This is a genomic window from Pantoea folii (genome assembly GCF_056678875.1).
Genome location: NZ_JBWXON010000001.1, coordinates 628544 through 685883, shown reverse-complemented (window position 1 = coordinate 685883; position 57340 = coordinate 628544). Strand labels below are relative to the sequence as shown.

Annotated in this window: 54 protein-coding genes and 1 pseudogene (2 of these 55 cut by a window edge); 30 read left to right on the top strand and 25 right to left on the bottom strand. The window is 53.3% G+C overall.

Annotation, left to right across the window (positions count from 1 at the left end; all coding sequences use genetic code 11):
- Together AC1MDE_RS03285 and AC1MDE_RS03280 are read right to left on the bottom strand one after the other, a co-directional pair.
- A protein-coding gene (locus AC1MDE_RS03285; protein ID WP_480344249.1) for an ABC transporter permease crosses the window boundary here: on the bottom strand, nt 1-571 show its 5' portion. 365 nt of this gene lie to the left of the window's left edge; 571 of the gene's 936 nt are visible here — the first part of the coding sequence; its start codon is at nt 569-571; its stop codon lies off the left edge, out of view.
- Entirely contained in the window at nt 571-2097 is a 1527-nt protein-coding gene (locus tag AC1MDE_RS03280; protein ID WP_480344248.1) for an ABC transporter substrate-binding protein, read from the bottom strand. Before AC1MDE_RS03280 ends, AC1MDE_RS03285 begins: the two co-directional genes overlap by 1 nt.
- Nucleotides 2098-2288: 191 nt before the next feature.
- Between AC1MDE_RS03280 and AC1MDE_RS03275 the strand changes: the two genes are divergently transcribed.
- Nucleotides 2289-2474 carry a tautomerase family protein gene (locus AC1MDE_RS03275; RefSeq protein ID WP_034822328.1) on the top strand — a complete coding sequence of 62 codons (186 nt, stop codon included), beginning with the start codon at nt 2289-2291 and terminating at the stop codon, nt 2472-2474.
- A 42-nt stretch (nt 2475-2516) separates the two neighbouring features.
- Here the strand turns inward: AC1MDE_RS03275 and AC1MDE_RS03270 are convergent, their stop codons facing one another.
- Together AC1MDE_RS03270 and AC1MDE_RS03265 are read right to left on the bottom strand one after the other, a co-directional pair.
- Entirely contained in the window at nt 2517-2834 is a 318-nt protein-coding gene (locus tag AC1MDE_RS03270) for a helix-turn-helix domain-containing protein (protein ID WP_097117631.1), read from the bottom strand.
- The gene (locus tag AC1MDE_RS03265; RefSeq protein ID WP_480344247.1) at nt 2827-3216 is read right to left on the bottom strand and encodes a type II toxin-antitoxin system RelE/ParE family toxin; all 390 of its coding nucleotides are present in this window, start codon (nt 3214-3216) and stop codon (nt 2827-2829) included. The genes AC1MDE_RS03270 and AC1MDE_RS03265 overlap by 8 nt, the downstream gene beginning before the upstream one ends.
- A 198-nt stretch (nt 3217-3414) precedes the next feature.
- Here AC1MDE_RS03265 and AC1MDE_RS03260 point away from each other — a divergent pair, with 198 nt between their 5' ends.
- Complete coding sequence (locus AC1MDE_RS03260; protein WP_480344246.1) at nt 3415-4155, top strand: GntR family transcriptional regulator; 741 nt, start codon at nt 3415-3417, stop codon at nt 4153-4155.
- Here AC1MDE_RS03260 and AC1MDE_RS03255 read toward each other — a convergent pair.
- The 4 genes from AC1MDE_RS03255 to AC1MDE_RS03240 all read right to left on the bottom strand — a co-directional run bounded on the left by AC1MDE_RS03255 (nt 4142) and on the right by AC1MDE_RS03240 (nt 8971).
- Entirely contained in the window at nt 4142-5122 is a 981-nt protein-coding gene (locus tag AC1MDE_RS03255) for a PfkB family carbohydrate kinase (RefSeq protein WP_479399928.1), read from the bottom strand. The two genes, AC1MDE_RS03260 and AC1MDE_RS03255, sit on opposite strands and share 14 nt — an antisense overlap.
- Complete coding sequence (locus tag AC1MDE_RS03250; RefSeq protein ID WP_479400378.1) at nt 5109-6137, bottom strand: ADP-ribosylglycohydrolase family protein; 1029 nt, start codon at nt 6135-6137, stop codon at nt 5109-5111. Before AC1MDE_RS03250 ends, AC1MDE_RS03255 begins: the two co-directional genes overlap by 14 nt.
- An 11-nt stretch (nt 6138-6148) precedes the next feature.
- A complete protein-coding gene (locus AC1MDE_RS03245) occupies nt 6149-7423 on the bottom strand; it encodes a nucleoside permease (protein WP_097117635.1) in 1275 nt (424 codons plus the stop codon).
- Nucleotides 7424-7594: 171 nt separating this feature from the next.
- Entirely contained in the window at nt 7595-8971 is a 1377-nt protein-coding gene (locus AC1MDE_RS03240) for an aldehyde dehydrogenase family protein (RefSeq protein ID WP_480344245.1), read from the bottom strand.
- 480 nt (nt 8972-9451) lie between these two features.
- Here AC1MDE_RS03240 and AC1MDE_RS03235 point away from each other — a divergent pair, with 480 nt between their 5' ends.
- Entirely contained in the window at nt 9452-10381 is a 930-nt protein-coding gene (locus tag AC1MDE_RS03235; protein WP_034822338.1) for a RepB family plasmid replication initiator protein, read from the top strand.
- 1010 nt (nt 10382-11391) lie between these two features.
- Here AC1MDE_RS03235 and AC1MDE_RS03230 read toward each other — a convergent pair.
- Nucleotides 11392-11544 (bottom strand): hypothetical protein, encoded by a 153-nt coding sequence (locus tag AC1MDE_RS03230; protein ID WP_480344244.1) that lies wholly within the window; start codon nt 11542-11544, stop codon nt 11392-11394.
- 967 nt (nt 11545-12511) lie between these two features.
- On the opposite strand from AC1MDE_RS03230, the gene AC1MDE_RS03225 reads away from it, so the two are divergent.
- Both AC1MDE_RS03225 and AC1MDE_RS03220 read left to right on the top strand, forming a co-directional pair.
- Nucleotides 12512-13711: an AAA family ATPase gene (locus AC1MDE_RS03225; protein WP_058960453.1), complete on the top strand. Its 1200-nt coding sequence runs from the start codon at nt 12512-12514 to the stop codon at nt 13709-13711.
- A gap of 7 nt (nt 13712-13718) precedes the next feature.
- Nucleotides 13719-14690 (top strand): ParB family protein, encoded by a 972-nt coding sequence (locus AC1MDE_RS03220; protein ID WP_058960452.1) that lies wholly within the window; start codon nt 13719-13721, stop codon nt 14688-14690.
- 448 nt (nt 14691-15138) lie between these two features.
- Here AC1MDE_RS03220 and AC1MDE_RS03215 read toward each other — a convergent pair whose 3' ends face one another.
- Entirely contained in the window at nt 15139-17070 is a 1932-nt protein-coding gene (locus AC1MDE_RS03215) for an aliphatic sulfonate ABC transporter substrate-binding protein (protein ID WP_480344286.1), read from the bottom strand.
- Between the two features lie 276 nt (nt 17071-17346).
- Here AC1MDE_RS03215 and ssuD point away from each other — a divergent pair, with 276 nt between their 5' ends.
- From ssuD to AC1MDE_RS03175, 8 genes are all read left to right on the top strand, one after another.
- Nucleotides 17347-18519 carry an FMNH2-dependent alkanesulfonate monooxygenase gene (ssuD, locus tag AC1MDE_RS03210; protein WP_058960451.1) on the top strand — a complete coding sequence of 391 codons (1173 nt, stop codon included), beginning with the start codon at nt 17347-17349 and terminating at the stop codon, nt 18517-18519.
- A 14-nt stretch (nt 18520-18533) separates the two neighbouring features.
- Nucleotides 18534-19940 carry an FAD/NAD(P)-binding protein gene (locus AC1MDE_RS03205; protein WP_058960450.1) on the top strand — a complete coding sequence of 469 codons (1407 nt, stop codon included), beginning with the start codon at nt 18534-18536 and terminating at the stop codon, nt 19938-19940.
- A gap of 75 nt (nt 19941-20015) precedes the next feature.
- On the top strand, nt 20016-21410 hold the full coding sequence (locus AC1MDE_RS03200) for an LLM class flavin-dependent oxidoreductase (protein WP_058960449.1): 1395 nt from the start codon (nt 20016-20018) through the stop codon (nt 21408-21410).
- Nucleotides 21407-22426 carry a methionine ABC transporter ATP-binding protein gene (locus AC1MDE_RS03195; RefSeq protein WP_058960448.1) on the top strand — a complete coding sequence of 340 codons (1020 nt, stop codon included), beginning with the start codon at nt 21407-21409 and terminating at the stop codon, nt 22424-22426. Before AC1MDE_RS03200 ends, AC1MDE_RS03195 begins: the two co-directional genes overlap by 4 nt.
- Nucleotides 22423-23121 (top strand): methionine ABC transporter permease, encoded by a 699-nt coding sequence (locus AC1MDE_RS03190; protein ID WP_058960447.1) that lies wholly within the window; start codon nt 22423-22425, stop codon nt 23119-23121. Before AC1MDE_RS03195 ends, AC1MDE_RS03190 begins: the two co-directional genes overlap by 4 nt.
- Nucleotides 23118-23993, top strand: a complete 876-nt coding sequence (locus tag AC1MDE_RS03185; RefSeq protein WP_058960446.1) for a MetQ/NlpA family ABC transporter substrate-binding protein — start codon at nt 23118-23120, stop codon at nt 23991-23993. The genes AC1MDE_RS03190 and AC1MDE_RS03185 overlap by 4 nt, the downstream gene beginning before the upstream one ends.
- A 175-nt stretch (nt 23994-24168) precedes the next feature.
- Entirely contained in the window at nt 24169-25602 is a 1434-nt protein-coding gene (locus AC1MDE_RS03180; protein ID WP_034822356.1) for an MFS transporter, read from the top strand.
- Between the two features lie 2 nt (nt 25603-25604).
- Nucleotides 25605-26819: an acyl-CoA dehydrogenase family protein gene (locus AC1MDE_RS03175; RefSeq protein ID WP_058960445.1), complete on the top strand. Its 1215-nt coding sequence runs from the start codon at nt 25605-25607 to the stop codon at nt 26817-26819.
- Nucleotides 26820-26854: 35 nt separating this feature from the next.
- Here the strand turns inward: AC1MDE_RS03175 and AC1MDE_RS03170 are convergent, their stop codons facing one another.
- Complete coding sequence (locus tag AC1MDE_RS03170) at nt 26855-27709, bottom strand: LysR family transcriptional regulator (RefSeq protein WP_072226533.1); 855 nt, start codon at nt 27707-27709, stop codon at nt 26855-26857.
- 108 nt (nt 27710-27817) lie between these two features.
- On the opposite strand from AC1MDE_RS03170, the gene AC1MDE_RS03165 reads away from it, so the two are divergent.
- Nucleotides 27818-28777, top strand: a complete 960-nt coding sequence (locus AC1MDE_RS03165) for a quinone oxidoreductase family protein (protein WP_058960444.1) — start codon at nt 27818-27820, stop codon at nt 28775-28777.
- A 33-nt stretch (nt 28778-28810) separates the two neighbouring features.
- On the opposite strand, the pseudogene AC1MDE_RS03160 reads toward AC1MDE_RS03165, so the two are convergent.
- Nucleotides 28811-29715 (bottom strand): annotated as a pseudogene (locus AC1MDE_RS03160) (sulfonate ABC transporter substrate-binding protein).
- A 295-nt stretch (nt 29716-30010) separates the two neighbouring features.
- Between AC1MDE_RS03160 and AC1MDE_RS03155 the strand changes: the two are divergent.
- Together AC1MDE_RS03155 and AC1MDE_RS03150 are read left to right on the top strand one after the other, a co-directional pair.
- Nucleotides 30011-32068 carry an FUSC family protein gene (locus tag AC1MDE_RS03155; RefSeq protein WP_058960478.1) on the top strand — a complete coding sequence of 686 codons (2058 nt, stop codon included), beginning with the start codon at nt 30011-30013 and terminating at the stop codon, nt 32066-32068.
- A 92-nt stretch (nt 32069-32160) separates the two neighbouring features.
- Nucleotides 32161-32856: an aspartate/glutamate racemase family protein gene (locus AC1MDE_RS03150; protein WP_058960442.1), complete on the top strand. Its 696-nt coding sequence runs from the start codon at nt 32161-32163 to the stop codon at nt 32854-32856.
- Between the two features lie 122 nt (nt 32857-32978).
- On the opposite strand, the gene AC1MDE_RS03145 is transcribed toward AC1MDE_RS03150, so the two are convergent.
- The 6 genes from AC1MDE_RS03145 to AC1MDE_RS03120 all read right to left on the bottom strand — a co-directional run bounded on the left by AC1MDE_RS03145 (nt 32979) and on the right by AC1MDE_RS03120 (nt 37781).
- Nucleotides 32979-34250, bottom strand: coding sequence for an alanine racemase (locus AC1MDE_RS03145; RefSeq protein WP_058960441.1), 1272 nt, complete (start codon nt 34248-34250; stop codon nt 32979-32981).
- An 11-nt stretch (nt 34251-34261) separates the two neighbouring features.
- Entirely contained in the window at nt 34262-34999 is a 738-nt protein-coding gene (locus AC1MDE_RS03140) for an amino acid ABC transporter ATP-binding protein (protein WP_034822369.1), read from the bottom strand.
- Nucleotides 34996-35640, bottom strand: coding sequence for an amino acid ABC transporter permease (locus AC1MDE_RS03135; protein WP_045815500.1), 645 nt, complete (start codon nt 35638-35640; stop codon nt 34996-34998). The genes AC1MDE_RS03140 and AC1MDE_RS03135 overlap by 4 nt, the downstream gene beginning before the upstream one ends.
- The gene (locus AC1MDE_RS03130; RefSeq protein WP_045833600.1) at nt 35637-36374 is read right to left on the bottom strand and encodes an amino acid ABC transporter permease; all 738 of its coding nucleotides are present in this window, start codon (nt 36372-36374) and stop codon (nt 35637-35639) included. The genes AC1MDE_RS03135 and AC1MDE_RS03130 overlap by 4 nt, the downstream gene beginning before the upstream one ends.
- A 50-nt stretch (nt 36375-36424) precedes the next feature.
- Nucleotides 36425-37249, bottom strand: coding sequence for an ABC transporter substrate-binding protein (locus AC1MDE_RS03125; RefSeq protein WP_479403286.1), 825 nt, complete (start codon nt 37247-37249; stop codon nt 36425-36427).
- A 139-nt stretch (nt 37250-37388) separates the two neighbouring features.
- The gene (locus tag AC1MDE_RS03120) at nt 37389-37781 is read right to left on the bottom strand and encodes a RidA family protein (protein WP_058960439.1); all 393 of its coding nucleotides are present in this window, start codon (nt 37779-37781) and stop codon (nt 37389-37391) included.
- A 381-nt stretch (nt 37782-38162) separates the two neighbouring features.
- Between AC1MDE_RS03120 and AC1MDE_RS03115 the strand changes: the two genes are divergently transcribed.
- The 4 genes from AC1MDE_RS03115 (at nt 38163) to AC1MDE_RS03100 (ending at nt 43032) form a co-directional block, all read left to right on the top strand.
- Nucleotides 38163-38918: an IclR family transcriptional regulator gene (locus tag AC1MDE_RS03115; protein ID WP_034822379.1), complete on the top strand. Its 756-nt coding sequence runs from the start codon at nt 38163-38165 to the stop codon at nt 38916-38918.
- A gap of 260 nt (nt 38919-39178) precedes the next feature.
- Nucleotides 39179-40285 (top strand): ABC transporter substrate-binding protein, encoded by a 1107-nt coding sequence (locus tag AC1MDE_RS03110; protein ID WP_034822383.1) that lies wholly within the window; start codon nt 39179-39181, stop codon nt 40283-40285.
- 158 nt (nt 40286-40443) lie between these two features.
- Nucleotides 40444-41655, top strand: a complete 1212-nt coding sequence (zigA, locus tag AC1MDE_RS03105) for a zinc metallochaperone GTPase ZigA (RefSeq protein WP_479403287.1) — start codon at nt 40444-40446, stop codon at nt 41653-41655.
- Nucleotides 41656-41841: 186 nt separating this feature from the next.
- The gene (locus tag AC1MDE_RS03100; protein ID WP_479400380.1) at nt 41842-43032 is read left to right on the top strand and encodes a CobW family GTP-binding protein; all 1191 of its coding nucleotides are present in this window, start codon (nt 41842-41844) and stop codon (nt 43030-43032) included.
- Nucleotide 43033: 1 nt separating this feature from the next.
- Here AC1MDE_RS03100 and AC1MDE_RS03095 read toward each other — a convergent pair whose 3' ends face one another.
- Nucleotides 43034-43261 (bottom strand): hypothetical protein, encoded by a 228-nt coding sequence (locus tag AC1MDE_RS03095; RefSeq protein WP_058960437.1) that lies wholly within the window; start codon nt 43259-43261, stop codon nt 43034-43036.
- 72 nt (nt 43262-43333) lie between these two features.
- Here AC1MDE_RS03095 and dksA point away from each other — a divergent pair, with 72 nt between their 5' ends.
- Nucleotides 43334-43753 (top strand): RNA polymerase-binding protein DksA, encoded by a 420-nt coding sequence (gene dksA / locus AC1MDE_RS03090; RefSeq protein ID WP_058960436.1) that lies wholly within the window; start codon nt 43334-43336, stop codon nt 43751-43753.
- Between the two features lie 32 nt (nt 43754-43785).
- Here dksA and AC1MDE_RS03085 read toward each other — a convergent pair whose 3' ends face one another.
- Complete coding sequence (locus AC1MDE_RS03085; RefSeq protein ID WP_479399936.1) at nt 43786-44457, bottom strand: O-methyltransferase; 672 nt, start codon at nt 44455-44457, stop codon at nt 43786-43788.
- An 81-nt stretch (nt 44458-44538) separates the two neighbouring features.
- On the opposite strand from AC1MDE_RS03085, the gene AC1MDE_RS03080 reads away from it, so the two are divergent.
- Entirely contained in the window at nt 44539-45177 is a 639-nt protein-coding gene (locus AC1MDE_RS03080; protein ID WP_160866935.1) for a TetR/AcrR family transcriptional regulator, read from the top strand.
- Between the two features lie 137 nt (nt 45178-45314).
- Complete coding sequence (locus AC1MDE_RS03075; protein WP_034822403.1) at nt 45315-46136, top strand: Cof-type HAD-IIB family hydrolase; 822 nt, start codon at nt 45315-45317, stop codon at nt 46134-46136.
- Between the two features lie 76 nt (nt 46137-46212).
- Here AC1MDE_RS03075 and AC1MDE_RS03070 read toward each other — a convergent pair whose 3' ends face one another.
- Nucleotides 46213-47388 carry an MFS transporter gene (locus tag AC1MDE_RS03070; protein WP_480344239.1) on the bottom strand — a complete coding sequence of 392 codons (1176 nt, stop codon included), beginning with the start codon at nt 47386-47388 and terminating at the stop codon, nt 46213-46215.
- 102 nt (nt 47389-47490) lie between these two features.
- Here AC1MDE_RS03070 and AC1MDE_RS03065 point away from each other — a divergent pair, with 102 nt between their 5' ends.
- Nucleotides 47491-48405 carry a LysR family transcriptional regulator gene (locus AC1MDE_RS03065; RefSeq protein ID WP_479401767.1) on the top strand — a complete coding sequence of 305 codons (915 nt, stop codon included), beginning with the start codon at nt 47491-47493 and terminating at the stop codon, nt 48403-48405.
- Here AC1MDE_RS03065 and AC1MDE_RS03060 read toward each other — a convergent pair.
- On the bottom strand, nt 48390-49280 hold the full coding sequence (locus tag AC1MDE_RS03060) for an SDR family oxidoreductase (protein ID WP_479401765.1): 891 nt from the start codon (nt 49278-49280) through the stop codon (nt 48390-48392). The two genes, AC1MDE_RS03065 and AC1MDE_RS03060, sit on opposite strands and share 16 nt — an antisense overlap.
- 103 nt (nt 49281-49383) lie before the next feature.
- Between AC1MDE_RS03060 and AC1MDE_RS03055 the strand changes: the two genes are divergently transcribed.
- Nucleotides 49384-50208 carry a helix-turn-helix transcriptional regulator gene (locus tag AC1MDE_RS03055; RefSeq protein WP_479401763.1) on the top strand — a complete coding sequence of 275 codons (825 nt, stop codon included), beginning with the start codon at nt 49384-49386 and terminating at the stop codon, nt 50206-50208.
- Here the strand turns inward: AC1MDE_RS03055 and AC1MDE_RS03050 are convergent.
- The gene (locus AC1MDE_RS03050) at nt 50150-50581 is read right to left on the bottom strand and encodes a winged helix-turn-helix transcriptional regulator (protein WP_479401762.1); all 432 of its coding nucleotides are present in this window, start codon (nt 50579-50581) and stop codon (nt 50150-50152) included. The genes AC1MDE_RS03055 and AC1MDE_RS03050 overlap by 59 nt on opposite strands.
- A gap of 109 nt (nt 50582-50690) precedes the next feature.
- Here AC1MDE_RS03050 and AC1MDE_RS03045 point away from each other — a divergent pair, with 109 nt between their 5' ends.
- Nucleotides 50691-51740: an NAD(P)-dependent alcohol dehydrogenase gene (locus tag AC1MDE_RS03045; RefSeq protein ID WP_480344236.1), complete on the top strand. Its 1050-nt coding sequence runs from the start codon at nt 50691-50693 to the stop codon at nt 51738-51740.
- Nucleotides 51741-51774: 34 nt separating this feature from the next.
- Here the strand turns inward: AC1MDE_RS03045 and AC1MDE_RS03040 are convergent, their stop codons facing one another.
- Complete coding sequence (locus AC1MDE_RS03040; RefSeq protein WP_479401759.1) at nt 51775-52698, bottom strand: formyltransferase family protein; 924 nt, start codon at nt 52696-52698, stop codon at nt 51775-51777.
- A gap of 168 nt (nt 52699-52866) precedes the next feature.
- Between AC1MDE_RS03040 and AC1MDE_RS03035 the strand changes: the two genes are divergently transcribed.
- Nucleotides 52867-53502 (top strand): DUF2268 domain-containing putative Zn-dependent protease, encoded by a 636-nt coding sequence (locus tag AC1MDE_RS03035; RefSeq protein WP_058960428.1) that lies wholly within the window; start codon nt 52867-52869, stop codon nt 53500-53502.
- Nucleotides 53503-53510: 8 nt separating this feature from the next.
- Here AC1MDE_RS03035 and AC1MDE_RS03030 read toward each other — a convergent pair whose 3' ends face one another.
- A complete protein-coding gene (locus tag AC1MDE_RS03030; protein WP_058960427.1) occupies nt 53511-53951 on the bottom strand; it encodes an ester cyclase in 441 nt (146 codons plus the stop codon).
- A 110-nt stretch (nt 53952-54061) separates the two neighbouring features.
- On the opposite strand from AC1MDE_RS03030, the gene AC1MDE_RS03025 reads away from it, so the two are divergent.
- The 3 genes from AC1MDE_RS03025 to AC1MDE_RS03015 all read left to right on the top strand — a co-directional run.
- A complete protein-coding gene (locus tag AC1MDE_RS03025; protein WP_058960426.1) occupies nt 54062-54973 on the top strand; it encodes a LysR family transcriptional regulator in 912 nt (303 codons plus the stop codon).
- Nucleotides 54974-55116: 143 nt separating this feature from the next.
- Nucleotides 55117-55758, top strand: a complete 642-nt coding sequence (locus tag AC1MDE_RS03020; RefSeq protein WP_058960425.1) for an aspartate/glutamate racemase family protein — start codon at nt 55117-55119, stop codon at nt 55756-55758.
- A gap of 137 nt (nt 55759-55895) precedes the next feature.
- Nucleotides 55896-57340: the 5' portion of a methyl-accepting chemotaxis protein gene (locus tag AC1MDE_RS03015; RefSeq protein ID WP_480344233.1), read on the top strand. It continues 391 nt past the right edge of the window; 1445 of the gene's 1836 nt are visible here — the first part of the coding sequence; the start codon lies at nt 55896-55898; its stop codon lies beyond the right edge, outside the window.

Here is a 57340-nt window from a genome sequence, read left to right as displayed (position 1 = left end):
CGCTTAGCGACAAGGCCAGCGTCAATGCGGGTAACAGGAAATGACGCAGCTCACCGTGTCCCGCACTCGGCAGCCAGTCGAGTTGCAGCGCGAACAGCACGATCAGCAGCATACCCAGTGCAAAATGCGGCACAGATTTAAGCATCGACGTCAGCCAAAACAGCAGCCGATCCACTTTGCCATTGGCGTGACAGCCGGCCCAGATACCCAACGGCAGCGTGATAATGATCGCCAGTAGCAATGAAACACCGGCTAACGCCAGCGTCTGACTCAGTTGCCAACGCAGTTCATCCATCACCGGCTCGCCGGAAACCAGCGAGCGACCAAAGTTGAATTGCAGCAGATCGAACAGCCAGTGCAGTAAGGCGCTGCCTTGATCGGCTGCGCCACTTAACTCCTGCTGCACGCGCGCGACGGCATCCGCATCAACCCGATCATAGCCGTAACGACCGCTGGCAATGCGCCACGCCATATCGCCCGGCAGCGACCGAACCAGAAACCAGGTGAGTAAACCCACTGAGAGCACCACAAAAAAAGCCTGCATCAGCCGCCAGCTTAGTTGTCTGATCATCACGGCTCCCAACGCAGTTGGCGCAGGCCAAAGTGACGCTCAAACGGATCGAGCGCGACGTTTTGCAACTGACTGTTGATCGCTGCAGATTGTTGATACCAGGCGATTGGAATCACCGGGAGATCCTGTTGCAGCGCCGAGGTGATTAACGTTCGAGCCTGGGCACGCGCGGAGGCATCGGTGGATTGCGTCAGGGTATGCAGTGCGCCACTGAATCCTGTCGGATGCCAGTTCATCGCCCCCCAGTCGCCACCTTTCTCGGCATAATCCTGCAATAAGGTGCCGGTTGGATCGGGCGTGAGTGCAAAGTTGCGTGAGAACAGCGCCAGTTGCAGTTTCCCGCTGTGATGCTGGGCAGGAATTTCGCTGGCATTGGTTGAGTTAATCTTCACTTCAATACCGACTTTGCGCAGTTGCTGCTGGATAACCATCGCCATCAACGGCAGTTCAGGGCGATCCGGGAAGGTCAGCAGCGTCAGGCTGAATCGCTGGCCGTTGCGGGTCAGCACACCATCTGATCCCGGTTGCCAGCCGGCTTTCTGCAACAGCGTGACCGCCGAATCGGGCTGATAGGAGAGTGGAGGCAGCGCCGCGTTGTGCCACTCGCCCATGTTCGGCGGGAACAACTGGCTGGCAGCACCCGGATAGCGCAACACCGCCATCGCTAACGCATTACGATCAATGGCCATGCTGATCGCTTCGCGCACCGGCTGTTCCGCTAACAGCGGATCGCCCAGATTGAGCTTCAGCATAAGCGTGCGCGGCACGGGAATGGCGGGGAGTTGCAGCGCAGGTTTGCGTGCCAGACGCTGACGGCTGGCGGCATCAAGATTGAACACATAATCCGCATCACCACTTTCCGCGAGCAGCGCGCGGGTCTCTGCCCGGCCAGAAGAGAGATAGCTGGCTGCGGCGATGTATGGTTTTTCTCCCCAGTACCCTTCAAAGCGTTTTACCGCTAACGACTGCGGCGGCTGAAAGGCGGTCAGCATAAACGGCCCGGAGCCGATGATGCGCGTGAAGTTGCCCTGTGCATCCCAGCTGGATAACGCCAGAATTTGCGAGCGACTTTCCGCCAGGACGGAAAGCAGAGGTGTGAAAGGCTCGCGCAGCGTGATGGTCACCACCTGCCCTTCTCCGCTGATCTCAGTGATCGGTGTTTTATCCAGTAATCCCGCTTTACTCCGCGCAGTATTGAGTGATTTCACTACCGCTGCCGCATCCAGTGGCGAACCATCATGGAAATGCACGTTATCGCGCAGCTGTAATTGCCAGCGTAAACCGTCTTCCGAGACCTGCCAACTCTTCGCCAAAGCCGGTATCGGTTCACCGCGTTGATTCACTTCCACCAGCGTTTCCACCACATCCATGCGCAGAAGGATGTCACCGGAAAGCGCCGGATCGGCACCTTTAATTTCAAACGGAGCGGCAATGCGCACCGTGTTTTCCTGATGCTGCGCCGCGAATGAGGCGCACGAAGCCAGGCCGAGCGCCGTGGCGATCAGCAATTTTTTCATTGATTTCATTATGGTTTCCGAAAAATACCGCTATAAAAATCCCAGAGATATTACGTTATAACATAACAATACACATTTAAACACAGATCGTCTGCGGGGATAAACGGTTTGCGCGGGTGTTTATGACAAATTGACACTGCATCCTCGGGCATGACTGGGTTATGCTGAAACCGAATCTGAACCCTCAAGGAGAAACGGGAATGCCAGAGATCGTTGTCTATGCTGCGGAAGGCCGCACAGTTGAGCAGAAGAAGAAGTTGCTGAAAGCGGTGACTGCCGCAGTCGCGGACTCGTTTGAGATTGATGCCAATTCGGTGACGGTTTCAATCATTGAAACGCCTAAGCATCATAAATCTAAAGGCGGCGTGCCGTTTGATGAGCGGTGATAGGTTATTTGATGCATAAAAGCCCAACAGGGCTTTTATGTTTTATAGAATGAAAACCGCTGGGCCTTTATCTTCAATGGTGTTGAGGATACGCAAAGCCGCTTTATTGGGTTTACTCTCGTTACGTTCCCACTTTGAAACACTCTCAACTGACATGCCTGTAGTCATTGCCAGCGCCGCCTGCGACATCTTCCATCTTAAGCGTACCGCTTTAATCTCAATCCCAGACATAGCGCGTACTGGAGGGATATTACGAGCTTCGATCGCCGCACTGATTTCCGCAACCGTCTCGCCCTGAACAACGCCCAATTGGTTGTAGCGCTGCGCCATATCGTGGATTTTCTTTAAGCGTTCAGTCATCACAAGTTACCTCGATTAGTTCTTTTAACTTAATCAACTCCCGGACCTTCTCATCTGACATCGCAATAAAATCCCGAGCGATACGGCAATAAGCATCAATTTCATCATCTTCAAGTTCTTTGCCTTTCTTCTTTGATAGCTGACTTTTCAAGTACATATCAAAGAAATAAATGTTGTTGCCATAATTGAAGAAAACAATGCTACGCGCGCCGTCAGATGCCCCCACACCAGGCAACCCGAGTCGTTTTTTGAACGTGTAATGTCCTAATGGGTCTCCATGTAATCCCGCAAAAATCGACTTTGCAGCTTTACACAAAATTTTATCATTGATGCGTGCATTACATCTCTCTTCCTGAAATTCTGGCGTCAGGTAAATGCCCATTTACCCCTCCTTGCCTTAAAATATCCGTAAGCGTGACTATAGTCTTCGTTACGGGTTAGGTCAAATTACAAGCGAAAGGATTGGTTGAATCTAAGCGCTAATAACCGCAATAACATGTGGTTAAAGTCGCTACGCGAACGGTGAAAATTCAGTATTATATCTCACCCCTGGCTAACCCAATTGAGTGCTCAGCCCGCTATGACTGAACAGAATCCGCTGTTTTCGCGGCTTACCACCACACTGGCTAAAGAGAGCCGTACGCCGTTGTACAAGCGCTTTGCCGCCGCCATCAAAGAGGCGGTGCGTGATGGCATCCTGGTGCATGAAGAGATCCTGCCCGGTGAGCGAGAATTCAGCCAGTCGCTCAGCATCTCGCGTATTACGGTGCGTAAAGCGATGGATGAGCTGGAAAAAGAGGGGGTGGTGTTTCGTTCACGCGGTTACGGCACACAGATTTGCAGCCAGTTTGAGTATTCGCTGAAAGAGCCCAAAGGTTTGTCGCAGCAGGCGGTTTTACGCGGTAAAAAACCTGATACGGTGTGGATCAATAAGAGCAAAATTCAGTGCAGTGCGGAAATCGGTGAAAAACTGGGATTAAGCAAAGGTAGCGAAGTCTACTTGCTGAAGCGTATTCGCTATGTCGATCAGCAAGCGGTGTCAGTTGAAGAATCCTGGGTGCCGGCACGCTTTATTGCAGATGCCGATGACATTGGAATTTCTTTGTATGATTACTTTAACAAGCAACAGATTTTGCCGGTTAAGTCCCAAAGCAGAGTGAGTGCCCGCATGCCTGATGAAGCGCTCCAGCAGCAGATTGCCCTGCCCGCCAATGTCCCTGTGTTAGTGATTAAACAGCTGGCACTTGACGCGCAAGGCAGTCCTTTGGAGTACAGCATCAGCTACTGCCGCAGCGACATGTACGTGTTTATTGCTGAGTAAGTCTTTGCTGCCAATAGCTCTGCAGCGTGGCGCGATCGGGTGCACAATCACCACCGCGTTGTGACACCACATAAGACGCCACGGCATTACCCAATGCCACACTTTCCGCCAGCGACCAACCTGACGCGAGCCCGGCTAACACTCCCCCCGCATGGCTGTCACCGGCGCCAATCGTATCGACTACTTGCGTTGCCAGAGCAGGGATCCAACCCTGCGATTCCGCATCGATATAACCTGCGCCATCACTGTCTAGACGCACCACCAACCCTGCGCCAAAGTGTTGTTGCCATTGAGCCATTAACTGACGGGCATCAAAGGCTTGATGCTGGTTCAAACGCTCCAGCCACAGTAACTCCGCTTCCTGTCTGTTCACTGTAATCAGTGGTTTAAGCGCCATAATACGGGCAAATTGACACTCACCGATGTCAGCCAAACGCGGACCGAAATCCACCAGCAATTGATAGTTATGCGCCTGGTGTTCGAGCCAGTCGATCAGCACATCGCCGCTTTTGCTGGTCAGTTGATAGCCAGACAAGTAGATCCAACGCTGCGCGGGTTGTGGCAATGTGCCCAGCAGTTCGGCATCCCAAAGATTTTCGACACCGCTAACCGACAGAAACGTGCGCTCGCCGTCTGGCTCCACCAGTGCCAGACACCAGCCATTGTCTCCTTTGCTGGTTTCCAGCACGCTGTGAATGCCATATTCCATCAGCTTCTGCCGCACAATACTGGCCCAAATGCCGTTACCCAGCGGCAGCGCGTTGATGGATGGAATGCCCAACCGATGCAACGCGATCGTTACATTCAATGCACAACCGCCCACGTTGACGACCTGCTGGTGGAGCTCGATATCACTCCCCCGATGCGGTAACGAATAGGCATCAGCAATCACGTCCACCACAGCGGCACCAATCACGCACACCGGCAGACGTCCTTCCAGCCGGTTCAGGTCATCAGGCGTCAGCATAAACGGCCTCACGCTGCTGACGGAAACGCATGAATGCGTTGCTATAGCGAGTGAAATCCAGAGCGTTGGCAGCATCCAGTTCGGCTTTTAACTGTGAATCAATCCCATCAATGCCATGCAGCGCTCCGCAAATGGCCACCGCCATCGCGCCGATGGTATCGGTATCGCCACCCAGATTGGCACAAAGAATAGCGCAGCGATTCGGATCGGTATTGGCCAGCTCAACCATTGCAATAGCAGCTGGAACCGATTCGATGGTGGCCGTCCCGGTGCCTACCAAATCATAAATCTGCTGCATCGTTGACTCCACGCCTCTGCCCTGCGCCACAACGCTCAGCGCCAGCTCAACACGCGCGGCCATGGACGCGCTAAAGGTCGTGACGCGTTTTTCCTGAGCAGCGCGCGCAATCGCAGGCAGCTCATCGCGGATGGATGTCCAGCTTGCGCCGTCAATGGCTCGTGAAACCGCCCAGGCAATCACCACTGCACCCGCGATGGCGATATCAGATTTATGCGTAGGACTGGATGCCAGTGCGACGGCGTCAATAAAGGCGTCCAGATCTTTGGCTGGCAACAGGCAACCTAGTGGCGAAACGCGCATCGCGGCGCCATTGGTCATGCCGTTGTTCTCCAGTTGCGTCACTGGCGTTCCCATTTTCAGTGCATTCAGGGCTATTTTGGATGTGGGTCCCAATACGTTTTTGTTGAAGGCATCAAACTCCTCTGCCCAGCGCAGGATATTGGCACCAATGGTCTCCGCGTTGATATCGCCATCATGCGTGACTATCGCATCTGCCAAAGCCAGCGCCATCGACGTATCGTCAGTAAATGCCGCACGGCCAAAATAACAGGCGGCATTGTTTTCGGCAGGCCCCGGCAGAAAACCATCAATCCAGCCAAAATGCTGCTTAACGCGACTGCGCGGCCACAATTCCGATGGCATGCCCATCGCATCGCCCAGTGCCTGACCATAGAAAGCGCCTAAAATCCGTTTTTCCCGGAGTGTCATTGTCATCATTACATCTCTTATTTATGGCTATCAGCGGTGGCTGATTGCTCGAAAGCGGTTAATTCTTCACTGCGTTTTTTGCCATCGCGGAACAGCACGATGAAGGCAATGGTGATAATGATGATCATCACGCTGCCAAACATCCACATGCCCGCCCAGTTGAACGTTTGGCCATTGCGTGGCTGGTCGTACGCGAACATCTCCTGCATCAAATATCCGCCGAGACGATAGCCCAGCAAGCTGCCAATCCCCTGGCATGCGAGCGTGATCAGGCCCTGTGCTGCGTTGCGCATCGCGACCGGTGCTTTTTTATCAACGTAGATGTAAGCCGTGATGAAGTAGAAGTCATAGCTGACGCCGTGCAGCAGGATGCCCATAAACAACAGGCCAATCGTCAGGGCATTTTGATCGCCGCCGAACACAAAGAATATGTAGCGTAGCGCTGCGGTGGTTAAGCCAAGCAGCAACACTTTGCCGATGCCAAAGCGCTTGATAAAGAATGGCAGTGCCAGCAGGAAGAAGATCTCCGATACCTGACCCAGCGTCATCCAACCGGTGGCGTGTGGCAGGCCCACCTCCGTCAGGTAGCCTTCGGCAAAGATGTAGTAAAACGCCAGCGGCATGCTGAACAGGAATGAGCAGACGAAGAACACCAGGAAACTGCGATCTTTCAGGAGATGCAGCGCATCCAGCCCCAATGCCACACGCAGGCTGAATTTGCCGGTGCTTTTCGGCTCGGTTGCCGGCAGCATTAGCGAAAAGATCCCCAATACCAGTGAACTGGCAGCAGTGATCAGCAGCGGCACATTGCTGGCAGAAATGTCGCCATAGCCCATCAGCGGCGGCAGGAAACCACAGGCAATGCCTGACGCAATCCAGCCTAAAGTGCCCATTACCCGCACGCGTGGATAATCACGTTCGACATCTTTGACATGCGAGAAAGCAATACTATTAGTCAGCGCAATGGTCGGCATGTAAGTGAGCGCATACAACAGCAGCAGTGGGAAGAAACCACTGAAGTGCGTCTGCTGGGCCGCGAAATACATCAGAATGGAACCGACGATCATCAGCAGCGATAACACTTTCTGCGCCTGGAAGAAGCGGTCTGCCAACGATCCAACGAGGATCGGCGACAGGATGGCGGCAATCGAAGTACAGGCATAGCACCAGGCAATCTCAACCGGCGAAAAGCCGTTTTTGCTGAGGAAAGCCCAGAGCGGCACAAACCATGCCCCCCAGATAAACCACTCGAGAAACATCATGAAGGATAATTTTGGGATTGTTGTTTTCATTAAAATAGGACTCCCCGGTGTAGGTGAGGCCAATCTAACACCACTAACAATACCTTTGTAATACCATTAGCGGATTCTTTGAGCTACTCCACAACAATTTTAACCGAGGATTAACAGTAAGGCAGGAGATAGAGCGTGGAATAAGGGCGTGCAGTGCACGCCCTAAAAGTCTTAACGACGGTTTTTCCAGACGGTCTGGATATTACAGAATTCGTGAACGCCAAAACTGGAAAGTTCACGACCATAGCCGCTCTTCTTCACACCACCAATCGCCACGCGGGGATCGGAAGCACCGTTGCCATTGATGAACACGGCGCCGGTTTCCAGTTTCTCTGCCAGCTCATTGGCAACCGCTTCGTTACTGCTCCACACGGTGGCGCTCAAACCAAATTCGCTGTCGTTTGCCAGTTCTAATGCATGCTGCGCATCACGTGCTACGGTAATCGCCGCCACAGGGCCAAAGATCTCCTGCTGGAAGGCGATCATGTCGGGTGTCACATCAGCAAGGATCGTTGGTGCGTAGTAGTTGCCAAAGCCATCGATCTTATGACCACCGATAACCAGGCGCGCACCTTGTTTCAGGGTTTGCTGTACCTGCTGGTCTAACTCATCACGCAGATCATAACGCGCCATTGGCCCGATATAAGTTTCTTCATTCAACGGATCGCCAATTTTTAGTGCCTGCACAGCCGCGCTAAAACGCGCCTCAAACGCTTCTGCGACACTTTCCTCAATGATGAACCGTTTGGCTGCCATGCACACCTGTCCGGTATTCTGGTAGCGTCCTGTGACCGCTGAAGCTACTGCGGCATCCAGATCGGCATCTGCCAGAACAATAAAAGGATCTGCGCCGCCGAGTTCCAGCACGGTTTTTTTCAATACCGCACCGGCTTGTGCTGCAATAGCACCGCCCGCCCGCACACTTCCTGTCACCGCAACTGCCGCAATACGCGGATCTTTAATTGCAGCCGAAACGCCATCGTTATCCACGTTAATCACGGTGAAGCCACCTTTTGGCAGATCGGTCGCATCAAACAATTCGGTCATCAGATGTGCTGCACCCATCACGCTTGGCGCATGTTTCAGTACATAAGTGTTTCCTGCCAGCAGCATACTAACGGCACCGCGCAGCACCTGCCAGTAGGGGAAGTTCCAGGGCATCACTGCGAGGATCACACCTAACGGGCGAAACGACTGCCAGGCTTGCTGATTTTCCACCAGCGTGGGTTTATCAGCCAGCATGGCCGGACCTTGTTCTGCGTACCAATCACAGAGATTGGCGCATTTCAAAACTTCAGCACGTGCTTGGGCGATCGGTTTGCCCATTTCCAGCGTGGCCATTTCTGCAAGTTGATCCTGACGCTGGCGGATCTGTTCAGCTAACTGCCGCAATACGATGACACGCTGTGCCATGCTGGTGGCTCGCCATTGTGCAAAAGCATCCGCGCTGGTCTGCAACGCAGCTTCGAGTTCAGCGGCATTCTGCAACGGATAGGTTGCGATGATTTCGCCAGTGGTAGGGTTACGTGAAATAACGTTGTCAGTCATAAGATGCCTTCGTCATGAGTTGTAGGGTGTGAATATGGGTTTCACCTTACGCTTAGGAGAGATTGATGAAAAATGAATAATAATGAGGAAGTTGTTCTCTTCTGATGAAAGAAGCGGATCTTCTTCGCAGAGAATTAATGTTTTTTCGCCATTGGTGGGATCAATCTTACTGACCTGCATATTCTTACAGTTTTTAATGTTAGAAGCTGATTCTTCATAGGGTTATGCAGTTATACAGTGAATAGATCTTAAAGAAAGATCATAGAGAGATCTTAAAGAGATCCTAAGAGATCCCCGATCGCTGTAAGCCGCACCCCACAAGGCCTGAGAAGGTGATCGCGTTCACTATAATCAGAAAAACGTTCACTACAATCAGCATAATATTCACTATAGACTGTAGAATGTTCACTATAAACAGTGTTAATGTTCACTGTAATCAGAAATCGATCCTTTTCATCCACAGAATGAAGATCTCAGGCTATGGCAGATAAAGAGAGTGAAAACAAGGCGTTACTAGAACCTTTTCTGTCGGTGACAAAAAACAGCGGTGAGGTTATCCAGCTTCATCCTAATAAAAATAACACCGTACAACCGGTCGCGTTGATGCGCCTGGGTCTGTTCGTTCCGACACTAAAGTCTACTGCGCGTGGGAAATCGGGCGCGATGGCTTCAACGGACGCCACCAAAGAGCTCAAGAACCTTTCGTTAGTTAAAGCGGAAGGCTATGAAAAGATTACCATTACTGGCGCAAGGCTGGATATGGATAATGATTTCAAAACCTGGGCTGGCATTATTCAGTCTTTCTCGCGTTATCCCTCAAAGGGCGACACGGTGACGCTGCCGTTTATTGATTTCGTGAAAATGTGCGGGATCCCATCGGCAAACTCGTCAGCGGCCTTACGTAAGCGTTTAGATGCCTCTTTACGACGCATCGCAACCAATACGTTGTCCTTTGAAGGTAATGGCAAAGCGTACCATACCCATCTTGTGCAATCTGCCTACTACGATCGCGAAAAGGATCTGGTGCGCATTCAGGCCGATCCCAAACTGTTTGAGCTGTATAACTTTGACCATAAAGTCTTGCTGCAGCTGCGTGCTATTTCACGGCTCAAACGTAAGGAATCGGCTCAGGCGTTATATACCTACCTGGAAAGCTTGCCAACCAATCCTGCACCGATATCGCTGGCGCGTCTGCGCATGCGTTTAAACTTAGGCTCTAAGACGACCACGCAAAACCACGTGGTTCGACGCGCGATGGAGCAGCTTAAGGAGATTGGTTACCTCGACTATTCAGAGGTGAAGCGTGGACGTTCTGTGTTCTTCATTATCCATAGCAGAACGCCGAAGCTGGACGGTATCAGCAATCTGGAGAGCATTGATTCCCTCGATGATATTGAGTTTGAAGACTGATTTTTCACGTTCACTGTAATCAGCTCCCTGCCCTTGAGTGTGTCACTTAATCGCCAAAAGTGACACACTTCTTCTCCGCACTGTTCACTGTAATCAGCATCCTTTCATTCATTCACTGTAATCAGTAACGTTCACTGTAAACAGTATTCAGCGACACGTTAGTCTTACTTCCTCTTGCAGAGTTATCAGATTCGACAAATCATTGGGTTTAATTGTGATAGTGAGTACTTACTAGGTGGGTTTTCAGCACTCGAGCGCCCTCTTTTGCAGCGGGTTTGCTGATTACAGTGAACATCAGCCATAGCGTATTTGGATGCTGATTACAGTGAATGATGGTGATGTGGTGAAAACAGATTATAGTGAATGGTTAAATGTAAGCTTATGAATATTATAGATAATATTTAATTGTTGGCATTCGTTCACTGTAATTAGCTTATTGCCTGTACAAATAAACAGTAAAAGTGACAGGGTTGGTCACCTTCACTGATTACAGTGAATTTTTCCCTTTATTGCAGATTGCAGTGAACGTTATGCCAGTGCGGTCGGGAATGGATTTAAGGCCTCAATCGTGCGCGTCACGCTGTCACTGATTACAGTGAATGCTCTGCAGCCCTTCCCTCTTCCGAAACATTTTTATACCTGATCGTTGTGGCCACAGAAGATCGCTTCACTGATTACAGTGAACGTAAATAACTTTGCCAGCGAGGAGCAATTACTGATTACAGTGAATGTTACAACCAGGGATTTGGGAGGTAGGAAAAAACGGTCTTCACCTGTTTTGCTGATTACAGTGAACGTTGGAGTTCAAAGACAAGCATTCCGTTTCTGGTTGATCCGGCAATGGGTGCATGTAATAGCCACCGGTTAAAACGGACACTTCACCAGTAAGAGCAGCTAAAATGCTCTTCTCTCTTCTCTCTTCTCTCTTCTCTTTAATCGGTCATTTGCCATCGGTCATATCCCACCGGGCATGCCTCTTCAGTCGTTCATTCTCTGGACATTGCTTATCTTTAATATCGCCAGTAGAGCATGGTGTACCGGTCAGGACCCGCCAGTTTTAGCTTACCCGCTATCGCGTACTTGCAATGCTCAACGCTGAGCATATACCCGTTTTCACTCACGTACAGGTAGCCATTAGCCACCGATGATTTAGCTTCACTCACTCACTCACTCACAACAAACCCGCATTCGCGAACCACGAATCACAACTGAAAACGCAAATTGGGTTACTGATTACAGTGAATGTTGACAGTCATTTTAGCCCGTATTTACATCCCTGACTCCTGACTCCTGACTCCTGACTCCTGACTCCTGACTCCTGACTCCTGACTCCTGACTCCTGACTCCTGACTCACATACTCATTACAGTGAACGTTCTCACGTACGCCCTTCCCTTTCCGCCGATTATGGCGAATCCATTTAAGACGAAACTGCTGATTATAGTGAACGCTACGCTGAGAGAACGATTTGGGTTACTGATTACAGTGAACGTCTGAATGTGGCTTAGACAAATTGCTGATTACAGTGAATGCCAGCTAGCCATACGAGCTGTTGATTACTGATTACAGTGAACACTCGGATTAAATCAATGCTCCCCATATGCAGTCTACTGATTATAGTGAATGCTTATATTGGGACTAAGGTGTCTCTATCAACCGAAAACGCCTGCAGCCGATTTCGTCATGGAGAGCCCTGGCTTTCAACTGCTCAGCGTGAAAATCAATATCACTGATTACAGTGAACGTAGCGCAGTTGTTTACTGATTACAGTGAACCTATTGCCACTTACAGTGAACGTTTACTGATTACAGTGAATCTTATGCCGAATATAGTGAATGCAGGCTGTGATTTCAGCCATATCACCCTGCCCGCAACTCTCGTGCAACAGACGATCAAATTACTGATTACAGTGAATGCTGGAGCAAATACGCGAATGAGGCGTTGCTCACACTTTCATCCATTATTCCGCTCTGATTAAAACATCTCCGCTGATTACAGTGAATGTTTGCACTAACACGCTCTTACTCAAGGTATTTTCACAGCGCTAAATGTTTCGCATTAGATGAGATAGATTTGCCTCATGTGCAGGATTTCGGTATAAAGTCATAAATCCTACATGTGTGGAGCAAGTATGGCTAACGATGAGAAGCAAGTTCTGAAAGTCGCACAACGTTCAGAAAAAATGCTAATGAGCCTGACGGAACAGATTCAGGCGCAGAAAGAAGAGTTGCAGGAAAACACTTTTTATCAGGTTTACGCCAAAGCGGCGTTAGCCAAACTCCCTAAATTAACGCGTGCGAGCGTTGATTACGCCGTAAATGAAATGGAAGAGAACGGCTATCCATTCGATAAACGCGCGGCGGGCAGCTCTACCAAGTACGCAATGTCCATCCAAAACATCATTGATATCTACCATCATCGCGGCGTGCCAAAGTATCGCGATCGTCACGCAGAGGCATTCACGCTGTTTGTTGGTAATCTCAAAGGTGGCGTATCGAAAACCGTCTCAACGGTCTCACTGGCCCATGCGCTGCGTGCGCACCCACATCTGTTGTATGAAGATCTGCGCATTCTGGTTATCGACCTCGATCCGCAATCCTCTGCCACCATGTTCCTCAATCATGAGCGTTCGGTCGGACTGGTAGAAGCCACAGCTGCGCAAGCGATGCTGCAAAACGTGGGCCGCGAAGAGTTGCTTAATGAATTCATCGTGCCATCGATTATTCCTGGTGTCGACGTACTGCCGGCCTCCATTGACGACGCGTTCATTGCATCACGTTGGGAAGAACTGTGTGCTGAGCATCTGCCTACGCAGAATGTGCATGCGGTTCTGTATGACAACGTCGTAGCAAAACTGAAGAAAGACTATGACTTCATTTTCATCGACAGTGGCCCACATCTGGATGCCTTCCTGAAGAACGCCATTGCCGCATCTGATTTACTGATGACGCCAGTTCCACCAGCACAAGTTGATTTCCACTCGACGTTGAAGTATCTGACGCGCCTGCCGGAACTGATTGGCATCATTGAGGAATCAGGCGCATCCTGCCGCTTGCAAGGCAACATCGGCTTTATGTCCAAGCTGTCGAATAAAGCGGACCACAAGCTTTGTCACAGCCTGGCAAAAGAGATCTTTGGCGGCGACATGCTGGATGCTGCTTTACCGCGTCTGGACGGCTTTGAGCGCTGTGGAGAGTCGTTTGATACGGTGATCTCCGCGAACCCATCGACCTATGTGGGCAGCACCGAAGCCTTAAAGAATGCGCGTTCGGCAGCGGAAGATTTCGCTAAAGCCGTATTTGATCGCATTGAATTTATTCGCCTGAACTGAGGTTACTATGAGCGCAAAACGAATCACGATTGGCCGTACCTTCAGCCAGACACCTTTGCAGACTGAGGATGCCTCAGACGGACATTCTCAAACCTTTATCCTTTCGACCGGTAAACGTGCCCTGTTCACGCTTGAACACATTACGGCGAAGGAAATTGAAGAAAAAACCTATGTGGTAATGGAAACGAATGGCCGCGACCAGTCAGGCTTGACGCCTGAATCGCTGCGCGACATTATCCGCACCATTAAATTGCAGCAGTTCTTCCCTGCTATTGGTGTGAAGCGCGGCGACCGTATCGAAATTTTGGATGGTTCCCGCCGCCGTGCCGCCGCTCTGCACTGCAAAACTGGGCTGGATGTGCTGGTCACTGATGTTGCCATCACGGCAGATGAAGCACGTCGCCTGGCGCAGGACATTCAAACCGCACGCGAACATAATCTGCGTGAAGTGGGGATGCGCCTGCTGTCATTAAAAGAGAGTGGCCTGTCACAGAAAGAGATTGCTCAGAGTGAAGGCCTCTCGCAGGCAAAAGTGACGCGTGCGTTGCAAGCCGCGAGCGTACCACTGGAGTTGGTTACTCTGTTCCCAAACCACTCCGAGTTAACTTACCCGGATTACAAAACGCTGCTGCAGGCGTATGAGAAGCTTCAGGAGATTGGTCAGTCGGTTGAAGCCTTAATTGATACCATTGGCATGGATGTCGATACGGTCTGCGCACGTGATGGTCTGGCTGAAGATGAAGTAAAAAATGGGATTTTGCGTCTGGTGCGTAATGGTAGCCAAACACTGATCCAGTCGCCAGCAAAGGACAAAGCGGTCGCCACGCCTCTCTGGACGTTTGCTGATAAAGATCGCTATGCCCGCAAGAAGACACGCGGCCGCATGTTCAGCTACGAATTCAATCGCCAGTCGAAAGAATTGCAAGATGAGTTGGATCGGGTGATAAACGAGACACTCAATAAATATCTCAATCAGTAGCGAAATGCCGCCTTCGGGCGGTTTTTTTTTGCCTGAATTTCAGCTTTTCGCCAGCGCTATTTCATCGCTAACTGTATGAAAAATATCTAACCTGTGTAGAAATTTCAGGCTGAAATCGCCAACTTTTTCACCCTCTAAATGCATAACATTCTTGCGCCGTAGAGTTTAGTGAATCTGTGGTGAAGGCAAAATAACCAGCTGGATAGGAAATCAACAAAGGCTATCCAGGGGAGGAAATCAGATAGCGAATGCCCTGAAATTTCCTTCATTCGCCATCAGGATTTCACGGTTAATGAATTGAATTAAAAGTGTTTTTTAAATTAATTTCAGGCTGAAATCGCCAGCATTTCAGAAAATTTCAGCGCTGTATCGAGGGTGCTAACCCGGTTTAGCCAGATGATATTCAATGATTTATCCACAGAAAAGGTGGATAACTTTATTCGGGTCGTTAGGCTGTAAGTGACAAAACGCTGGGCGATTGCCAAACCGCTTCCCTGACACGGACAGGCTTGTTTATCAGACCCAATGCATAAAAGCGATCGGCGATAATCTGCTGCTCTTTAATCACCTCAAATACCATTGAACGAGTTTTATGACTGCGTCGGGTCAATGCCTTTTCGACAGCCAAAATATCGAGACCCAATTCCTGCGCAAGCAGACCAGCAGCTTCCTGCCGATGATTATCAATAAAAATGCCGGTCTGCTGTAAACTCTCCACTAGCTGCTGGGCCACGTCGTGATGTTTTTCCACATAATCGCGACGTGCCAGATAAAATTGGTGGTTGCGTACACGCCCCTCACCGTTGGCCAGCACGCGCAACTCAGGATTGCTCTCCGCCGCACTGAGTAAAGGGTCCCACATCATCCATGCATCGACCGCCAGATAATCACTGGCCGTCAGAGGATATTTTGGCGGCGCATACACCACTTTGAGTTCATCAAGGGCGATACCTGCTTCTTCCAGCAGCTGCAGCAATAACCAATGAACGTTAGAACCTTTATTGACCGAAATACGTTTACCACGTAAATCAGCAATGCTACGGATATCGCTATCGATTGGGACAACTATCCCCACGCTACTGGGCGCAGGGGGTTCCCAGGCAATGTAGGTCACTGCATTGCCATTCGCCTGGGCGAAAATAGGCGGCACCTCGCCGGTGGTACCGAAATCGATCTCGTTATTTTGTAAGGCATAAAGTAGTTGAGGCCCGGCAGGAAATTCGCTCCACAACACGCTGACGCCCTGCTGTGCAAAGCACTGCTCAAGACTTTGCCGTGCTTTTAACACCCCAAGATTCCCGAATTTTTGATAACCGATACGTAACTCGCGTTCCTGATGAGGCTCATCAGCAGAGGCAGTTGCAATGTAACTCGCCGCCTTACGCCGTCCTTTTATCATTCCCTGATGAGCAAGATGAGTACGCAGCGTGTGGCGGCTGATGCCAAGCAACGCCGCGGCCTGTGTCTGATTGTGTTCAGTGAAATCCAGTGCGTGAGTAATCAGGCTGGTGATGACGCGATCAAACAGTTGATTGGGCTTAGTGGAGAGTTGTTGACGCAGGAAGTTATCAAGCGTTGATGCTTCCGCGTTGTTAAATCCCTGTTCACTGTATCTTGTCAGTCGCAAATGAGCTGGCGTTAGCGTCTCATCCCGACTCAGAAGTACTGCGTTGTGAAGCGTATTTTCCAGCTCGCGAATATTGCCCGGCCAGCTGTACTCCAGCAGCACTTCCAAAGCATCCGGTGACAAACGACGTACCGGTCGACCTAAACGACGTGCATACAGCGAAAGGAAATGCTGCGCCAGCAGCGGGATATCATCACGACGCTGTCGCAACGGAGGCAGCGGCACCACCGCAATGTTGAGGCGATAGTAAAGGTCTTCCCTGAATCGCCGTTCTCGGATCGCCTGTGCCAAATCAACATGGGTGGCCGCAATAACACGCACATCGACTTTAATCGGCTTGCGCGAACCCACGCGCGTAATCTCGCGCTCCTGTAATACGCGTAGTAACTTGACCTGTAGCGACAAACTCAGCTCTCCAATCTCATCCAGCAGCAGAGTGCCGCCCTGCGCAGATTCAAACCAACCGGGATGCGCCTGGGTCGCGCCGGTAAATGCCCCTTTCTCATGACCAAAAAGTTCGGCTTCGGCAAGACTTTCAGTTAAAGCACCGCAGTTAACGGCGAGAAAGGGGCCATGGCGGCGTTGGCTATGATGATGGAGATAGCGTGCGACAACTTCCTTACCCGTGCCGGTCTCGCCGACAATCAATACCGTGGCGTCAGTGGGGGCGAATTTGTCGAGCAATGATTGAAAAGCGAGAGAAGCCGGGTCGACTAAACGCGGTGAATCAGCGTAATTGCTATAGTTGGTCAGCATCTTTTGATGTCCATTAAGGAGTATCAGCACACGCTAATCGTTGCTATTCACTGTGAACAGCAGGAAAAAAGCATAAGCAGTTGCATATGCAGCAATAGCTGTAGGCGGTAAGTTGCCGATGCAACAAACACAAACAGCAGTAGGGGCCTAACCCGCTGAAATAGCGTTATTATCAGGAGAATCAAAGCTGGCACGCTTTTCGCTACTAGCCATATAACTAAATAATCAGTCCGAAATGACCAATTTTTAATAAAGTTATATAGGAAAAGCATAATGGCCGAATACGCAAACAAGAACATCAATGTCTTCTGGTTTCTCCCGACGCACGGTGACGGTCGCTATCTCGGCACCACAGAAGGTGGGCGCCCGGTTGATTTAGCTTACTTACAGCAGGTGGCATTGGCCGCCGACAATCTCGGTTACTACGGTGTGCTGATTCCCACCGGCAAAAGTTGCGAAGATTCATGGCTGGTTGCTTCTGCACTGGCACCCATCACCAAAAGACTGCGTTACCTAGTTGCCGTTCGCCCTGGACTTCAACCGCCGACACTGGCCGCGCGTATGGCCACAACCCTGGATCGCCTCTCTGAAGGACGTTTGCTGATTAACGTGGTGACGGGCGGTGACCCGGTTGAGAACAAAGGCGACGGCATCTTTCTCAATCACAGTGAACGCTATGAAGTCACCAAAGAGTTTCTCGATGTGTATAGCCGTTTAATGCGTGGAGAGAAGGTTGACTATGAAGGGCAGCATATTCACGTTGAAGGAGCAGAGGTGTTGTTCCCGCCAGTGCAGGAAAATGGCCCACCACTCTATTTTGGCGGCTCGTCGGAGGCCGCGATTGATGTCGCCGCTGAGCAAATCGATACCTATCTGACCTGGGGTGAGCCCCCGGAGCAGGTCGCAGAAAAGCTGGCAGTCGTCCGTGAACGTGCTACAGCGCGCGGGCGCAAACTGGAATACGGCATCCGCCTGCATGTCATCGTGCGTGAAACGGAACAGGAAGCGAAAGCGGCGGCAGAGAAATTAATCGGTCATTTGGATGAAGACACCATCGCGCAGGCGCAGAAGATTTTTGCGCGTATGGACTCTGCAGGTCAGGCACGGATGAGCGCGCTGCACAAAGGCTCGCGCGATAATCTCTACATCTCACCAAACTTATGGGCAGGCGTTGGTCTGGTGCGCGGCGGAGCCGGAACGGCATTGGTAGGAAGTCCTGAGCAGGTTGCCGAACGCATACGGGAATATCAGGCACTGGGTGTGACCAACTTCATCCTGTCGGGATATCCGCATCTGGAAGAGGCGCATCGTGTGGCAGAATTGCTGCTGCCGCTATTACCGCTGGCAAATGGTCAGCAGCAGCGCGCGCGCACCATTAACACCGGACCGTTTGGCGAAACCATTGGTGGCGATAAACGTCCTTCAAAACAGGCGAGCGCCAGCTAATGCAGGAGAAGACGATGGCACGACCTCACATCATCATCACAGGTGGCGGGTTCAGCGGAACGGCGCTGGCGATTCATCTCGCGCGGCAATCGTCCTCTCCATTACTGATTACAGTGGTCGAACCGCGTGAGCAACTGGGCGGTGGGGTGGCCTACTCCACGCAGGAACCGGCGCATCGCATCAACGTCCCGGCTTCACGCATGCAACTCAGCGGCGATGAGCAGGGCGCCTTTGACCGCTGGTATCGTCAGCAGCCTGAGTGTTCACTGGATTCAGTAGCCCATTGTGATGACGGATCAGTCTATCCGCAGCGCGCGATGTTTGGTCGCTACCTGGCAGAGCAGTTTGCCCTCGCGGCAAAACGGCATCCGCAGATTGAGTTACGGCACGCTCAGGCCAGTGCCATGGCATGGGAAGGGCAGCAGCTGTTACTCAGCAATGGCGAGACACTACAGGGCGATGTGCTGGCGTTAGCGATCAGTCACCCACCGCCATCCTTGCCTCGCTCGCTGCAGCCCTTTGCCCATCACCCAGCGCTCATTGCCAATCCATGGCAAGCCGGCGTGCTGGATGCGATAAATCCTGACGCCACCGTGGCCATTATCGGAACCGGCCTGAGTATGGCGGATGTGGTTGCCTCATTAGGCACTCGGCATCATCAAGGCCCGTTAACCGCTTTCTCACGCCGTGGACAGCTCTCACGCGCTAATCTGCAAGGTGAGTGGCCTGAATGGACGATAGCACCTCAGAACGTCCCCAGCGCGCGTCTGTGGCTGCATCACATCAGGGATGAGGTTGCCCGAGCGGCACGGCAGCAATTACCCTGGCAACGCGTGCTGGACGATGTACGCGCACAGGGCCAAACCATCTGGCAAACCTTGCCGCTGCACGAGCAAAAGCGCTTTGTGCGCCATCTGCGCGCGTGGTGGGATGTACATCGTTATCGTATCGCGCCGCAGGTGTCAGCGGAAATCATCAGACGACAGCAGCAGGGGAGTTTGCAGGTGCTGGCAGCCAGACTGCAGGCCATTACAGCGCAGGGCCACCAGCTGGCAATCACTCTGCACACGCGCAACGGTGAAATTGAAACGCGCGTGCTCGACCATCTGATCGTCACCACCGGACCGGGGCATGATGCGCTGACACAAAGCCAGCCGCTGCTACGTTCGCTGAGTGAACAAGGCCTGATTCGTGGTGACCAGCTTGGCTTTGGCCTCGACGTTGATACGCAGTCACACGCACTTGACCAGCGAGGACAGCCCAACGCCCGCCTGCTCGTGGTCGGACCCGCCGCCCGCGCGCGTTTCGGTGAGTTGATGGGCCTGCCACAGGTTGCCGATCACGCTGCTGCCGTTGCTCAGCAAATTCTCAGAGAACTTAACATCGCTCAAGACGAGCGATGTCCCCCTTACGCTTCTTAATCTCTCAAACATCCTAAAAACACACTAACGAACGCCGGGTCGTCTCACGATCACGGCCTCGCTATGGAGATTGCTATGCCATCGCAACGTGAAATTCGCCTGAATGCTTTTGATATGAACTGTGTCGGACATCAATCACCGGGCCTGTGGGCGCATCCTCGCGACCGTTCCTGGCAATACAAAGATCTGGAGTACTGGGTCGATTTGGCGCGCCTGCTGGAGCGAGGCAAATTCGACGGTTTGTTTATCGCCGATGTGTTGGGTATTTACGATGTGCTGAACGGGAATGGCGATGCCGCGATTCGTCAGGCGACGCAGGTACCGGTCAACGATCCGCTGGCGTTGATTACCCCAATGGCGCTGGTGACCGAGCATCTCGGCTTTGGTCTCACCGCATCGCTATCGTTTGAGCATCCTTATCCCTTTGCACGTCGTTTATCGACGCTCGATCACCTGACCAAAGGGCGCATCGGCTGGAATATTGTGACCTCGTATCTGGAGAGCGGGGCGCGCAATATTGGTCATCAGGCGCAGAGCGATCACGACAGCCGCTACGACTATGCCGATGAATATTTGCAGGTGGTGTACAAGTTGCTGGAGGGTAGTTGGGAACAGGATGCCGTTTTGCGCGATCGTGAACGGCGTATCTTCAGCGATCCCCGCAAAATTCATCCCATCAATCATCAGGGCACCTTCTTCAACGTACCGGGCATTCACCTATGCGAGCCGTCGCCGCAGCGCACGCCAGTGCTATACCAGGCCGGTGCATCGAGCCGAGGCAAACAGTTTGCTGCTGAACACGCGGAATGCGTGTTTGTTGCCGCGCCGTCGAAAGTGCTGCTGAAGAAAACCGTCGCGGATATTCGTCGCCGTGCAGAAGAAGCAGGGCGCGATCCGCGCAGCATCCTGATCTTCAATCTGCAAACGGTGATCGTCGGGGAGACCGATGCCGCCGCGCAGGCGAAGTGGAAAGAATATCAAAGCTACGTGAGCTACGAAGGAGCTTTGGCGCTGGTCTCGGGCTGGACGGGTATCGACTTCGGTCAATATCAGCCGGATCAAGTGCTGAAGTATCTGCACACCAACGCCATCCAATCAGCCGTCGAAACCTTCTCCACCGCCGATCCCGATCGTCAGTGGACGGTGAAAGCGCTGGCGGATTGGGTGGGTATTGGTGGTTTTGGCCCGCTGATTATCGGCAGTGCAGCAACAGTGGCCGACGAGCTGCAAAGCTGGGTGGAAGACACTGACGTTGATGGTTTCAACCTCGCCTACGCATTAACGCATGAAACCTTTGAGGATGTGGTTGAACTGCTGATCCCAGAGCTGCAAAAGCGCGGTGTTTATAAGAAGGCGTATGCGGAAGGTACGCTGCGCGAGAAGCTGTTTAACGCCGGACCACAGTTAACTGCACCGCATCCCGGCGTGGGCTATCGGGTGAAAAATTCGGTACTGCCGGAGGTTATATGATTGAAATTGACCAGTTGAGTAAGCATTACCGCACCGCGGATGGACGCGTCACTGAGGTGCTGAAAGCCATCAACTTGCAGGTACCACAGGCCAACATCACTGCTGTCGTTGGGCCCAGCGGCGCGGGCAAATCCACGCTGGCAAAGTGCATCAGTTTACTGGAGCAGCCCAGCGCGGGCAGCATTCGCATCAATGGCAGCGATCTCTCGCGGCTGAATGGCGAAGCACTGCGTCGCGCGCGCCGTTCGATTGGTACCGTTTTTCAATCCTCTGCCTTACTGCAGCGCAAAAGCGCCTGGGAAAACATTGCGTTGCCTTTGCGTTATCTCGGCGTGGTCGAGCGGGATATTTCTGCGCGTGTTGGTGAGTTGCTGGAGAGTGTTGGACTGAGCCATAAAGCCAAAGCGTATCCCGATCAGCTTTCGGGGGGACAGCGTCAACGTATTGGCATCGCGCGTGCGCTGGCGCTTCGCCCTGCCGTGCTGCTGGCCGATGAGGCGACGTCAGGACTGGATCCTGAAGCCACGGTTGCGGTGCTGGATTTGCTAAAGAAACTGCGTGACGACTATAAGCTGGCAATCGTGCTGATCACTCACGAGATGGATGCAGTGCGTCAGGCGGCGGATGCGGTTGCCGAAATTCGCGATGGGCAGATTGTGCAGTATGGCGTGCTGAAACAGTTACTGGCGCAGCCCGATTCCTCCCTGGGGCAACGTCTGTTCCCACTGGTGGCGCAACCTGGCGTGGCGGAATTGATTCTGCAGCTGAGTTATCGCACAGATGTACCGGTCATCAGCGACTGGATCTCGCGTTTGAGTGTGCAGTTCAATCTGCGCATCGATCTGCTCGGCGCGCATGTTGAGCAGGTCAATGGTATTCAGGCCGGACGCTTGCAGGTAGGAATTCATTTCCAGCAGGAGCGTGTGCCACTGGCGCGATTGCTGGCGCAGCTTGAACAGTTTGGATTGGTTGCCAGCGTCTATGGCAGTGTCCATCAGTTGCGGGAGGCGGTATGAGCATTTCCGTGATAAGTCAGGATACGCCGTGGCTGGAAATTCCGGCATTGATGTTACCTGCGATAGGTGAGACCGCGCTGATGGTCGGCATCGTGATGCTGTTCGTGGTGAGCTTCGGCGGTATCGTTGGCGTGGTGTTGTTTAACACCTCAGCACGTGGACTGTTTCCCCACCGCGGCGTGCATCGGGTGCTGAGCTGGATAGTGAATATGGGACGCTCGTTGCCGTTTCTGGTGTTAATGGCGGCGATCATCCCGTTTACCTTCTGGCTGACCGGCACCACCATCGGCATCCCTGCGGCGGTGGTGCCGATGATTGCGGCGGGCATTCCGTTCTTTGGTCGTCTGGTGGATAACGCGCTGCGAGAACTGCCCGATGAAGTGACTGCGGTGGGGTTGGTGTGCGGTGGTTCGCGCTGGCAGATCATCCGTTCGGCGCAGCTGAGTGAGGCATTACCTGCTGTTGTTGCCGCCATCACCCTCAACCTGATTTCCATGATCGAGTACTCCGCCATCGCCGGCACCATCGGCGCGGGCGGTATCGGCTATTTAGCCGTGGTGTACGGCTATCAGCGCTTCGACAACCACATCATGATCGCCACCATTGTGGTGCTGATCGCTTTGATACAAACCATTCAATTTATCGGTGACCGTTTAGTCGCAATTCTACGCCATCCTCAGGGGATATCACGATGACAACACAAGAATTTGAGTTACGTAAGACGCGCCGCTGGCCGTGGCTACTACTGATTATAGTGGTCATTGCATTGGCCGCCGCCGCAGGGTTCTGGCGCAGTCAGCAACCGCAAGCGGTGGTCTTTGGCACCACGCTGCAGGTCCACTTTGAACCGGCAATGGCGGGAGAACAGAAGTTGATTGAGTATGTTGGCGAGCACATCGCGCCGGATTATGGTTTGAAGCTGGAAGCGGTGGGCGTGCAGGATCCGGTTCAGGCGGATCGCGCCGTGGCGCAAGGACAATATGCGGCAACCGTCTATCAGCACCAGTGGTGGTTAAAGCAGGTGGTGGATGCCAACGGTTTCCAGCTCACCTCTGCCTTACCGCTGTTCCAGTGGGCATTTGGCGTCTACTCCGATCGCTATAAATCCATAGCCGACCTGCCGCAGGGTGCCACCATTGTGGTGCCGGATGATGGCGCCAACCAGGGACAAGCCTTGTGGCTGCTGGCACGTCAGGGTTTGATCACACTCGATCCCAAGGTTGAACCGCGTACCGCCAAATTAAAAAACATTGTCGGTAATCCGCATGGCTTCGTCTTCAAAGAACTCGATTTGCTAACCATGCCACGCGCGTTGAATTCGGTGGATGCGGCGATTGGCTATGTTTCTCAGTTTGATGCCGGAAAAGTGCCGCGTGATAAAGGCATTCTGTTTCCACCGGCACCGCGTACTTTTGCCTCGCAGCTGGTGATTGGTACGCCCTATCTGGAGCAGGTGAACATCGTTAAGTTAAAACAGGCGTTCTCCGATCCTCGCGTTCAGCAGTGGCTGAAAACGACGGATGATCCGTTAGTTAAAGGCGTATTAGTGCCGGTCTCTGCAGACTAATTTCCTGGTGTTACCCTTCACCCGGGCTCGCGATGCGCGTCCGGGATTTTGTGTTTGAAAGTTTTTTATATTATTGATTTTAAACAATTTAATATCAATATTTGTTGCTTTGGACCTGAAGGGTAAGCGCTTATAACAACCTCACCTGCACAACTAAAAAACATCGTGAGGCATTATGAGTACCGTTTCTTTCGAAAACACCTTACCGGCGTCTGAGCCGGTTCGTTCGGTCAGTGATGTGGCAAGGCTGATCAACACCCGCAGTGACAAAAATAATTATGCGCGCATGATTGTGTTCCTCGCGCTCGGCGGCGTCTTCCTCGATGCCTACGATCTCACCACGCTCTCTTATGGAATTGACGATGTGGTACGCGAATTCCAGCTTTCTCCTCTTCTCACCGGATTGGTGACGTCCTCAATCATGGTCGGCACCATCGTCGGTAATCTCATTGGTGGCTGGCTGACCGACAAATATGGCCGTTACTCGGTGTTTATGGCCGATATGCTGTTCTTCGTGGTCTCCGCCATCGCAGCGGGATTAGCGCCCAATGTCTGGGTACTGATTGGCGCACGTTTCCTGATGGGGATTGGCGTGGGTATCGATTTACCCGTGGCGATGTCCTACCTGGCGGAATTTTCTAAATTCGCAGGCAAAGGCAACAAAGCCGCGCGACTCGCCGCCTGGTGCCCGATGTGGTACGCCGCGTCAACGGTGTGTTTCCTGCTGATCTTCGCGCTCTACTTCCTGTTACCGAAAGAGCATCTTGACTGGTTGTGGCGCGCATCACTGCTGTTCGGGGCCGTTCCTGCGTTGTTGATCATCGCGGTACGCAGCAAATTTATGAACGAATCACCGCTGTGGGCAGCCAATCAGGGGGATCTTAAATCTGCGGTGCGTATTTTGCGTGACTCTTACGGTATTCATGCGCATGAAGCGGAACCCGAAGCACCACCAGCAGAAGCGGCACCCAAGGTAAGTTTCCGCGTGCTGTTCCAGAAACCCTGGCGTGAACGCACCATCGTGGCAGGCGTGATGAACATCTGCATCTCGTTTGAATACACCGCGATCGCCTTCTTCCTGCCTTCGATCCTCGCGCAGTTCCTCGGCGCGGGCGTGTTTGAAACGATCTCCGCATCGCTCGGCCTGAACGCGCTGTTTGCTTTCACCGGCGGTCTGCTGGGCATGCGTCTGGCCTGGAAATATCCGTCTCGCCATGTGGCAATGGCCGGATTTGCACTGCAGTTCTTCGCACTGATTGCATTGGCATTGATTGGGCACCCTGAAGCGATTGCGGGGATTGTGTTTGCGGTGCTGATGCTTGGCTTGTGGTTGTTTGCTGAAGGCTTTGGCCCGGGTGCGCAGCTGATGGTCTATCCGGCGCTCTCTTATCCAACTTCCATTCGCGCTACTGGCGTGGGTTTCAGTCGTGCGCTGTCAGGGATTGGCAGCGCGCTGGCGCTGTTTATTCTGCCGATTCTGCAGGCGGCGCTGGGCACCAATATGTTCTGGGTGGTGTCGCTTGCCGCCATCATCCCGATCTTTTTCCTGCTCGCGGTGCGCCACGAACCGACGCGCCACGACATCGACGATCTTTCTCATCAGGAGTGATTATGAACCAACTTTCTACAGGCACCGATTACGCTGCGCTGGCGGCGCATTTCCGCCCACTGTTTGATCGTATTGCTGAAGGCGCAGTGGAGCGCGAACGCAGCCGCACCTTGCCCCATGAAGCAATCACCTGGTTAAAAGAGGCGGGCTTCGGCACGGTACGCATCCCGAAAGAGCAGGGCGGGTGGGGCGCATCGCTACCGCAGCTGTTCCAATTGCTTACCGAACTGGCGGAAGCGGATTCCAATCTGCCGCAGGCATTACGTGCGCACTTTGCATTTGTCGAGGACCGCCTCAACCAGCCCGCGAGTGCAGAGCGCGATCGCTGGTTCCGCCGTTTTATCGACGGCGAGCTGGTGGGCAGTGGCTGGACAGAAATTGGCACAGTCAAACTCGGGGATGTGATTACCCGCGTCACGCCCGCCTCAAATGGCTGGACGCTCAACGGCGAGAAGTTTTACAGCACGGGCACGTTGTTTGCGGACTGGATTGATGTGTATGCACGACGCAACGATAACCAGGGTGATGTCATCGCTCTGGTAAGCACTCACCAACCTGGTATAACGCGTGAAGACGATTGGGATGGTTTCGGCCAGCGCTTGACCGGCAGCGGCACCACACGCTTTGACAACGCTCACGTCGAGCAGGAACACGTCTTCGATTTCGCCACGCGCTTCCGCTATCAAACCGCGTTCTATCAACATGTGCTATTGGCAACACTAGCCGGGATTGGGAGGGCAGTCGCACGCGATGGTGCAAAAGCGGTGGCCGCTCGCAATCGTATTTACAGCCACAGCAACGGCGATTCATCACGTCAGGATGTGCAGGTGCTACAGGTCATCGGTGAGATCACCAGCCTGGCGTTTGCCGTCGAAGCGACGGTGATCCGCGCCGCACATTCACTGCAATCAGCGTATGAAGCGCACTTAAGCAGCGACGAAGCGCAACTTCTGGCAGTAAATGCGCTGGCAGAAGCTGAAGCGGGTCAGGCACAGGTGATCGCCAGTGAGCTAGTACCACGCGCAGCGACTGAGTTGTTTAACGCGATCGGCGCGTCGGATACGCGTATCAGCAAAGCGCTAGACCGCCACTGGCGTAATGCGCGTACCGTCTCGTCACACAATCCGGTGATCTATAAAGCACGTGACATCGGTGGCTGGAGGGTTAACGGGACGCCGCCGACAGGGATCTGGCAAATTGGGCGCGGGGAAGGGTAAAACATTTCATGCCGGGCGGCTTGAGCCGCCCACTTCTAATACAACGTTTTTAAACTGTCCTGAATCACATTCAGCGCCGTGGTGACATTGGAATTTGGCCGCCGCGTGACAAACAAACCATATGTCACTTTTACCGGAGCCTGCGCGACATTCACCAGACGCATACTGTCATGACGAATGAGTTCCGCTGGCAGCATGGCCACACCCAATCCACCTTCAACAGCGGGGATGATCGCACCCAGGTTGGAGCTGGTTACCGCGATCCTAAACTCCTTGCCTGCTTCAATCAGCGCATCAAACATCAAGCGTCGCCATGAACAAGGTTCACCGCAAACAATAGCATCGACCGTCAGCGCGCTATCCCAGGGATAGTCAATTCCGCACACCCAATGCAGGTCGATCTCCCAACTGGTTAACGGGTCTTCGCTGAAACCGGCGGTCAGACCCAAGACCATATCAAACGCGCTCTCCTGCCAACGTCTGGCGAGGATGTGATCGCTCTCAATGGAAAGCTCAATGTGCAGACCCGGACACAATCTTCTCAGCCTGCCAAGTGCAAAGGGGAGCAAACTCGATGCCACATCTTCGGACATACCGATGCGAAGCGTGCCGGCGGGCGTACTTTCACTCAGTTGCGCGACCGCCATTTCCCCCAACGCGAGAATTCGCACCGCAAAACTGAGCAGCACTTCTCCCTCTTTGGTGGGGACGACGCCGCGTCCTGTACGACGCAGCAAACGCTGGCCTGTATGTTCCTCTAGTCGACGAATCTGTGCACTGAGTGCGGATTGGGCGCGTCCGGCCTGTTCGGCGGCGCGTGTCAGGCTGCGGTGATGACAAACGGCAACGAAAGTACGAAGCAGCGCGGGTTCAAAATTGTCCGATATCATGATGGGGTTATGTCTGATACATGTGAATGCAGCCTACCAACATATCATCAGCTTCGCTACGCTTTATCTACCGATCATTATTCGTATTCAGCAGTGTGGAGAGCAGAGATGAAAGCAGTCACTTACCCCCAACCAGGAGGTCCAGAGGTTTTACAACTGGTGGATGTCGTTGAACCTTCGATTACTCAGGATGAGCTGCTGGTGGCGGTGGAAGCCATTAGTGTTGAGGGTGGCGATATCATTTCGCGCAATAGTCAGCACTTACAAGCGGGCGAGTCACTTGGCTATGCGGCGGCAGGAACCATTCTTGCCATCGGTTCAAACGTGACGGGATTTAAGATCGGTCAGAAAGTGGCAACGTTTAACTGGCGAGGTGCCTATGCAGAACGTCGCGCTGTCGCTGCCTATAACTGTTTTCCTGTTCCAGATGGCCTGGATGCGCGCATTGCTGCCGCCATTCCGGTGGGGCCAGGCACCGCTGCATGGGCGTTTCATTTAGGTCAGCTGCAGCCAGGCCAAACCGTACTCATTCTCGGCGCGGCGGGCGGGGTGGGCATGGCTGCCGTCCAACTGGCATCCCGCATGGGTGCCCGGGTGATCGGAATCGGTACGCGTCCCGAATCACTGGAAAAATTACGTGAATTTGGCCTCAATGACGCCATTGTGGTGGGTGACAAGCAGGCTGGCGAGCAGGTGCGGGAATTGCTGGGCGGCAATAAAGTGGATTTGCTGATCGATACCATCGGCGGCGCAGCATTGTCAGATGGCATTGAAGTATTAAAAGACGGCGGGTCGGCGGTTCTGATCGGCATTCTCGCTGGACGTAATCAGATGGTCGATGCGGAATATCTGCTGTTGCACCGTATTACGTTGATCGGATGCTTGCTGGGACCAGAATGGGGTGAAAAACAGATTGCCCGCGATTTGGTGAATGAACTGATGGTGATGGCGGCGAAAGGCGAACTGATCGTGCCTATCGATAGTACTTTCCCGCTGGAAAAGGTGGTTGAAGCGCATCAACGAGCAGAAACGCGTGGGCGTTTAGGCAGAGTGTTTATCACTGTTTAACAGTGTGCGGCCGCAAGGCCGCACACGACCTGGTCACTGCTTATCCAGTGACCAGGTCGCACTGCGCACATCCACTTTCACCGGCAACAATCCAACACGGGTGAAGGTATCCGCTAGCGCCTGCTGTTCATCGAACACCTGCGGCGTCATACGCGTAGCGCCATACGGCAGGCGTTTCAACGTGGTCTGCCAGATTGCTTTATCTAACCCGGTCGATTTGGACAGAATCGCGGCAGCCTCATCCTGATTGGCGTTCGCCCAGTCACTCAATTTGCTCAATTCATCCACCACCTGTTTCGCGGTGTCAGGATGGCCTTCGGCAAAGGGGCGGCTGGCGAGATAGAAGGTGTAATGCGGCACCAAACCTGCTGCATTACGGATTTCACGTGCATCGGCATTCGCTTCCACTTCTGCGAGGAACGGATCCCAAATCACCCACGCATCAATCGCGCCTTTCTGGAAGGCGGCGCGCGCATCAGCTGGTGGCAGGTAAACGGGTTTCACGTCCTTATAATTCAGTCCGGCATCTTCCAGCGCTTTCACCAGCAAATAATTCACGTCAGAACCCTTGTTCAATCCAACGCGCTTACCATTCAAATCCGCCACGCTTTTGATCGGCGAATCTTTAGGTACCACGATGGCTTCGGTTTTGGGGTTAGCAGGGGAGTGACCGAGGTAAATCAAATCCGCTTTGGCAGCCTGCGCGAAAGCGGGTGGAGCATCGCCGGTGGCGGCTAAATCGATGCTGCCCACGTTTAGCCCTTCCAGCATCTGCGGCCCGGCCGGAAATTCTACCCAGCGGACATTGATGCCTTCCTTCTTGAAGGTTTCATCCAGCGTGCCGCGATACTTCAGCAGCGCAAAAATATTGGCTTTCTGATAGCCGATGGTCACGGTTTCTGGTTTAGCGGCAAAGGCGTGCGCAGAGAGCAGGCCAAAACTAAGCGCCAACGCGCTCAGAGCAGGAATTTTTGTTTGCATGATGAGTCTCTCGTGGATTTTTTCTCACCATAGCAAAGCGCTTATATAACCAATAAATAACGAATTTCGATCGCTTATAACCTAATTTTTTGTGATCAAGATCATTCACTGTAATCAGCATGTCATCTTGATTTGCATAGATGCCCAGATAATTAGCACGGTAATAATTTGTATAACAAATCAAAATGTCATCTCGATATGCTTCTGTCAGGATAGGCGCTTACGTTGCCTGCTATGGGTTTCTTTCGCTCTATGAAGTGGTTTTCACAAAGCGCAGTGCTGTTTTCTGCCAAAACTTGTCTTGCCGCCTTTCTGGCTTTTTACATTGCTCTGGAACTCAATCTCGATAAACCGGCCTGGTCACTGACTACAGTGTACGTTGCCTCACAACTCTATTCGGGTTCGACCGTATCGAAATCGGTGTTTCGCTTTTTCGGCACCTTGCTAGGTGGGCTGTTTACGCTGCTAATCTATCCCACTACGGTAGAGTCACCGATGCTGTTCAGCCTGTGTATCTCGCTATGGGTTGCCGTGTGCCTTTACCTTTCATTGCATGACCGCACGCCAAAAAGCTATGTGTTTATGCTCGCCGGTTACAGTGCGGCGATCATGGGCTTTCCCGACGTCACGTCACCCTCGGCCATCACCTACACGGTGATTTCGCGTATTGAAGAGATCACGGTGGCGATCATCTGCAGCAGCCTGGTGCACCGCTTAATCATGCCGGTGTCGATGCGCAGTCTGTTGGAGCAAAGCGTCAGCCTGTGGTACCAGAATGCGCGCAAGTTGTGCAGCGAGTTAGTCACGGTGATGCCAGCTGATAAATCGGTGGAACGAGAAGATATTCTGGTGCAGATGGCGAACTATCCTCTCAACGTCGAAACCCTGATTACACACTGTGTATATGAAGGCGATGCCGCGCGACGTCTGGTGCGGTTGGTCAGCGTGCAGTATCAGCACCTCTCCTATTTGATTCCAACGCTGACAGCGATTGAGTCGCGGCTTAATTTGCTGGCGCAGCAGGAAATCCGTTTTCCGGACTATGTTGCAGAGGCATTCCAGCAGTTTTTGTTATGGCTGAACGGCGATGACCAGGTTCAGATTCACGATGTTTTGACCGTTACACAGGCGCACTTGAAGCAGGCCTGGCAGGAGGGGCGGCTCAACAGTGAAGAGAGTATTTTGTTGATTGGATTGCTGGAGCGCCTGCTCAACTTCGTGCGTATCGCTAATGCCTATCACAGCGTCAGCGAGCGCGTGAGTGAGTGGACACCGACTGTCAAGCCGGGAAAAACCGTGCGTGCGCATAAGCATGTCGATAAAGGTTTGCTGTTGCTTTCCTGCTTTACTGCGTTTCTGGCCACCTTCGCCACCTGCTTGTTCTGGATCGGCAGCGGCTGGAAAGATGGCTCGACTGCGCCGATGATGGCGGCGGTACTCTGCTCATTCTTTGCCGGGCTGGACAGTCCTATCGCGCCGATGAAGCTATTCCTGAAAGGCGTATTGATCTCAATGGCGATCAGTCTGCTTTACGTTACCGTGTTGATACCACAAGCGGTAACGTTTGAAGCGATGATCATCTGCCTCGCGCCCGGATTATTTGCGCTGGGATTGGTGATTGCCAACCCGGCAACCAATTTGATTGGCCTGATCGTCGCCACACAGATTCCGGGGCTGATTGGCATGAGCCACCATTTCAAGCCCGATCTTCTGCTTATAGTGAACGCCATGATTTCGACGCTGGTGGGCATTGTCATCGCCCTGGTGCTGACATTGCTTATTCGTAACAAGCGTCCATCGTGGACGGCGAAACGCGCGGTGCGTAAAGGGATTCGCGATCTGCTGCAGTTTATCGCTGCGCTGCGCCTCAACACGGTAACGATGACGGCGCGGCAGCAATTTGTGGCGCGTACGCTGGATAAGGTGAACATTATCTTGCCACGTAAGCGCGTCGATCCATCGCCCGATCTGGTTTCCGGCGGCAATCTGATTGCCGAGGCCTGGCTTGGTGCCAACTGTTACGACTATTACACGCGGCACAAAGCGCTGCTGACCGAGAATGGCATTGAGAGTACGGCGATGTTCCATGAGCTGAGTGTGTTCCTCAAACGCAGGCTGAAATCCCTGCAGACACAGCCCCATTCGGCGTTGTTGCATGAACTTAATCGCCTGCTGCTGGGTTTAGAAGCGCGAACATTACAGGAACAGGCGTTGTTTTCGCCGATGTTCCATCTGTTCAATATCCGCTTATCGCTGTTTCCCTCAGCGCGCTGGCCGGAAAATGCCTCGATTGAGGTTGAGAGTGCCTAAGTGTGCCGCTAACCTGTATTTGAGCGAGAGTCATGCACCAGACTGACAAATCCCGTACAGTGCTGAACAGGCTTGATAAAGGATAATCGCAGATGAAAATGATCGGTTTGATCGGTGGAATGAGTTGGGAATCGACGGCGCTCTACTACCGCATCATCAATGAACAAGTGAAGCAGCAACTTGGCGGATTGCACTCAGCGCGCAGCCTGATGTACAGCGTCGACTTTCAGGAAATTGAGAAGCTGCAAGTGGCGGGGGAATGGCAGCGAGCCGGCGAGATTCTGGCAGAAGCCGCGCGCAGTCTGGAAAAGGGCGGGGCGGACTTCATTGTGCTCTGTACTAACACCATGCACAAAGTCGCTGACCAGATTACCGGTGCCGTGGCTATCCCGCTGCTCCATATCGCTGATGCGACTGCTCAGCGTATTCAATCCGCTGGCGTGAAGCGTGTGGGCTTACTGGCGACGGCATTCACCATGGAGCAGGAATTCTACAAAGGCCGTCTGGCGCAGTCCGGCATTGATGTGCTGGTACCTGATGCCTCGGGCCGGAAGACGGTGCATGACATCATCTATCAGGAGTTGTGTCTTGGCATTATTCGTGAGTCGTCGCGAGCGCGTTATCGTGAGGTGATTGCTGAGCTGGTGGCGCAGGGCGCCGAAGCGATCATTTTGGGTTGCACCGAAATTACCCTGCTGGTGAAGCCCGAAGATGCCAGCGTGCCGCTGTTTGATACCACGTTGATTCATGCCGAGGATGCGGTGAAACTGGCTCTGGAAATAAAATAATTATCCTGCTAATTATTTTGTGTGTTATTATATGCTCATTGAAGGCACAACGTCTGACCCCACATGGTCGTACAGGGATGTGCCAGAACTGGCTGCCAATATGTTGGCAGCCTTTTTTGTGGTCAGAATGCTGTTTCCAGTGAATCTGTGACGCAATAATCGTCATCGACCAGCGGCAGATAGCGCCATTTATCAAATGCAGTGCAGGGATGAGAGATACCGCATCCTACCCAATCACCCGGCTGGAGCGTTTCATCTTCGGGCAATAGCAGATACGCATGTTGATCGTTGACGTCACTGATACGCAGATGGGTTGCCGCGCGCGGTTCACTGCCATCTGCGTTGCGGATCCACAATGGATTGGGCAGATCCTGGTCGAACGGCACATCACGCCGGCCAAAATCGACAAAAGCCAATCCTGGCTCAGGACGAGACAATACCCGCCCCCAAATTTCCAGCGCTGCATCGAAGTGATGGCTCGAACCCGGTTGCGCGAACGGTGCAATGCGCGCATACAAGCCGCTGTCGTGTGCCATATAGGCACCGGAGCGAATCAGTGGCGTCATCGGCAGTGGTAATTCCGCCGCAGTGAAACACTCGGTCACCACGTCAAACCAGGCGCCACCGCCAGCGCTGAGGATGATGTGATCGCTGCTGAAGAGTTGATGGTCTGCCAGCAGTGCAGCGGTGCTGATCATCATCTGACAATACGCTTTCACTCGCTGAATACCGGCTTCATCGCGACCCGCCCCCAGCGCACCTTCATAACCGGCCACGCCCACCAGCTGCAGTGAAGGGCTGTCTTTAATCGCTTCGGCAATCTTGATTGCTTCCTGTTGGGAACGGCAGCCGGTGCGACCACCGCTCACCGACATCTCCAGCAGCACAGAAATCTTTGCATCGCCGAGATGCTGCTCCAGCAATTTTACGCCCTGCAGTGAATCCACATAGCACAGGAAACCGTGGTCGGGATGCTGCTGCTGCCATTGGCCAATCCAGCGAATGCCCGCCGGATCGACCAGCTCATTGGCGAGAAACACATTGCGGATGCCAAACTGACGCAGCGCACGCACCTGTGCTGGCGTGGCAGCACCCAATCCCCACGCGCCACCTTCGCTAATGGCGCGGCGCAAGATCGCGGGCGACATTGAGGTTTTCCCGTGTGCTGCCAGCATGATGCCGTTCTCCTGGCAAAACGTGGCAAGCTGGTGGAGGTTGTTCTGCAGCGCTGATTGCTTCATCACCATCAACGGCGAGAACACTTCATCACTGGTAAACACATTGCTGCCAGGCGTTAACGGCTGGTCGCCAGCTCCCGCTACCGATTTAAACCGTGGCGCAGGTTGTTGGGCTTCCAGCAAACCGTCTGCCTGCAGTGGAAAACGAATCGACATAGTGGCTCCTGTTAGTGCTCAAGCACACGCGATAAGAATTGCTGAGTGCGCGGGTTCTGCGGATTAACAAAGATTTGCTCCGGCGAACCCTGCTCAGCGATAACGCCCTGATCCATAAACACCACGCGATCGGCCGTTTTACGGGCAAAACCCATTTCGTGCGTCACCACCACCATGGTCATGCCTTCACGTGCCAGGCTGCGCATCACTTCCATCACCTCGCCAACCAGCTCCGGGTCAAGTGCGGAGGTGGCTTCATCAAAGAACATAATTTTCGGTTCCACCGCCAGCGCGCGCGCAATGGCGACGCGCTGCTGCTGACCACCGGAAAGCTGTGCCGGATAGTGATGCGCGCGCTCCGCCAGCCCAACACGAGTCAGTGCCGCCATGCCGCGTTTGTTGGCTTCCGCTTCCGACAGTTTTTGCGCTTTAATCAGCGCCAGGGTGACGTTACCCAGCGCGGTTTTGTGCGGGAACAGGTTGAACTGCTGGAACACCATGCCGACATGGCCGCAAATTTCGCTGCTGCGCTTACGGTCATGCAATGGCACTTTGTTGACCCATATTTCGCCGCCATCAGCGGTTTCTAAGCCGCTCATGATGCGCAGCACAGTGCTTTTTCCTGAGCCGGATGCACCAATTAACACCAGCACTTCGCCGGGTGAAACATCCAGACTGATCTCTTTCAGCACCTGAGTGGAGCCAAAGGATTTAGTAATGCGGCTCAGCGTAATCGCAGATTGGCTCATGATATCTGGCTCCTGGTTTGATGATGTTGAACCCAACGTGAAAGCGGGAAGCAAATGGCGAAGTAGAGCAGGGCAACCAGGCCGTAAATCACCACCGGTTGGCCGATGCGATCGACAATCGCCTGGCCCTGATGCATCAGTTCGGACATGCCGATCATGCTGACGATCGAGGTGTCTTTAATCAGCGAAAGATACTGACCGGCCAGCGGCGGCAACACGATGCCACGGGTTTGGGGCAATACCACGCTCATGAAGGTTTGACGTTTGGAAAGCCCGAGAATCCAGGACACTTCCCACTGTCCTTTCGGTACCGCTTCAATCCCGGCGCGGAACACTTCGGCGATATAGGCACCTTGATAGATGCTCAAACCGAGGATCCCGGCGGCAAACAGATTGATCTCATAACCGAAGTAGGCCACGCCGAAGTAGATGAACATCAGCGTGATCAGCACCGGCGTACCGCGAAACAGCTCGGTATAGAGTACGGCGATCTGTTTGGCGACCGGCAATCGGCTGGTGCGCAACACTGCCGCCAGTAAGCCCAGTAACGTGCTGCCGATAATGGCGGCGATGGACAGCAACAGCGTGATACCCAGTCCTTTCAGCAGGATGGGGAAAGAGCTGATGATAAGCTCGCTCATAGCGCATTCTCCTGTTTCACTGGATTAGTCAGCCATTTTTTTGCCCACCACCAGGCGGACTTTTTTACCGGGGTCACCAGCGGCGGGTGGAACATGCGCCGTCCTGCCACCGTGCCCAGCCAGGAGAACAGATTGCTTAGCACCAGATAGACCAGCGCGACCACGCTAAAGGTCTGGATATACAGCAGAGTGCGGGCGTTGATCACCGTGGCGGTGCCGGTCAGTTCTGGCAGGGCAATCGCAGAAAGCAGCGAAGTACCGAGCAGCAGCTGAATCAGGTTGTTGATGATCGCCGGCCATACGGCGCGTGCCGCCTGCGGCAGCACCACGCTGAGAAAGATTTGCCGACGCGGGATGCCGAGAATATAAGCGGCTTCGAGCTGACCTTTTGGCACCGATTGAATCCCCGCACGAAAGGTTTCAGACAAGTAAGCGCCAACGTTGATGCCCAGCGCCAGCACACCGGCGGTAAAGGCACTCATGGTGATGCCCAGCGAGGGCAGCCCAAAGAAGATGATGAAAATTTGCAGCAGCACCGGCGTGTTGCGAATAAACTCGACGTAGCAGTGACTGATCCAGCGCAGGGGAGCAACAGGCGATGATTTCGCTAATGCCGACAATAAACCCAATGCTACCGCCAGCACGAAGGCCAGCAATGTCACCTGCAGTGTCAGCCATGCGGCCTCAAGAAAGGTGTCGGCATAGCGCCAGAGGGTTAGCCATTGATAACTCATGGTTTGACTCCTTCGAACGGCGCGGCATCAACTGCCGCGCCGCACATCAATCAATAATGCGGATTCAGCGGGTAACGTGGCTTGCTACCGAACCATTTCTGATACAGCTGGGCGTTTTCACCCGATGCATTAATCTCAAACAGGAATTCATTCAGATAGTTGGTCCACACCTGATCCCCCTGTTTCACACCGAAGGCGTTATATTCCAGTGGTACCAGCGCTTCGTTGGTCACGGTTAGCGTCGGATCGAGCTTGGCCTGATAGGCGAGGAAGTTGTTGTCTTCGATCATCGCATCGGCCTGACCTTGCTTCACGGCGAGGATCGCGGCTTGCGATGAGTCGTATTCCTGAATTTTCACATCAATACCGAGGTTACGGACTTCATCCCCATTGGTTGAACCCTTCACTGTGGCGATGGTTTTGCCTGCCATATCATGCGCAGATTGAATGCCACTGTTTTTGCGCACCAGCATTGCCTCACTGGCCACCACATACGGGTTGGTGAAGCCGATCTCTTTGGCGCGTTCAAGATTGCGTGTGAAGTTACAGAACACCACATCGACTTTATTGGTTTGCAGATTAGGAATACGGTTGGCGCTGGTGGTATTCACCATCTCCAGTTTCACGCCCATCTCCTTGGCCAGTGCTTTAGCCAAATCAACGTCATAACCATCCGGGTTGCCGTCTTTGTCATAAAAACCAAAGGGGGCAAAGCTCAGGCAGTCACCGACACTCAGCGTGCCGCGTTGCAGTACGTTCTGCAGGGCCGATTGCGGTGCGGCGCCAGCCTCTTTTTTTTCTTCGGTGGGTGTGCAGCCAGCTAAAACCAGTAACGCCAGCGCAGCGGCGCCGAATTTAAGCGATGTTGTGTTCATTTTATGCTCTCTATAAAATGGTTATGAGTCGGCGTAACACCGATATTTCACAGCAAAATGAAAAGCATCAATTAATAACAGGCTGTCCTGGTGTGGGCGAAGAAAATAAAAAATCGTCAGCCTGTTTTAACCGTAATAATTATTTACGATCGGCGCGGAAGCATTTCATATCCACTTCCACTTTGCAGTCGACCACTAAATCCTGCACGCTACAAATACGCGCCGGTGGATTTCCACTGAATATCTCACTGAATACTTTATTAAAGGAACTGAAGTAGCGTGCGTCGGTCAACACCGCCGTGACGTGTACCACATCTTCCACGCGATAACCTGCCTCGCGCATGATGGTCAGGCAATTATCAAATGCTAACTGGGTCTGTTCAATGATACCGCCTTCCACCACTTCACCGTCGCGCATCGGCGTCTGGCCTGAGATATACAGCCAGCCATCGGCCTCTACCGCACGGGCGAAGGGCAACATTTGCCCGCCAGTGCCGGTCCCGCCTTCAATGCCATAACGTTTTATCGTCATGCAAATTGCCTCATTTCTGGAGTAGTTAGTCTGTCCGATATATCAGACTCAAATCTGCAATACCGGATAGGGCAAGATTTGCACAGTGGATTTGCTTTTGCAATATGTGATCGGCTATTTAATTTTTTGTGATGTAGTCGGGATCGCAAAATAAATTTATTGCGGAGCACTCGTTTAATAAGAATGTGACCTTCGTCGAACATTTTTAATGTGAGCGAAAAATCGTTGCGCCAAAATGAGGCCCCAAAATAGATCGCCATAATATAACGTCAGTGACTAATTTTTATTTTTACGGGGATGGGTAATTGTTGCGTTGGGGTGTATGATGCTTTTCTTTTTTCATGTATTCCAATCGCACCAATGCAACAGGGGAGTGAGCATATGCCGGATGAAAAACCGTCACGGGCGCGCGGTGTTGACCGGGTTATTGATATTTTTCGTCAGTTGCATATTGCCCGCCAGCCGATGGCGATGCGCGATTTGATCGATGCCACTGGCGCACCCCGATCCAGCGTTTATGAGTTGGTCAGCCTGCTCAGTGAAGCCGGGCTGGTGGAATTAGATGCAGATGGTGCGGTGTTTTTCGGTCGCGAGATGCACTATTACGGTGCGGATTACATGGCGCATAACGATCTGATCCGGCGCGCGCATCAGCTGATGGTCGAGATTGTGGCGCGCCATGGCGAAACTGTGCAGCTTTGCATGCTGGAAGGCAACAAGTACACGGTGGTGCTGTCCGAGAGCAGCAACGCGCACCCCTTCAAGATCACCTCAGATATCGGTGTACGCGTGCCCATCACCTGGACTGCGACTGGCCGCTTGCTACTCAGCAACTGGTCTGATAGCGCGATCCTCGATTTGATTCCAGAAGAAGATTACCGTCTTGCCAGCGGGCAGATTCTCGATAAGCAGGCGTTTCTCGATGAAATCCACCATGCCGGTAAGCTGGGTTATTGCATGACGGAAGGGCTCTCCGAAAGCTTTACCTGCTGTATGGCCGCGCCGATTCGCTCACGCAGCGGCCAGGCGGTGGCGGCGATCTGCTTTATGGTCAGCCGTGATACGTCGCAAGAGCGTCGGCAGATGCTGTTGCAGGAGTTGATTACCTCCGGGCAGAAGCTGTCCGATTTCACCTGACGCGCATTTCCCTGCTGCGGCGGCTTGCGGGCTGCCGGCAGGGAATGGATAATCCATCTGCCATCTGCCATCTGCCATCTGCCATCTGCCATCTGCCATCTGCCATCTGCCATCTGCCATCTGCCATCCGCCATCCAACCTTTATCACTCAGCATTAATACTCGGTTACAACCCATTGTCCTGGCGTTTATTTTCGGCCCTTAAGGTTGTGTTAAGGTAATTGATAATAATAACTATTCTTTTTACCACGGAGTTTTAGGATGAAAACGCGCCTGCTACTGGCAATGGGATTACTGGCTTCCACGGCGGCTTCGGCTACCACTTACCCGTTAACCGTCACCGATATGGACGGCAACACGCAAACCATCACTAAAGAACCGCAACACATCATCCTGCAGGATGGCCGCGATATTCTGACGCTGGCGCTGCTGGATCGTGATGACCCGTTCAAGCGTGTGGTGGCGTGGAATAACCTGCCGAAGAAACAAGACACCCAAACCTGGGATCTGCTGAAAGGCAAATGGCCGGAAGCGACCAAAATTGTCGATATGGGCTTCAGCGACCAGGGCCAGGTCAATTTAGAAAGCGTGCTGGCGCAAAAGCCCGACATGATGATTGCCCAACTGCGCGCGAAACCGGCGCTGCAACAGTCAGGTGTATTGAGTACGCTGAATAATCTGCATATTCCCGTGGTGTTTGTGGATTATGAACTGCACCCCGCGCAAAACACGGCACCCAGCGTCACGCTGTTGGGTAAAGTGTTGAACCGTGAGAGCCAGGCTAAGGCCTATACCGATTTCTATCAGCAGAGGTTTGATCGCATCACCAAAGGCGTCGCTGAGGTGAAGAACAAACCGACTGTGTTTATTGAGCCGATTGCCGGTAACAGCGATAACTGCTGCTTCACTCACAGTCACAATGGCTGGGGCGGACTAGTCGAAGCCGTAGGCGGTAAGAATATTGGTTCCGAGCTGTTGCCGGGCAACGTGGGCTTTATCGCGCTGGAAAAAATTATTGCGATGAAACCGGATGTTTACATCATGACCGGTTCAAAACGTCCTAACACCAACGTTCTGCCATTCGGCTACGGCGTGCAGCCGAAAGAGGTGAATGCCACTTTCCAGACACTATTGAAACGTACCGGTCTGGCACAGATCGAGCCGGTGAAGAATGGCCGTGTTTATGGCGTGTACCATCATTTCTATAACCACCCTTACAACATCGTGGGGATGGAAATTTTGGCTAAAGACCTTTATCCGCAACAGTTTGCCGATTTGACGCCTAACGCCGACTTCCGCACTATCGTGAAAAAATTCACTAAGTTACCGGATGAAGCGATCGATCTAAGCTATCCCGATAACAAGTAATGCTTTATAGCGGGTCGAAACGGCCCGCTTTTTTTGCCTTAAACAACAAACTTTCTTCGACGCAATGACAACCGTAATTGTTATGTTATAACATATCAATTATAACGTTTGGTGTGGCATGTCACCGCACCTGCACTTGTCATGTTGAAGGAGTTGCAATGTCATCATTATCCCCGAATTTTAAAAAGTTGCCGGTAACTGTCCTCTCCGGCTTTCTCGGCGCGGGCAAAACCACGCTGCTTAACCATATTCTTAACAATCGCGAAGGTCGCCGCGTGGCAGTGATCGTTAACGATATGTCGGAAGTGAATATCGATGCCGCTCTGGTGCGTGAGGGCGGGGCGGAGCTGTCGCGCACCGATGAGAAGTTAGTCGAGATGAGTAACGGCTGCATCTGCTGCACGCTGCGTGAAGATCTGCTGCTGGAGGTAGATCGCCTCGCAAAAGATGGCCGTTTCGATAACCTGGTGATCGAATCGACCGGTATTTCCGAACCGCTGCCGGTGGCGGAAACCTTTACCTTTGCCGATGAAGATGGTCAGAGCCTATCAGAAGTCGCTGCGCTGGACACCATGGTGACCGTCGTGGACGGCTTCAATTTCCTGCGCGATTACGAATCCAACGAGAGCATCAAATCCCGCGGTGAATCGCTGGGTGAAGAAGATGAACGCACGGTGGTGGATCTGCTGGTGGATCAGATTGAGTTCTGCGACGTGCTGATTCTGAACAAAACCGATCTGATTGATGAAGCGGAAAAAGCCCGCTTGCTGGCGATATTGTATTCTCTCAACCCGCGCGCACGCGTGGTGACTTCTGAGTTTGGCAAGGTTGCACTGAAGGAAGTGCTGAATACCGGTTTATTTGATTTTGATGCGGCCTCACAAGCCCCCGGCTGGTTGCAAGAACTGCGCGGTTCACATACGCCAGAAACCGAAGAGTATGGCATCCGCAACTTTGTGTTCCGCGCGCGTCGTCCTTTCCATCCCACCCGCTTCGCCAGCGTCATTGAAGGCGATCTCAAAGGCGTGGTGCGGTCTAAGGGCTTCTTCTGGCTCGCCAGTCGTCCTCATTATGCCGGTTCCTGGTCACAGGCCGGTGGCGTGACGCGTCAGGGCTTAGCAGGCATGTGGTGGGCCAGTGCGCCGAAAGAGCGCTGGCCGGAAGATCCCGAGACGCTGGAATACATCATGCAAAACTGGGTCGAGGGCACTGGCGATGCGCGTCAGGAAATCGTGTTTATTGGTATTGAGATGGATGAAGCCCGTCTGCGCAACCAGCTGGAACATGCGCTGCTGACTGACGAAGAGATGGCGCAGGGCCCGGAAAACTGGGCCGAATATCCGGACCCGTTTGAACCCTGGTTTCACTGAGGAAGATAAACGCGAGGAACCAGGCAGATCGTTGACGGTGCAATGAACTTAGCGCCCGGCCACATATTTCTGCCTGAGCGAAGCGCAGTTCCCCAGCGGGTACTAAGGCAGAACCTGGTTTAACGGAACGGCATGACGCCATGGATGGCAAACCCACGCCGCAACGTGCGGCAGCAAGAGGTCACGATGCAAAAAATCCCCCTCACCATTCTCAACGGTTTTCTTGGTGCAGGCAAAACAACGCTATTAAAAAGTCTGTTGGTTCAGGCGCATAAACAGCAACTCGCAGTCTCCGTCATCGTCAATGATATGAGCGAACTGGACGTCGATGGCGTATTGATTGCCAACACTGAAATCGTCAACGCCTGTAAACACAATTTCATTACGCTCTCGGCCGACAGTATTAGCAGCCGAACGGGTATCGAAAAACTCGATGCCGCACTTGAGTCGATGCTCAACGCACATCGCCCGGATCTGATCCTGCTGGAAACCTCGGGCAGTAGCCATCCGTTGCCACTGGTGCGTTATTTCCGCGATCATGCTGAAGTGCAACTCAATGGATTCTTATCGTTGGTCGACAGCGTGATGCTGAATGATGATTACCAGCAGGGCGAAGCGCTGATTCCTCGTTTGCAGGCCAATCTGACTCGTCACGAGCGGCGCATCGAGAATCTGCTGGCAGAACAAATCATGTTTTGCAGCCATCTGCTGCTCACCAAAAATGATCGGCTGCCGTCTTCCAGCATTACCCGCATTGCCCAGGCCATTCATCCGCTCAATCCCTATGTGGCAGTGATGGCGGTATCGCGGGGAAACCTCTCTCTGAGTGAACTCATGGCGATGCAGCCCTACGATTTCGGGCGGGTCGCGCAGTTAATTGAAGAATTAGCGGATGAGGTGGATGCCATTGATCCCGGTGCGTGGCAAATGACTTCCGAAGTGATTCACGACGATCGTCCATTCCATCCACAGCGATTGTGGGATACCTGCCACCACTTTATGGGCGCGGGCATCTATCGCAGCAAAGGCTTTTTCTGGTTGCCGACGCGGGATGACCTGGCACTGTTATGGAATCAGGCCACGGGCAGCATCAGTCTGGAATTTATCAGTTACTGGAAAGCGGGAATTCTGAATCATCGTGATAGTCCGCTTACTGCTGAGGAGCGCGCGGCGGTCGAACAGGCAGTGGCAAAAATGCCGGGGCGATTTGGCGATCGGCGCTGCAGTTTAACGGTTATTGGTGAACCGGATGAGGTGAAAGCCTTCACCGTCGCCCTGAAACGCTGCTTTCTCAATGAAGAGGAGCTTGCATGGTGGCAAAGTGGCGGCGAATTTGCCGATCCCTGGCCGCAGCGCGTGGCGCGCGTATCCGCCTGAGTTAGCCCGCCAGCGCACGCATTTGCGTACAGAACGGACACTGGCAGCCGGATACGGGCTTTAACAGCGCCGCATGCACTTCCGCCGTCGCCAGAGGCTGTGTCAAATCGACGTTGGCCACTGCGGTATCCGGTTTTTGCGCCAGTTTTAACGTATCAATCTTTGCCTGAAAGGCACCTGCTTTTGCCGATGCTATGGCGATAAGTAACAGAGGAACAGTGCTCTTCATCGCAGCAACCTCAATGAATGATTTGAAATGTGACGATATAACATTAACACGAAGCTGTTAAGGAATTTCAATATGACCAAACCCACAGCAGCCGAGCAGCAAAACCTTCTCAGTATGCCGCCAGAAGAGTATATGAATCCTCACCAGAGTGACTATTTTTTGCGCTTATTACGTTTTGAGCGGCAGGAACTGCTCGAACATATCGACTACCTGAAAACGCAGCTGCAACGCAGTGAACAGCAAGGGGATGAAGCGGATAAAGCGATCCGCGAAGAGGAGTTACGCTTATTGTTTCGTCAGATTGATCGCGAAAGCCGCCTGCTGCCGAAAATTGATGCCGCCATGCAGCGTATTCATCATGGTGAATATGGCTATTGCCGTGAGACGGGCGATCCGATAGGCCTGGCGCGTTTGCTGCTGCGACCCACGGCGGAACTTTCAATTGATGCGAAGATTAAGCAGGAGCGGGTTGAAGCGCAGTACCGAAAATGACAGTCACCCAGAGCACAGGCTCTGGGTGCTGATTACTTTGAACGTCCCAGCCACATTGACACTTCAACGCCATCGTTAAACGGCAGCGACAGATAGCCACGCCCGCTGTGCACATTTTCGAGATATTCGGGGCTGAAATCGGCATCATCGGCGACGATCAGCGCACCAGGGCGCAAATGTGATTCAACCAGCGCCAGTATCTCAGGGTAAATTGCCTTGGCGCCATCCAGCACCAGCATATCGATGGCAGCAGGCAGGTCGCGGCTCAACGTATGCAGCGCGTCACCCACGCGCACTTCAATCAAATCACTCACGCCCGCATCCGCAAAATGATTACGTGCTAAGGCAACCTTGCCCGGCTCAAATTCACTGGTGATGATCTTTCCGCCGCCGTTATCGCGTAACGCTGCCGCGAGATGTAGCGTTGAAATACCAAAGGAGGTGCCAAACTCCACTATCGACTGCGCCTTGGTGCTGCGTGCCAGCATATACAGCAGTTTGCCAGTCTCACGCGACACCGCCAGTGGCACATTTTTCAGATGACCATAGAGTTCGAGATAATCTGTTTTGCTCTGCAACAGGCGATTTTGCTCTTCATCGGACATCACGCGGAAGGCTTCATTGGTCGGATGCGCCATATTGTCGGCCAGTTCGAACAGGTAGTTAAGCAGCGGCGCCAGGGGCGCGGAAGTTAAGGTATTCATGGTGATTCTCCGTGGATTAATCTGTGCGAACAGAATACGATGAATCATTCGCATTTCACTATTCGTGTTCAGGAGCATCAGATGGCTGAACGCCGTAACGCTAAGATTTCAGAGAGAAAAAAGCCGCAACAAGCGCGATCCAGCGAGCTGGTTTCGGCGATTTTGCAAGCCGCTACTCAGGTTTTGGAACAGGAAGGCGCCACGCGGTTTACCACCGCACGTGTGGCGGAGCGTGCTGGTGTGAGTATTGGATCGTTGTATCAATACTTTCCCAATAAAGCGGCTATCCTCTTTCGATTACAGAGCGAGGAGTGGCAACGCACCGGCGATCTTTTAGGATCAATCCTGCGCAATCGAGATGTGCCTGCGGGTGAACGTCTGCACCAACTCACGCTCGCTTTCTTGCACTCAGAGTGTGAAGAAGCGGCAATGCGTACCGCACTTAACGATGCAGCGCCGTTATACCGTGATGCACCGGAAGTGGCAGCCGCGCGCGCGGCGGGTGAAAACGTGATGAGTGACTTCCTGTATGAGTTATTGCCCCAGTTGGAAGAGAAACAACGTCTGCGCGCTGCGGACCTGATCAACAGCACACTGGGTAACGTGGGCAAGCATTTTTCCGAAACACCGCGCACTGAGGCGGAGATTCTCGACTACGCAAAGGACATGGCAGAGATGTTCTGTGTCTGGATCAGGGAAAAAGGGGCGGATTTGCAGTAAAAGATGGCACTGGAAATCTCTGAAAGCGGTTAACAATCTCATTATTACCATTCTCATTAATCCACACCGCGAGTAAGCTCTATGAAAACCTTTTCACAGCTGGATGGAATGCTGGTCAAACGATACGGGAGAGTAAGATGGCAGTAAAAATGATTGCGGTGGATATGGATGGGACTTTTCTCGATGACAACAAACAGTACAACGCCCAGCGTTTTGCGCGCCAGTACGCTTTGTTGAAAGAGAAGGGCGTTCGTTTTGTGGTCGCCAGTGGCAATCAGTATTACCAGTTACAACGCTACTTCCCGGATATCAAAGATGAAATCGCCTTTGTCGCCGAGAACGGTGCCTGGGTGTCAGACAGCAATGAAGAGATCTTCTGCGGCGAATTGGCGCCAGAACGCGTCCATCAAATTTTGGATATTCTGGCTAAAGAGCCGGATATCAGCACCGTGGTATGCGGTCGCAACGGCGCTTATGTGCACACCTCGATGCCGGAAGAGGTGATTGCGATGCTGGCGAATCACTATCATCGCCTGGAAAAGCGCGACAACCTGTACGATATCGATGACACCATCTTTAAGTTCTCGTTGAATCTGGCACACGAAGGGGTGGATGCCCTGATGGAGCGTTTGCACAAAGAACTGGGCGCGATTGAAAATATCATGCATCCGGTCTCAAGCGGCTTTGGCTTTGTCGATCTGATCATTCCAGGTTGCCATAAAGCGCACGGCATCGCGCTGCTACAGGAAAAATGGGGCATCGACGATTGCGAAGTGCTGGCCATTGGCGACAGCGCCAATGACCTCGAAATGCTGCGTCAGGCGTGCTACAGCTTTTCGATGGCCAATGCAGCCGCGCCCGTGGCCGCTGTTGCGCGTTATAAAACCGACAGCAATAACGACGAAGGTGCGCTTAACGTGATAGCACGCTTGCTGGCACGCGAAGAGCCGTTTGGCTAATCCCTCGCGGCAGAGTTTATCGAGCCAGAGCTAAACTTTTAGCTGGGCGATCGATTCTGCCGCTACCTTTATCACCTCAGGCCTCACGTCTCGCTAACCTTTTTTCCATCCTCTTAATCAGCGGTGGCAAGAGTAATGCGCTGCCGGCAACCAGCACCCAGAATATGATGGGTAGTGGGGCTGCTATCTCAAAAGTCATGGCCGAAACAAAAAAGGCGAGGGTGGTACTCAATGACATCAGCGCCGTTTGCAGGGACAGGAAACCAGCCCGACTGGCCTCATTTGGAAATCTCGTCGTCACACACGACACCACCACCAATCGTCCGTAAGCCCCGCTCAGAAACAGCCCCATGAATAATGCGCTGGCATGCAAACCTGTCATGGGAAGCAGCATGCTGACCAGTAATATCAGCGTTGAGACAACGGCTAAGGTGTAGCTGGACCAGTGAGCCAATAGTTTTCCGGTAAGCTTTGTCGCCATCAACCCAGCGATGCCAGCGATGAAGAACAGCATGGGCAGCGAGGCGCTCACAGCCTGCATGTGTTGGGTCAATAAAGGCACTAAAGCAGGAATGATGAGCATAGGAGTGAATTGCGCGATGGCGTTCCCGCTGGCGAAAAACAACCATTCTGGCGTCATTGTTATCGATGATTTAGGGGCGATTTTGCGCGGGGCATCAGGAATAAACCCGGCAATAAGAAGCAAAGCTATCAGGCACAGCAAACCAATGAGTCTCGTTGCGCTATACCAGCCGAAATGTGTGCTCAAAAACAGCATGGTCGGCATCCCTGCAATGCTGACCACAGAGAAAGCGGCAATGACGGTGGCAATCATCCGTGCTCGTAATGCCGCTGGCGCGAGGCTGATTAATGAACTCATCCCCACACCCATGGTTGTTCCTCCCACTAAGCCCGCCATAAATCGTAGAACCAGCAGCAGGGTATAATCGCTCGTGAAGGTGATCAGCACCGTCAGAGCGCCTAAAAGCGCCATATTCCACAGTAAAAACCGTTTGGCGTTAACGCGGTCAATCCATTTCCAAATACATAACCCGGATAGCACTGAACCCAGGGTGTAAGTCCCCGTGACATAACCTGCATAAGTGACAGGCACTGAAAATTGAGACGCCATGTAGGCAAACAGCGGATTAAACATCATGTATTCGAGGGCATTCGTGAATTGGACAAAAGCGATAATCACAGCGATGCGGATCACAGCGAATGAACCTGATTGCGGGGTGAGGACAGGCATAGTTTGCTCCATTAAGTTACAGGAGGCCTAGTCTATTGCCCGTGCTTCATTATGATTAGAGCGATAAAGTGAGAGGATTAATTATCAAAAATGGGATAATCGATGCGCAGTAGAATCGATTTAAATGTTTTGCGGGTATTCGTCACCGTTGCAGAGAAGGGCAGTTTTATCGGCGGCGCGCGTGCCTTGAATATACCTGCATCGAATGTGAGTCGCCAGATTTCGCAGCTGGAAGAACGATTAGGGATGCGACTCATACAGCGAAGCACGCGCCAAATGAAGCTTACTGAAGCAGGGCAGATGTTTTTTGACAGCATGCGACCACTGCTGGACTCGGTGAATGAGACGGAAGCCAGATTAAGCCACGCACAAACTGAGCCGGAAGGGCTGCTACGCGTATGTTTACCAAATGGAGTCGGGCCGGTGATTTTCGGCAATCTCTTGGCTGACTTTGCACTGCGATATCCCAGAATTGAACTCCATTGTACTACCAGCCTGCAGGGAGCAGAGGCACTGTGGGATGACTGCGATGTTGTCATTGATATCAGTCGCGGCACGCGCGCCAGCAGTGATGTCATAGCTCGACCGCTGGCTTCATTACCCTGCCACATTGTTGCGGCGCCGACTTTACTGCAAAAATACGCCAGACCAACGCAAACAGAACAATTGCTGGCTCTGCCCTGCATCACCACCGTAAGTGCACTTCAGGGGCAAGCGTGGCAATTTATAACCACTGGCAAAGGATTTCGACACATCAATGTGCTGAGTCCTTTCCGTGTCGACAGTGGTGAGATGGCGATGCAAGCTGCACTGAAAGGCATCGGGTTTGCCATCCTTTCAGCGCAGGCTTGTGAGCCTTATATTCGAAGTGGGCAGTTAGAAGTGATTGAGCTTGAACTCGCTCCCGCACCCCTTGAGATTGCGCTGCTCTATCAGGAACGGAGTTTTCTTCCCGCAAGAAGCCGCGCGTTTATTGATTTCCTGCAAGAGGCGGTGCGGAATCAACGCGAAAAATAACCCGCCTCACGCATATCCTGCAGCAGTCCCGGTCCGGTGGGCTGCCAGTTAAAGGTCTGGCGCGTCCATTCACTGGAAGCCGGATTATCAATGGAAGCAAAGAACGCCATCCAGCCCAGCCACTCTTTCGCTTCTTCCATGCTCAGGCTTTTCACCGGCAGAGACAAACCTGCACCAATGGTTTCGGCGATCTGACGAAATGGGATGCCTTCTTCCTGAATCGCATGCAAAATCGTCCCGGCTTCGGCGTGCTCGGCGGCGAGGCAGAATAACTCCGCCGCATCATCACGATGCACCGCAGGCCAGCGATTCGCACCATCCCCGATATACACCGCCGCGCCTTTCTCTTTCGCCATATTAATGATCATCGGCACAAAGCCGTGGTCGCCTGCGCCGTGTACCGTGGGCGGAAGACGCACTAGCGAGACGCGCACCCCTTTATCCGCCAGCGCGAGTGCGGCGATGTTGGAGTCGGAACGAGGATGGCCGCCGGAAACCGGTTGAGTCTGCTCAACCGCGAGCCGTCCTGGCGAGACCAACGCAGTGCCGGTGGTCACCACCAGCGGACGATTGGATCCGGCCAGCACTTCACCCATCGCCAGAATCGCCTGCTGATCGATAGCCGCTGCGTGATCCATGCGGCTGAAATCATGAATGTATCCGGCATGGATCACACCGTCACTCTGTTCCACGGCGCTACGCAGGCTGGCAATATCTTCTAAATCGCCGCGCATCACCTGGACTCCCTGCTGGTGCAGTTTCTCTGCTGACGCGTCACTGCGTGCCAGTCCAAGCACGTCCAAGCCGCGTGCCTGCAGTTTTTTCACAATGGCCGAACCGATAAAGCCGCTTGCGCCGGTCACAAAAAGTCGCATATTCGTACTCCTATTTCTGGCTGTTGAAGCACTATGATAAAAGTCTGCGGCGCGGCGAAAAGTCGTGAGCTTATACAGGTATAGGTACTAACAGGATAACGCCATGACCCAACAAGACGACAATCTGCTCGGCAACTACCTGCGTGAACGACGTCAGCGACTGGATGCCGGCAAACTCGGCTATCCGTTGCTGCGGCGTCGTACGCCCGGATTGCGTCGGGAAGAGGTGGCGGTGCGCGCCTGCGTCAGCACCACCTGGTACACCTGGCTGGAGCAGGGCAGAGGCGGTGCGCCCTCCGAAGAGGTATTGGAACGGTTATCCAAAGCGTTAGAGCTAAGTGCCGCCGAGCGCGACCACCTGTTTCTGCTGGCGCAAAATCGTTTGCCGGGCGTCACCTGGCAGGTGGGCGTGGATGTTTCACCCTCGTTGCAACGCGTCCTGGATAGCATGACGCACACGCCCGCGCTGGTGAAAACCGCTGAATGGCAGGTGGTGGCGTGGAACCATGCGGCGACCAAAGTATTCGTGGATTACGCCCAACTGCCGCCGGAACAGCGCAATATTCTATTAATGATGTTCAGCAACGAAGAGATGAAAAAACGCCTGCCGGATTGGCATCAGGTCACGCGTAACATGGTGGCGAATTTCCGTGCCGACGTAGCACGTACCGGTGCCAGCGAGCATGTGCGCACGCTGGTGGAAGAACTCAGCGCGATGAGCGAAACCTTCCGTCAACTGTGGCAATCGCAGGAAGTGAGCCAGCATGGCGAAGGGATAAAGCAACTGTGGCTACCGGACGAAGGCATGCTGGAACTCGAATATAGCACCTTCGCCGTTGAGGGTAAGCCCGGCCTGAGCCTGGTGGTGTTTAATCCTCGCTTGCTGAGAGATCGTGAGACGGTGGAACGTCTGATGGCACGTCCGTAGCCGCGCGCAGGTTGGCGTCCATTGCATCCAGCGCCGCCTGATTCTCCAGTCCCCACTGGTACATCTGTTCGATTGGGGCTGCAAAGGCCTGTCCCAGCGGCGTCAAACGGTAATCCACTTTCGGTGGAACCACGTCGTACACATGGCGGGCAATCAATCCGCGCTGCTCCAGCTCTTTCAGTGTCTGAAACAGCATCTTTTTTGAAATTCCCTGCAGGCTGCGTTGCAGTTCCCCGGTTCGGGCACGTTGTCCCGGCCAGTGATAAAGCGCGTGCAGCACCATGCTGCTCCACTTCAGCGAGAACAGGTCCATCAAGCGACGCGGCGGGGAATCCGTATAAAAAACCAGTTTACCGTCAACCCAGGCTGGCATCGGTGTCTCTCCTTATGGTCACCAAATGGTGACTACTATCATTTTTGCACCACGTTGACTATAGTCTGCCGCCTTCAACTCAATAACGCCAGCACCTTGCGGAGGCACCATGAAAATCAACGCATTAGTCGCACACGACGCGGCAAAACCTTTAGTATCCAGCCAGATCGCGCTGCGTCCACTGCAGCCGCAGGACGTGAAAATCGATATCCTGTACTGCGGCGTGTGTCACTCCGATCTGCATATGGCACGTAACGAATGGGCGGTCAGTCGTTATCCGCTGGTGCCGGGCCACGAAATCGTCGGTCGCGTGCGGGAAACCGGTGCAGCGGTCACTAACTTCAAGGTCGGTGATGTGGTGGGTGTCGGCGTGATGGTTGATTCTTGTCGTGAATGCCATTTCTGCCAGCAGCAGGAAGAGCAGTACTGCGAAGCCGGATTTACCGCGACCTATAACGGTATCGACAAACACACTGGCGACAGCACCTGGGGCGGCTATGCACAGAATGTGGTGGTTGATCAGCATTTTGTGGTGTCAGTGCCGCAGAACCTGCCGCTGGCAGGCGTTGCGCCGTTGCTGTGTGCGGGCGTCACCGTTTGGTCACCGTTGCGTCACTTCAAGGTGCAGGCTGGTGACAAAGTCGGCGTCGTGGGTTTAGGCGGGCTTGGGCATATGGCGGTAAAACTGGCGAGTGCGATGGGTGCGGAAGTGACGCTATTCACTACCTCTCCGGAAAAAGGTGCCGATGCGCGACGTCTGGGGGCCAGCCGCGTGGTGGTCTCACGCGATGCGGAACAGATGGCAGCGGCGCGAACCTCTCTCGATTTCATTATCGACTGCGTGTCCGCGCCTCACGATCTCGATCCCTACCTCGCCACGCTCAAAACCAATGGTCGTTTGGTGCTGGTAGGCATTCCGGAACAACCGCATCAGGCTCCTGACGTCACGCCGATGGTCTTCCGTCGCCTGAGCATCAGCGGCTCATCCATCGGCAGCATCAAAGAGACGCAGGAGATGCTGGATTTCTGCGGCGAACACAACATCACGGCAGATATCGAATTGATTGCGGGTGAAGCAGTCGAAGATGCATTCGTGCGCATGCTGAAAGGTGATGTGAAATATCGCTTTGTGATTGATATGGCAGCGACCCGCTGGTGATAAAGGTTGGCGATTTCAGCCTGAAATCGCCAGCTCAACATGACTTCAGTTGCATCCCCACGCACAGTGAGAAGTGCTGCACGAGCTGCGCCGCACTAAGATTGTCGTGATGCGATAACCCCGTCGCGACAATTTCCAGCACATTTTCGCCACAGGCGATATAAAGCGGATCGATGGAAATAATGCTGCCCGCTGCGTGCTGATGCGACTGGGTAATCACGCGGCTTTTCCACACGATAAAACGCTGTTCTCCCATCAGGCTATACGCACCAGGCCACGGATAAGCAACGCCGCGAATCAGAGCATGAATCTCATCGGCAGACTGATGCCAGTGAATCTGCCCATCCTCAGGCTTTCGTTGTCCCGGTTCGCTGGCGAGACTTTCATCCTGCACGCTTTCAATCAAACTACCCGCCCGCAGAGCGCGCAGCCAGTTTGGCAACTGTTCACGTGTGGTGCGTACCAGTTTGCGATGTAATGAAAGCGCCTCATCTTCATCAGTGATAGCGACACGGCTTTGCGCCAGAATTGGCCCGCCATCTGGCACGTCATTAATGCGATGAAGCGTCACCCCGGTTTCACGCTCATTGCGGATAATCACCCAGTTGAGATGCGCACGTCCGCGATAGGCGGGCAGCAGCGAAGCATGCACATTGAATGCGCCTTTTTTGGCGGTAGCAATCATGGCAGGAGAGAGCGCTTGTCGATAAGACAGGGTCAAAATCGCATCGGGTTGCAGCGACGCTACTTTGGCAATCCATTCTGGCGTGTTGATATCGTCCGGACAAAACACCGGGATCTGTTGCTGCAGCGCCATGGCTTCAACCGAGTCAAAGAAGCTATTTTCCTGATGGGCGCCCGCGTGGGTGAACACGCAGACCACTTCAAATCCCACTTCCTGCAAACTCTCCAGCGCCGCGCATCCCATCTCATGATACGCACATAACACGACTTTCATTCTTCCGCCTGTGAACACTGATTAACGTCTGGTGCTTAGCATAGCAGGGGAAGATTATGCCTGGCTTAAACCATGCAGTTCATCACGCTTAATCATTTGAAATTTGTCATCGCATGGATACCTGAGCATGATGTGAGTTCGTTCTATTTCACAATGGCAGGAGGCCAGATGCATTCTCTCGATCTTCACTTCATCAATGCCCGACAAACACTCTCCGCTCAACGTCCTTGGATCGATGAGGCACTGCAACGCACCTGGCGGCAGGCTAACAGCCATCTCGAGATTAATGCCTTAGATGTGGTGATCAAAGCAGGGCAGTTTGTTCTCGAAGGCAAAGGGTGTCTGGGCTACTCCCCGGAACCTGGCATCATCTATTTGACCATTGATCCGCACAGTCACGATCTCACCCAAGAGAGCCTGACGCGCATGTTTGCCCACGAACTGCATCATGCTGCCCGCTGGGATGGCCCCGGCTATGGCAGGATGTTGGGTGAAGCGCTGGTGTCTGAAGGTTTAGCCGGTCACTTCTCGCAGGAAGTGTGCGGTGGCGAGCCCGAGCCGTGGGAAACGCTGGCTCCTTCACTGTTTGCCCCTTATGTTGATCGGGCCATAGAACAGTGGTCGCAACCCTTTTACGACCATAATGCCTGGTTTTTCGGTAGCGCCGATATGCCGCGTTGGCTGGGCTACTCGCTCGGATATGCACTGGTGCGGCGGTATTTGCTGGCTCATCCGCAACAGAGTGCCGCGCAGTTAGCTTTAAATCCGGCAGCGGATTTCCATGAATATTTGATCGCGATGTAACGCGTTATCTATTGCGCTGGGAATTGCCCAATCTGCTGGAACAGCGCCATCCAGTCCTCCATATGCCAGGTGGTCGTCACGCGCTCGCCGTTCAGTAAATGGAACTCATGCAGGCGAACGTGAATACGGTGACCAGTTGGCGCGATACCCAAAAACTCGCCCTGATGTGTCCCGGTAATCTCAGCACGTACCGCCGCTTTACCCGGTTCCTGCAGCATGTCATGAACAATAATGTTGATGTCCGGGAACGCGGCGATAAAACTCGCCAGCACCGGTTTGAAACCCTCTGGTCCAGGCCCTTGCCCCGGCGCTAAAGGAATATCACTCCAGTCTTGCGTCACCGCCAGATCCAACAAATCAGGATTCTTATCACTAAACGCACGGTACAGATTTTCTACCGCAGCGCGTTCAGCTTGCAGACGTTGATTCAGTTGTTGAGTCGCAGACATAACGGAAACCTTTTAAATGAGTTAGCGGTGCATCTCACCGGCTTGTGCAGTATTCCCGAACCTGAGACTATCAATCCAACAAATGATTGATATAGAGCAATATACAAAATATGAATTTTGATGGTTTCGATCTCAATCTGCTGGTGGCCTTTAACGCCCTAATGCTGGAACGCAACGTGACGAAAGCAGCGGCGCTGGCGGGCGTGAGCCAACCGGCGATGAGTGCTGCGCTGGCGCGCTTACGCCGTGTTTTCGATGATCCGTTATTTATCCGCAGTGCGGAGGGATTGCTGCCAACGGCAAAGGCGCAGGAAATGGCGATCTCGGTGGCTGATGCGTTAGGGCAGGTGTGTCATTTAATGAAGCCGGCGGAGGACTTTGATCCCAATGACAAGCAGCGCAGTTTTACCCTGGGTCTCACTGAATACCCGCTGCATGTATTGCTGCCTGCATTAACCAAAAAGCTGGCGACGCTGGCACCCAACTGCACCATCCATGTGCGTTACTTTATTGATCGTGATGAGGTGGTTGCGCTACTGGATGCGGGGAAAATTGATATTGCGGTAGGCGTACCGCCGACCAAAGCTGAGAACCGGATTCTTTCGCAACCGCTGCTGCGCGATGACTTTGTCACGCTGGTGGGAAGCGATCATCCCATCGCGCAAAAGGAAATGAACCTGCAGGCATTTCTGTCACTGCCACATATCCTCGTTTCCCCGGAAGGCAACCGATATGGACTGGTGGATCAAAAACTGCGAGAGCAGGGATTGGCGCGCAACATCAGCCTGACGTTACCCACCATGTTTACCGTCCCTGATTTGCTCCCCGACACGGATTATGTGGCTACAGTGCTGAGCCGCGTGGCGACCACATCCGCTCATCAAGATCGGTTCGTGATGTTCGAACCGCCGCTAGCGTTGCCCTCCATCCCTTTTGATTTGCTCTGGCATCGCCGAACGCAGGACAGTTCGGCACACCGTTGGCTACGCGGAGTGATCAGCGATGTGGGGAGCTCACTATAGTGTGAATACGCATTAGTGACGGCAGGCAACAGTTGTCTCCACCGTTTAAACCTGCCAATTTACTGCACATAAATAAAACAACATCAGCTGTGCAACAGGCAGATTTGCAATCACCTTCAACTTCACACCAGGAGTTACACCGCATGTTAGGCATCATTCGCGTACTCACTCACCCAGATCAGCACTTTGTCGAAGAACATGGTCGGCTGATTTATCAGGAGTACGCTATCAACTCAATTAGCCGGGCGATCCCCGATCAGCACAAAGGCATTTTTGATGATGCCAGTGAAGCGCTGGCGGTGCCTAAGATCGTTACGCTCGGGCGGCAATTAGAGTCCGACGGCTGCAATGCGCTGTTTCTCAGCTGCGCCGCCGATCCTGGCCTTGCGGCATTGCGCGATGCCGTATCGATTCCCGTCATCAGCGCCGGTTCGGCATCGGCAAGCATTGCGCGTATGCTCAAGCGTCCTGTCGCGGTGATGGGGATTGGCGCGGCGGCCCCGGCGCCTTTCCGTCAGTTGCTGGGTGAATCCGTGCGCTACGCGCGTCCGGAAGGGGTGCTGAACACTACGGACTTGCTGAGCGCAGAAGGTCGCGCCAGCGCCCTGGCCTGTGCGGATAGTCTTTATCGCGATGGCATTGAAGTCATCGCCTTCTCATGCACCGGTTTTTCCACCATCGCGCTGGGCGACAGCATTCGCCAGCAGTTAGGGAAAGTGGCGGTGGATGCGGTGAGTGCGGCAGGCCTGTTTATCAGCCAGTTAGCCCCGCAATCCGCGCGATAACCTGCTCGCGCCGCTGCCCGGCGGCGCATAACATCCTGTAATCGTTTTTTTGTGATCTCCGCGATAAACAAATCCCGCCTCGCTCCGATAACTCCCTTACCAGAATTTACAAAAACAACATTCGCAGGAGAGGGAACATGGGGCTGGTATCCCGTTTACGTAATGTACGCATCACCCGAAAATTGTCAGCAGGATTTGGCATCGTGTTGCTGTTAGTGGCATTAGCCACCGGCATCAGCGTGCAGCGTTTCAATGCGATTCATGACATCTATCAGAAAACCAATCTGATCTACGACATCAACATTGAGGTGTTCCAGGCCAAAATTAACCGCCTCAAATACCTTTATGGTGATGATAAATCCGGCAAGGTGATGGCCGACTACGTCGCTCATGCACAGCAGCTGAATCGCGAGGCTAAACAACTCTCCTGGACAGACAATGCCCGCGCGCTGGTGGATGAACTGGATACTCATCTCGCCAGCTTCCAAAACAGTATTGGCGCGATGACGCAAGCCACGCAGCAGCTAAATAGCCAGCGAGCACAGCTCGATTCCCTGAGCCAGCAAGACATGACCTCGCGCTATATGCAGTTGATCCGCACGCCAGTGACCAATCCAGAACTGACCAATCAGATCTATGAACAGCTCTTCGCCATTAGCAACGTGCGTGAAGAAGCCTGGGCGCTGCGCTTCAATGTCTCCGATACCCTGCGCAATACCTTGCAAACCCATTTCCAGCAGGCCGATCAGGGTATGAAAGCCTTGTTGGCTCAGCTGCCACCGGAACAGCAGGGCGAATTTACCGCGCTGTGGCAGGATACCGAACGCTTTAAAGATCTCAGCCTGCAAGCGGCGGACAGCTATGGTCAGCTGCGTGCTTCAGAAGACACGGTAAAAGTCGCGGGTGATAAGAGCAGTGCGGCGATCAAAAAGATCATTGCCATCGTCAAGGAGCGCAATGATGAACTGGCGAACGGTTCAGCAACGCTATCCCTGTTGATTGGGGGGCTGGCGATTCTGTTTGGCGTACTGGTAGCGTGGTACATCATCCGTCAGATTACGCGTCCGGTATTCCACAATCTTGAGCTGGCGGAGCGCATTGCCAGCGGTGATTTAAGCTCGCAGTTTACCACCGATCGTCATGATGAACTCGGCAAGCTGACCTCGGCGATGGGGCGGATGAACGACCGTCTGCGCAGTATGATTGGCGATGTGTTGCATAGCGTCAGCAGCGTGTCGCAAGCCGCTAGCGAGATCAATCAGGGCAACCTCGATTTGTCATCACGTACCGAGCAGCAGGCGGCGGCGGTGGTGGAAACGGCTGCCAGCATGGAGCAGTTAACGGCTACCGTTAAAAATAACGCCGAGAACGCGCGGCAGGCCAGCCAGATTGCCGCAGAAGCTTCACACAATGCGAATCAGGGCGGTAAAGCGGTGCGCGATGTGGTCAGCACCATGGGGGAAATCTCCGACAGCTCGAAGAAAATCGCCGACATTACTGCCGTCATTAACAGCATCGCTTTCCAGACAAATATTCTGGCATTGAACGCGGCAGTTGAAGCGGCACGAGCCGGTGAGCAGGG

Coding starts and splice junctions, on each gene's coding strand:
- AC1MDE_RS03040 (WP_479401759.1), bottom strand. CDS start 52,698: ATGAAAGTCGTGTTATGTGCGTATCATGAGATGGGATGCGCGGCGCTG.
- AC1MDE_RS03055 (WP_479401763.1), top strand. CDS start 49,384: ATGACCCAACAAGACGACAATCTGCTCGGCAACTACCTGCGTGAACGA.
- AC1MDE_RS03195 (WP_058960448.1), top strand. CDS start 21,407: ATGATTGAAATTGACCAGTTGAGTAAGCATTACCGCACCGCGGATGGA.
- AC1MDE_RS03065 (WP_479401767.1), top strand. CDS start 47,491: ATGCGCAGTAGAATCGATTTAAATGTTTTGCGGGTATTCGTCACCGTT.
- AC1MDE_RS03220 (WP_058960452.1), top strand. CDS start 13,719: ATGAGCGCAAAACGAATCACGATTGGCCGTACCTTCAGCCAGACACCT.
- AC1MDE_RS03190 (WP_058960447.1), top strand. CDS start 22,423: ATGAGCATTTCCGTGATAAGTCAGGATACGCCGTGGCTGGAAATTCCG.
- AC1MDE_RS03130 (WP_045833600.1), bottom strand. CDS start 36,374: ATGAGTTATCAATGGCTAACCCTCTGGCGCTATGCCGACACCTTTCTT.
- AC1MDE_RS03085 (WP_479399936.1), bottom strand. CDS start 44,457: ATGAATACCTTAACTTCCGCGCCCCTGGCGCCGCTGCTTAACTACCTG.
- AC1MDE_RS03205 (WP_058960450.1), top strand. CDS start 18,534: ATGGCACGACCTCACATCATCATCACAGGTGGCGGGTTCAGCGGAACG.
- AC1MDE_RS03260 (WP_480344246.1), top strand. CDS start 3,415: ATGACTGAACAGAATCCGCTGTTTTCGCGGCTTACCACCACACTGGCT.
- AC1MDE_RS03070 (WP_480344239.1), bottom strand. CDS start 47,388: ATGCCTGTCCTCACCCCGCAATCAGGTTCATTCGCTGTGATCCGCATC.
- AC1MDE_RS03180 (WP_034822356.1), top strand. CDS start 24,169: ATGAGTACCGTTTCTTTCGAAAACACCTTACCGGCGTCTGAGCCGGTT.
- AC1MDE_RS03080 (WP_160866935.1), top strand. CDS start 44,539: ATGGCTGAACGCCGTAACGCTAAGATTTCAGAGAGAAAAAAGCCGCAA.
- AC1MDE_RS03170 (WP_072226533.1), bottom strand. CDS start 27,709: ATGATATCGGACAATTTTGAACCCGCGCTGCTTCGTACTTTCGTTGCC.
- AC1MDE_RS03125 (WP_479403286.1), bottom strand. CDS start 37,249: ATGAACACAACATCGCTTAAATTCGGCGCCGCTGCGCTGGCGTTACTG.
- AC1MDE_RS03275 (WP_034822328.1), top strand. CDS start 2,289: ATGCCAGAGATCGTTGTCTATGCTGCGGAAGGCCGCACAGTTGAGCAG.
- AC1MDE_RS03075 (WP_034822403.1), top strand. CDS start 45,315: ATGGCAGTAAAAATGATTGCGGTGGATATGGATGGGACTTTTCTCGAT.
- ssuD (WP_058960451.1), top strand. CDS start 17,347: ATGGCCGAATACGCAAACAAGAACATCAATGTCTTCTGGTTTCTCCCG.
- AC1MDE_RS03240 (WP_480344245.1), bottom strand. CDS start 8,971: ATGACTGACAACGTTATTTCACGTAACCCTACCACTGGCGAAATCATC.
- AC1MDE_RS03165 (WP_058960444.1), top strand. CDS start 27,818: ATGAAAGCAGTCACTTACCCCCAACCAGGAGGTCCAGAGGTTTTACAA.
- AC1MDE_RS03100 (WP_479400380.1), top strand. CDS start 41,842: ATGCAAAAAATCCCCCTCACCATTCTCAACGGTTTTCTTGGTGCAGGC.
- AC1MDE_RS03185 (WP_058960446.1), top strand. CDS start 23,118: ATGACAACACAAGAATTTGAGTTACGTAAGACGCGCCGCTGGCCGTGG.
- AC1MDE_RS03020 (WP_058960425.1), top strand. CDS start 55,117: ATGTTAGGCATCATTCGCGTACTCACTCACCCAGATCAGCACTTTGTC.
- AC1MDE_RS03265 (WP_480344247.1), bottom strand. CDS start 3,216: ATGGGCATTTACCTGACGCCAGAATTTCAGGAAGAGAGATGTAATGCA.
- AC1MDE_RS03050 (WP_479401762.1), bottom strand. CDS start 50,581: ATGCCAGCCTGGGTTGACGGTAAACTGGTTTTTTATACGGATTCCCCG.
- dksA (WP_058960436.1), top strand. CDS start 43,334: ATGACCAAACCCACAGCAGCCGAGCAGCAAAACCTTCTCAGTATGCCG.
- AC1MDE_RS03150 (WP_058960442.1), top strand. CDS start 32,161: ATGAAAATGATCGGTTTGATCGGTGGAATGAGTTGGGAATCGACGGCG.
- AC1MDE_RS03155 (WP_058960478.1), top strand. CDS start 30,011: ATGAAGTGGTTTTCACAAAGCGCAGTGCTGTTTTCTGCCAAAACTTGT.
- AC1MDE_RS03060 (WP_479401765.1), bottom strand. CDS start 49,280: ATGCGACTTTTTGTGACCGGCGCAAGCGGCTTTATCGGTTCGGCCATT.
- AC1MDE_RS03095 (WP_058960437.1), bottom strand. CDS start 43,261: ATGAAGAGCACTGTTCCTCTGTTACTTATCGCCATAGCATCGGCAAAA.
- AC1MDE_RS03225 (WP_058960453.1), top strand. CDS start 12,512: ATGGCTAACGATGAGAAGCAAGTTCTGAAAGTCGCACAACGTTCAGAA.
- AC1MDE_RS03035 (WP_058960428.1), top strand. CDS start 52,867: ATGCATTCTCTCGATCTTCACTTCATCAATGCCCGACAAACACTCTCC.
- AC1MDE_RS03250 (WP_479400378.1), bottom strand. CDS start 6,137: ATGACAATGACACTCCGGGAAAAACGGATTTTAGGCGCTTTCTATGGT.
- AC1MDE_RS03280 (WP_480344248.1), bottom strand. CDS start 2,097: ATGAAATCAATGAAAAAATTGCTGATCGCCACGGCGCTCGGCCTGGCT.
- AC1MDE_RS03025 (WP_058960426.1), top strand. CDS start 54,062: ATGAATTTTGATGGTTTCGATCTCAATCTGCTGGTGGCCTTTAACGCC.
- AC1MDE_RS03200 (WP_058960449.1), top strand. CDS start 20,016: ATGCCATCGCAACGTGAAATTCGCCTGAATGCTTTTGATATGAACTGT.
- AC1MDE_RS03110 (WP_034822383.1), top strand. CDS start 39,179: ATGAAAACGCGCCTGCTACTGGCAATGGGATTACTGGCTTCCACGGCG.
- zigA (WP_479403287.1), top strand. CDS start 40,444: ATGTCATCATTATCCCCGAATTTTAAAAAGTTGCCGGTAACTGTCCTC.
- AC1MDE_RS03030 (WP_058960427.1), bottom strand. CDS start 53,951: ATGTCTGCGACTCAACAACTGAATCAACGTCTGCAAGCTGAACGCGCT.
- AC1MDE_RS03045 (WP_480344236.1), top strand. CDS start 50,691: ATGAAAATCAACGCATTAGTCGCACACGACGCGGCAAAACCTTTAGTA.
- AC1MDE_RS03115 (WP_034822379.1), top strand. CDS start 38,163: ATGCCGGATGAAAAACCGTCACGGGCGCGCGGTGTTGACCGGGTTATT.
- AC1MDE_RS03270 (WP_097117631.1), bottom strand. CDS start 2,834: ATGACTGAACGCTTAAAGAAAATCCACGATATGGCGCAGCGCTACAAC.
- AC1MDE_RS03255 (WP_479399928.1), bottom strand. CDS start 5,122: ATGCTGACGCCTGATGACCTGAACCGGCTGGAAGGACGTCTGCCGGTG.
- AC1MDE_RS03145 (WP_058960441.1), bottom strand. CDS start 34,250: ATGTCGATTCGTTTTCCACTGCAGGCAGACGGTTTGCTGGAAGCCCAA.
- AC1MDE_RS03120 (WP_058960439.1), bottom strand. CDS start 37,781: ATGACGATAAAACGTTATGGCATTGAAGGCGGGACCGGCACTGGCGGG.
- AC1MDE_RS03135 (WP_045815500.1), bottom strand. CDS start 35,640: ATGAGCGAGCTTATCATCAGCTCTTTCCCCATCCTGCTGAAAGGACTG.
- AC1MDE_RS03245 (WP_097117635.1), bottom strand. CDS start 7,423: ATGAAAACAACAATCCCAAAATTATCCTTCATGATGTTTCTCGAGTGG.
- AC1MDE_RS03140 (WP_034822369.1), bottom strand. CDS start 34,999: ATGAGCCAATCTGCGATTACGCTGAGCCGCATTACTAAATCCTTTGGC.
- AC1MDE_RS03175 (WP_058960445.1), top strand. CDS start 25,605: ATGAACCAACTTTCTACAGGCACCGATTACGCTGCGCTGGCGGCGCAT.
- AC1MDE_RS03235 (WP_034822338.1), top strand. CDS start 9,452: ATGGCAGATAAAGAGAGTGAAAACAAGGCGTTACTAGAACCTTTTCTG.